The following is a 42,879-nucleotide window of genomic DNA, read 5'->3' as shown; positions in this document are numbered from 1 at the left end:
CATGGCTACGACGGCGGTGAGAAGGTCGACGGCATCAAGCGCCACGTGCGGGTGGTCATCCTCGGTACCGTCTCCTGCGGGCCTGTGTCAGCCCGGCCGACGTCGAGGGCCGGGACGGCGCCGAAGTACTGCTGCGCCAAGCGGCCGACAACTTCCCACGCCTCCAGCACATTTGGGCCGGCCGGGGCTATACCGCGACGCTGGCTTCCACGCCTGGGTCCGGCAGGCCACGGGCATCACGGTGCGGGTCGTGCGACGCCGGGACGGCGGACTTCGCCGCACCTGGGCCAAGGCCGGAGCACAGCCTCGTGAAGTGCCCTGCTTCGCTGTCGTCCCACGTCGGTGGGTGGTAGAGCGTCAACAAGTAGGAGAACGTCATCCACCTCGCCATGGCCATGCTGCTCCTACGGAGACACGCAAAAGTGCCCCGCTGACACGCTTTTCAGACGCCATCTAGCAGCCGGAAGGCTGCATTTCGAGCACGGCACCGGCGGCGGTGGCCATGAGCAGGATCACCGCGAGGGCGCGCCGTACTGCGGGGGGCCACTCGAACACGGAACTGGCGGCCGCCATGAGCACGGTCCCCGCAAGGGTGCGCCGTACTGCGAGGGGCCGCTCACGCCACGTTGCGGGTGGCCACCCGGGCCAGGTCGCTTGTGCCTGACCGGGGCCGTAGAACCCGTTGGCCCCGGTCCTGCGGCGCGGTGCGGACTTCGGCGGTTCCTGCCGAGGAGCGCCCGACAGGGTGCCTCCGCTGGTCGCGGGCCTCGTGTCCGCTGTGCCGGACAGTGCGTTCTTGTGCCCGCGATATGCCTCACCCGGCCACCATCCCAGCAGCCGCCGGGGCAACTCGTTGGCCAGGTGGGACCGAAGGAGGTTCAGCCGGGTGCGTACGGTTCGGCAGGTGGCGCAGCTGCGCAGATGGGCGTAGGCGTCGCCGTGCAACGGCAGGTATGCGGAGATCAGGATGTCCTCTCCGTGCAGCAGGCAGTCGGCGTGGCCGCCCTGCTGCAGATGGATGGCGGCCTGGGCCCGGCGCAACGCCGCCAGCGCGGACCGGCACCGACTGGGCAGCTGGGCACGGGGCAGCCCCGTCACACCGGCCACCGCGTCCGGAGATTCGTACTCGACCTGCGTGTGCCAGAGGAGGCACCGGTCGACGGCGGGCAGTCGCTGGTAGGACTGCACGAGTCCGCAGTCGTCGTCCAGGGGCCACAGCGCGCCGTACGACACCCACGTGCGGAATCCGGAGGACAGCTGGTGGGGATCGATCTCGACGGCCGCGCGGCGCACCGAGGTCAGCAGTTCCACTCGAAGGCAGGTGCCATGCAGGCCGGTCGCGGCGCGCGACCCTCTGGAGACCTGATCGCGCAGTCGTGAGAAGGCGTGCGCCGACAGGTATCTTGCCAGCTCGGGCTGGGCCACGCAGGTCAGAGCGTACGCGTGGACCGCGGCGGCATGGCGGTGACGGACGGCCTCGAACCAAGGGATCCGGTCCAGGTCGACCGCTCGCAACAGGACGTGGTCGCCGGGGAGTTGGACGCTGGACGGCGGGCGGGGGGTGGCAGTGGTCATGGCTGCTCTCCGGAGGAAACGTACACGGCCCGATCTGGTTCATGGTGTCCGGCGGAGCGGAGCCATCGCAGTGGCTGCTCCAAGTGCGACAAGAAACGGGACTCTTGAATGCCTGGCCGGGTCTTCCCAGCCCAGCGGATGATCCCCTGGACCTTCGTCGCGGCTTCACTGCGTCCCGTCCGGCTTCGAAGATGGGTTCCGAGGCAGGGGCAAGACGCCGACGACCGTTCGGCACATCAGCCTTCAATGGAGATACCGGTCGCGACGGAAGTGTCATCGGGGCGCATGCGGCAGCTGTGGGAAACAGCGGCTGCGCAGGGCCAGTTCCAGTGCGAGGCAGGTGTCCGGATCGGACAGAGCCTGCCCGAGCAGGGCGTGCAGTCGGCGCATGCGGTAGCGCACCGTCTGCGGGTGGACGTTCAGTGCCCGGGCGACCTCCGGCGCGGCACGCCACTGGAGCCATGCCAGCAGCGTGGCCTCCAACTGCTCCCGACGCAGCGGAGTGCACGCGTCCAGCGGTTCCAGCAGGGCCGCGGCGAGTGATTCCGCGACCTTCCGGTTGTGTGCGAGGATCCAGCCGGCCGGATGGTCCACGGCGTGGTGGACACCTTGCGCGGTCCGTCCCAGCTCCGTCAGCACATGCTCCGCCCAGCGCAGCGACATTCCGGCGAGTGCGAGGGGGACGTTCGGGCCGACGACGGCAGGGGAGCCGCAGAAAGCGGGGCCGAGTGCGGTGGCCGCGTTGCGGCCGGGGCCGGATTCGGATTCGGCGACGAGCACACGTACCCGGTCCATGGACACCTGCCGCAACACGCGACAGCCGTTCGGGACATGGATGCTCGCACGGATGTCGCGGGAGACGACCGCCTGCACTGACTGGGGCAGCGGCCAGCGGGCGGCGGCCGCCAGGTGTTCCAGGTCGCACCGCTGGAACGTTTCTTCACTGGTGAGGGCCGCGAACAGCCGTTGCCGGGCAGCGCACATCTCACCGTCGGAGGGCGGTGCCGACGGATGGGGTGATGCGTCCTCGGGGCCCTTCGAAGGGCGGGAGACGTGGGGCATGGGGACAGGGCGTGGGAACAGTGGGGGGCTCCCTGGAGTGGCCGGTCATGAAGTGGTGCCATTACCTCAGGCCTCGGGAGACACTGTCAGCGGTCTTGGGACGCGCTGTGTTGAATGTGTTGAACATCCGGATGCGCCTCAGGGGAGGCAGGACCGCCGTCAATGGCCGTAGGGGCGCGGGCGTGCCGGCGCCGGGCCCTGCGGCAGCAGGCCCCGCGCCTGTTCCAGCAGATCGATGGCCGACCTGGCGCGACCAAAGGCCCCCACCTGGCGCAGCAACTCCTGCAGTCCGCCCGCCATGTCGGCGCTGCGGAGCAGGGAGAACTCGGTGAGGAGCCGCCTGAGCGTGGCACATCCTTCCTCCAGGCGCCCCAGCCGGAGCTGGGCATGAGCCGTGCTCAGCATGAGGACGGCGCGGAAGCGGCGGTCCGTCGGCGGGACGTGCCGCAGTGATGTGCGCAGCAGCGGCAGCAACTTGCCGGGCCGGTGGTGAAAGGCGAGGACTTGAGCCCGCTGCCAGTGGTACACGGCCAGCTGCCACTCGGAGGTGGTGCAGCGGGACAGGTTCTGCTGGGTCGCGTCCAGGCAGCGATGCGCGGCGCGCACATCGTCGACGGCCGCATACGCCATCGCGAACTCGCCCTGGGCGAAGGAGACCGTGTCCGGAGCACAGGCGGTGAGCAGGACCTGGGCCGAGTCGGCCAGGTGCGCCGCCTTGCGGTACTGGCCCAGATCGAGCGCCAGCGTGGCCGCCCTGGCCAGTATCGTGACATACATCGTGCGGTCGTCCGCGCCTCGGGCCAACTGCGCCGCGATGCCCACGTAGCGCTGGGCGAAGCCGTAGTGGCCGTTCTCGAAGTGCATCAGCGCCAGCCGCAGCGTCAGTTCCGCAGCGCTGGACATGAGGGCCGTACGAACGCCGTTGGCCATGGGGGAACGCAGCCAGACGGCCACGTCGTCCGCGAGGCAGGCGGCGAGCGCGCTGGTTCCGTGACCGCCGCCGAACGCGTCCCAGACCTCGTGATAGAACCGGCCCATGGCTTCCAGGGCATCGACCTCACTCGCCCCGATCCGCCAGGACGGACCTGCGGTGGGCGGCAGGTGCACCGGACCGCGAAGGCAGGTGCCGCCCGGACCGCCGTCGTCCGCCCAGTCCGTCGACGGCCAGCCCTCGGCCAGGAGTGTCCGGCGCATCGACTCCCTGAGCACGGGGTCGAGATGAGCCTTTCTGAGTTCTCCGAGGCTCGCCGCGGGATCGGACGCTCCCGGCAGCGCGGCTCCCGGCGTGCCTGGGGGCGCGAGTCCGGTGTCCTCGACGGTGACGGTCCGGCCGAGCTTGCGCGAGAACGCCTCCGCGGCCAGCTCAGGGACAGGCGGCCGGGGACAGGCGCCTCGGACCCAGTGGGCGACGGTCGTCCGGTCGTAGCGCAGCCTGAGTCCGGATGTAGCACCGAGGGTGTTGACGGCGCGAGCCAGCGCCTCGTAGGTCCAGTCCGACTCGCGGATCAGCTCGCGCAGCCGGTCGTTCGGAGTGCGGGGATCGGTTTTACTCATGGCCTGTCCTGTGGGGGAGAACGGCGTCGGAAGCGGAGGAACGAGCGACCGCATGCCCCGAGGGGCTTGCGGTGAGTGGCGCTCCATGGATTCTGCGGTGGTCTCCGGCTGCCGGAGCATGCCCACCGTCTGCGACGATTATCTAGGTATGTCAAGCCTTGGTGCTGGTCAGGACTCTTCCGATGTTCAAGGGAAGTGAGGCATGTTGGGCCCGGCCGTAGGGCGTGGTGGGCCCAACGATCTTTGCAGCCGGTCACGTCCAGCTGGGCGAGGACGGCCGACAGCGCCAGGACAGCCGATCGCGCTTCTGCGGCGTGACCAGGTCTGTCGCGTGCCGAGTGTCCTTGGTCGTCATCAGTCCTTCCAGCATCCCAGGGAACAGAGCGATGCCGGCCGCGGTGGCCAGGGCCGGATCCCACTGGATCGCGCGGAGTTCGTCCGGCTCGGCGACGCCCGTCCAGGTCAGCACCTCGACCCTGGGTGTCGTCTCCGCGTCGGGTGGCAGGTCGGTGACGGAGGCGTTGTCAACTTGAGTGGCGTGTCGTGGACCCGGGTTGATCGCCGGGCTTTCTGATCTTCTCGGAGCGGTGGTGTGGCCGGGTCGGGGCAGCCCTGTGCCGCAGCCGGCGACAAGTGCCATCTCGATGATGTGTTCATCAAGGTCAACGGGATGCGGCAGTACTTGTAGCGGGCCTTGGGCCAGCACGGCAACGTGCTGGACATCCTGGTCCAGTCCCGGCGGGACGCGGAGGCTGCGAAAGGGTTCCCGGCCGAGCTCATGATGAAGCAGCACGGGGTGCCCAGAGTACTGGTGACCGACAAGTGCCACTCCTACGAGCCGGACACCGGGAGCTGCTGAGCTGCGGAGCGTGCACGGCGAAACCCCGCCTACCTGGTCTGCTGCCTGAATCGCGCCATCGCAGTGCACATTTCTGATCGAAATCCGGGGAGATTGAGCAACTATTGACATTCGAGTTGTTCATGCGTCACCGTGCCGTGCATGAGTCCTGCCGCAGGGGCCACTACAGGTTCGTGAAGAAGGCGGTCCATGTCATGAACAAGCGCGTACTCCCACTGTCCGGCGCCTGCGTGGCGGGCGCGCTCACCCTTTCCGCGTGCGGTGGGGGCAGCGCATCGGGGGATGGGGAGGTGACACTGAAGCTCGTCGCGGCGGATTACGGCGACAAGGCGTCGAACAGTTCATCCCTCTACTGGAAGGACGTGGCCAAGAGATTCACAGCCGCGAACCCCAAGATCAAAGTCGATGTCCAGGTCATCAACTGGAATGGGATCGACGCCCAGGTCAAGACCATGATCCAGAGCGGCGACATGCCCGACATCCTGCAGACGGGCGGGTACGCCGACAAGGTCGCCGACGACCTGCTGTACCCCGCGCAGGACGTGCTGTCGGTCAAGACCCGCGGCGACCTCATCCCCGGCTTCGCCAAGGCGGGCGAGGTCAGGGGCGTCCAGTACGGCATCCCCTTCGTCTCCTCCGCCCGTGCCCTGTTCTACAACAAGGCGGTCTTCAAGCAGGCAGGAATCGTCCAGGCGCCCAAGACCTGGGCCGAGCTCACCGCGGACGCCCAGAAGATCAAGGCGAAGGTCCCCGGTGTCACCCCGTACGCGCTCCCGCTCGGTCCCGAGGAGGCCCAGGGCGAGGGCCTGATCTGGGAGCTGGGCAACGGCGGCGGATACACCGACGTGACCGGGAAGTACACCCTGGACAGCCGGCAGAACGTCGACACCTTCAAGTGGCTCAAGTCCAGCCTCGTCGGCCCCGGCCTCACCTACGCCCACCCGGCCACCACCGACCGCAAGACCGCCTTCGCCGACTTCGCGGCAGGCAAGGCCGCGATGCTCAACGGCCACCCTTCGCTGATCCAGATGGCCAAGCACGGCAACGTCGACTACGGGGTGGCACCCATTCCGGGCAGGGACGGCGTCCTGCGGTCCACGCTCGGTGTGGCGGACTGGATGATGGCGTTCAAGGACAACGGCCACAAGGAACAGATCAGGAAGTTCCTCGACTTCGCGTACTCCAAGGAGAACACGCTGAAGTTCGCCGAGACCTACAACCTGATGCCGGTCACCCAGGACACGCTCGACGAGATGCAGGGCAACGGCAAGCACAAGGACCTGCAGCCCTTCTTCAACCTGCTGCGGAACGCCGTCTTCTACCCGCTGGGCGACACCACCTGGGACGCCGTCTCCGCGGACATCAAGAAGAACGGCGGCACCGCCGTCAGCGGTGACCCCGTCAAGGTCCTGGGCGACCTGCAGAAGTCTGCCGAAGCCACGGTCGCCGACCAGAAGTAGTCGGCTCGCCCACCCCACCGCAGACACCGGAGGGTCCTTGTGTCCACCCACTCGTCCACCTCGCCGGTCCGCGCGGCCCGAAGCGCCCGGGCCAGCCGGCGCTCGGGGTTCGCCCGGCTCGGACCACTGCCCTGGATCGGCCCCGCCGTGCTGCTCATCCTGCTGGTCGTCGTCTGGCCCGTCGTCGAGATGGTGCGGACCTCGTTCCTGCGCATCAGCATCAGCGGCTTCACCCGAGGCTCGGCCGGACTCGACAAGTACCGCAAGCTGTTCGACGAGTCCTCACTCCCCTCCGTGCTCCTCGCCACCGTCCTCTGGACCCTCGCCGTGGTCGCACTGACGATGGTGCTGTCGCTGGCACTGGCGCAGTTGTTCCACCAGAAGTTCCCGGGCCGGCGTGTCACTCGCTGGGCGCTGATCGCCCCGTGGGCCGCCTCGGTGGTCATGACGGCCATCGGTTTCAAGTGGATGCTGAACCAGACCGCCGGCGTCCTCAACACCGCCATGACCGACCTGGGCCTGGTCGACGGGCCGAAGGACTGGCTCGGCGAGCCGGGTACGGCCTGGCCGTGGATGATGTCCGTCGCGGTCTTCGTCTCCCTGCCGTTCACCACGTACACGTTGCTGGCCGGTCTGCAGACCGTGCCGGAGGAGGTGTACGAGGCGAGCCGGGTGGACGGCAGTGGCACCTGGCAGACCTACTGGCGGATCACCCTGCCTCTGCTGCGGCCGGCCTTCCTCGTGGGCGTGGTGATCAACCTGATCAACGTCTTCAACTCCTTCCCCGTCATCTGGAGCATGACCCACGGCGGTCCGGGCAGCGACACGGCCACCACCACCGTCTTCATGTACCAGTTGAAGGACTCCGACATCGGCGAGTCCGCGGCCATGTCCGTCGTCAACTTCGCCCTGGTCGTGCTCATGGTGGTCGCGTTCCTCAAAGCCAGCCGCTGGACCGAGGAGGAGAGCTGATGGCCCAGCACACCGCCGCCCCTGACGTCCGCGCCACCGCCGCGCACCAGCGTGCCCACACCTCCCACGCAACCCCGCCCCGCCGCGGACCGCGTCCGCGGACCATCCTCGTCGCGGCCGTGGCCTGGCTGCTCGCCGTCGTCTTCCTGCTTCCCTACGCCGAGATGGTGATCACCGCGCTGCGTCCGGCCGACGAGTTGCGGGATCCGTCGTACCTGCCCCACCACTTCGAGTGGGCCAACTTCATCGACGTCTGGCACGACTCCAGCCTCGGCGCGAACCTGCGTGTGACCCTGCTCGTCGCCGTCGGCTCCACCCTGCTGGTTCTGCTGGTCGCCCTGCCAGCCGCGTACTACACGGCCCGTATGCGCTACCGCGGCCGCAGGCTGTTCCTGCTGCTGGTCCTGGTCACCCAGATGTTCCAGCCGACGTCCCTGTTGGTCGGCCTCTACCGCGAGTTCTACCAGCTCGGCATGCTCAACTCGGTGTGGACGCTGATCCTGTGCAACGCCGCGTTCAACCTGGCATTCGCCATCTGGATCCTGACCGCCTACATCGGCTCCATCCCGGTGGCGCTCGAGGAGTCCTCGATGATCGACGGGCTGAGCCGCGTCGGCGCGCTGGTCCGGATCACCCTGCCACTTGCCCTGCCCGGCGTGGTGACCGCGATGATCTTCACGTTCATCGCGGCCTGGAACGAGTTCGTGATGGGTCTGACCTTGTCGACCGTGCCGGAGAGCCAGCCGCTCACCGTCGGCATCAACAGCTTCATCGGCGACTACACCGTGCAGTGGAACTACCTCTTCGCCGGATCGGTGATCGCCATCGTGCCCGTCGTCGTCCTCTTCGCCTTCATCGAGCGCAAGGTGGTCTCAGGCCTGACGGCCGGGTCCGTCAAGTAGCCCGCCGGTCCGCCGGTGGCGCCCATCCGCACCCCCCAAGGAGACCCTTCACATGTCTGTCCAGGACGCATCCCTCACCTCGGCCGAGATCGCCTCACAACCGGACGTCTGGCGGCAAGCAGCCGCAGCGGGCGTCTCCCTCTCGCAGGATCTGCCCCGTCGCGGTGAACGCGTCGCGGTCATCGGCTGCGGCACCTCGTGGTTCATGGCCCACGCCTACGCGCGGTTGCGGGAATCGGGAGGGCACGGCGAGACCGACGCGTTCGCCGCCTCGGAGTTCCCCGGCCACCGCTCGTACGACCGGGTCCTGGCCATCACCAGGTCCGGCACGACGACCGAGGTCCTGGAGGCGCTCGGCGCGCTGAAGGGCAACGTGGCCACCTGTGCGCTGACCGCGGCCCCGGCCACGCCGGTACTGAACGTCGCCGGGGCCGTCTCCGTCCTGGACTACGCGGACGAGGAGTCGGTCGTCCAGACCCGGTTCGCCACGAGCGCGCTGGTGCTGCTGCGGGCCCATCTGGAGGCGGAAGGCGCCCTGTCGGTGGGGGTGCGGCCGGTTGCCGACGCGATTGCCGACGCGGAGACGGCCCTCGCCGAACCGCTGGGTGGGGAGCTGACCGGCAGTGCGCAGTTCACGTTCCTCGGCACCGGCTGGACCTATGGTCTGGCCCGGGAGGCCGCGCTGAAGATGCGGGAGGCGGCGGGCGCCTGGACCGAGTCCTACCCCGCCATGGAGTACCGGCACGGACCGATCAGCATCACCGGTCCCGGCCGCGCCACCTGGGTGTTCGGCCCGGTACCCAAGGGGCTGGCGGAGGACGTGGAGCACGTTGGCGGCACATTTGTCGCGCGCTCCAGCGACGCGGCGGGCGACATCGATCCGCTGGCGGACCTCGTACGCGCCCAGCGGCTCGCCGTCCTCATCGCCCAGGCGCGGGGCATGAACCCGGACCGTCCCCGCAACCTCACCCGCTCCGTGATCCTGCAGGGCAACGATGCCTGACCAGCCGGTTCCGGCCGACTGCGTGATCGCACTCGACGTCGGCGGCACGACCATGAAGGGCGCGGTGCTGGACCGTACACTCACACCGCTGGCCACCCTGCACCGCCCGACGTCTCGGCACGCCGGTCCCGACGCCGTGGTGGCCGCGATCACCGCCGCGTTGTCCGGGCTCACGGACCGCGCGACGGCCCTCGGCCGCACCGTCCGGCAGGCGGCGGCCGCCGTACCCGGCATCGTCGACGAGACCGCCGGCCTCGCCCTGCACGCCGCCAACCTCGGCTGGTCGAACCTGCCGCTGGCACAGCACCTCACCGAGGCCCTGGGGCTGCCGGTCGTCCTGGGCCATGACGTGCGGGCCGGAGGGCTTGCCGAGTGCCGGGTGGGCGCCGCGCGCGGGATCACGGACTTCGTGTTCGTACCGGTCGGCACCGGCATCGCCGCCGCCGTCGTCTGCGACGGCCGACCGCTGCGAGGCCTTGGGCACGCGGGCGAGCTCGGCCATGTCGTCGTCGATCCGAAAGGTCGCCCTTGCGCGTGCGGTTCATGGGGCTGCCTGGAGACCGTCGCCTCCGCCGCGGCGATCGCGGCTGCGTACACCGAGCGCACCGGGCACCACGTCTACGGGGCCGCCGAAGTGGCGAAGCGGGTCACGCGGCGGGACCCGGTGGCGGTGGCCGTGTGGAACGAGGCCGTCCAGGCGCTCGCCTCTGCTCTCGCCGTGGTCAGCACCGTCCTCGCCCCCGAACGGATCGTCGTCGGCGGAGGCCTGGCCGAGGCCGGGAACCTGCTGCTGGCCCCCCTGCGGACGCACCTGGAAGAGCGCCTGACGTTCCAGCTCCGGCCCTCGGTGGTCCCTGCTGAGCTGGGCGACCGGGCTGGCTGCCTGGGCGCCGGCCTCCTCGCATGGCAGGCCGTCGGCCACGAACCGTCCGCCGTCTCCGGCCGGGCGGGACAGCGATCGGAGGCCATGGCACCGTGATCCTCACCGTGACTCTGAACGCGGCACTGGACGTCACCTACGTCGTCGACGCGCTGGTACCGCACGCCTCCCACCGGGTGCGCACCTACTACGAGCGCGCCGGCGGCAAAGGCATCAACGTGTCCTCCGTGCTGGCCGCGCTCGACGTGCCGACGGTCGTCACCGGACTCATGGGTGGCGCCACCGGCGAACTGATCCAGGACGGGCTGCGGAGGGCAGGCCTGCGCGACGAACTGGTACCCATGTGGACCGAATCACGCCGCACAGTCACCATCGTGTCGCGCGCCGATGGCGACGCCACCGTCTTCAACACCCCCGGCCCGGAGGTCAGTCCCACCGTTTGGGCGGGATTCACCGCCCGGTTCGCCGAGCTGGTGCACGAGGCGACCGTGGTCGTCCTGTCCGGGAGTCTGCCGCCGGGACTGCCGGCAGACGCCTATGCCACGCTCGTGCGCCTGAGCAGCCAGGCCGGGACCGCGACCGTGCTGGACACCAGTGGCCCGGCGCTACTGGCGGCGCTGCCCGCCGGTCCCACCCTGATCAAGCCGAACGCGGCGGAACTCACCGAAGCCACCGGAGAACAGGACGTGGCCGCCGCAGCCGAGGCACTGCGCCGCCTGGGCGCCCGCACCGTCGTCGCCTCGCGGGGAACCGAGGGCCTGTACGTGGCTACTCCGCGGGGAACATGGCAGGCCGCTCCCCCGCGCCCGGTGTCCGGCAACCCGACGGGTGCCGGGGACGCCTGCGTCGCCGCCCTGGCCGCCGGACTGCACTACGGGACGCCCTGGCAGCAGACCCTGGCGGAGGCGGTGGCCCTGGCGGCCGCTACGGTCGCCTGTCCGACGGCCGGACAGGTCAACAAGGCCGTCTACGAGGAATTCCGTACCACCGTCTCCGTGGAGAGAACCCATGCCCCTCGTGGCCACTGACCACATCACCGGCCCCGCACGCGCCGGTTGCTCGGGCGTCGGGGCATTCAACGTCGTACAGGTCGAGCACGCAGAGGCCATCGTGGCAGGGGCCTAACACGCCGACCTGCCGGTCCGGCCACCTCGACCACGCGGAGTCGGAAGCCCTAGTGAACGATGCGGTCGAACTGGGCTTCACGTCCGTGATGTTCGACGCATCGAAGCTGCCCTACGAGGAGAACCTGGCGGCCACCCGGAAAGTCGCCGCGCACTGCCACGAGACGGGTGTGTGGGTGGAGGCCGAACTGGGCGAGGTCGGCGGGAAGGACGGGGCGCACACGGCGGGGGTCCGCACCGATCCCGGGGAGGCCCAGGCGTTCGTAGCGGCGACCGGTGTGGACGCGCTGGCGGTGGCCGTCGGCAGTTCGCACGCGATGCTGACCCGCGACGCAGTCCTCGACTTCGGCCCCATCGCCCGTCTGCGCTCGGCCATCGCCTGCGGCTGGTGCTGCACGGCTCCTCGGGCGTGAGTGACGAGGATCTCGCCAAGGCCGTCGCGGCCGGCATGACCAAGGGATCATCTCGACCCACCTGAACAAGGTCTTCACTGGGGAGGTGCGCGCGGCTGACCGCAGCGCCGAAGGTCCCGGACCCGCGCAAGTACCTCGGCCCGGCCCGGGACGCCGTCGCGGCGGAGGTGGCGAGACTGCTGGTCGTGCTGGCCGGCCACTGAGCACCGAAGTCCTGAACCGCCGTCGGCGGGCCTGTCGGCCTTGCTGCGAAGTATCGCCCGTACGACACGCTCGTGCTCCGCCGTCGTGCGGTGCACATGTGCGCCGAGGTACGCGACGGCTACCCGAATGAGACGGCCGCCCTACAGGCGTTGGCGGAGGAGTCCGCCCAGATCAAAGCGCTGAAGAAGGAGAACGCGGAACTCAAGCGGATCGGCGGACTCGCAGAAGCAGGCCAGGTGCCGGGCGAGGGTGTCGTTCGTTTCTGTTCGTCCACGGCTGCCGGGCATCCGCGTGGGGCTGGTCTCCGCGTCGGCTACCGCTGGTTTCGCTCCTACGTCGAGCACACGATCTTCGCGCCGGCCGCTAACCGGGCCACCGCCCCTCCTCCTGGCTTGCCGCCCCCGACTGGCCGCCACTGACCAGGTGATCCCGGGCCTGGAGGCACTCACGGAGCAGCGCGCATACCGCGCGTTGGACCTCCGCAGCAAGGCCGACACCCAACGCGTCGAGCAGGGAGCGGTGTTCCCTGCGCTTGCCGCCGATGCCGACGGCCTGCATGGGCTGGTCGAGCAATGCTGCGGCAGGCCCATACGGGGTGTCACGGAGCGGGCGGGGTGCCGAAGGGGGCGCTCCAGGTCTGGTTGGGCTGGTGGTCGCCGCAATGGAAAGTGATGACGGCGGCATTGGCATCGTTCAGGGCGCCACCGGAGATGTCGGCGCACAGGCCGTTGGCCTGGAGCTGACCGGCGCGATTGTAGGTCCAGACCTGTTTGGGGTCACCGCTGTTGCAGGGGGAGAGCTTGAGGCCGTTGCTCTCGCCGGAGACGCACAGGCTGCTGTCGCCGAGGGAGACGATCAGGCCGTCGCCACGGCGTTGCCACTGCTGGTTGTTGTCGCCGGTGCAGGAGTAGAGGCCCACGGTGGCGCCGTTGCTGGCGCCGTGATGGGCGTCAAGGCAGTAGGCGAACTGTTGGAAGCCGGGCTGGGCGGCCTGGATCTGGCCGACCGGAACGGCCGCACCGCAACTACCGGGGGCGATGGTGTACATCGCGTTGTCGTGGGAGCCGATGGTGGCGGTGATGGAGCCGGTCACGGAGCTCGTGGTGCCGGTCCAGAGGTTCTTGGCGGTGCGTGTACAGGCGAGGTTGGCGAAGCCGACGCGGGCCAGGTCGAGGGTGTAGGTGGTGGCGGTGGCATTCTTGTTGAGGACGACCACGGCGCGCGAGCCATCGGCCAGCGGCTTGACGACGACGTCGACGCCGGAGGAGTCGGTCGTGCCCTGCCGGGAGGCGAGGTACCCGCCGGCCGTGGTGTCCTGGTCGACCGCGATGATGTCGGCGTTCTTGAGGATGCTCAGCTGCGGGGCGTAGGTGACCGGGTCGGCAGCCATCTTGCGCACGTCGGTGCTGATCATGAGCGGGGAGCCCATGGCCGACCAGAGGGCGAACTGACTGCGCTGCTCGGCGAGGGTGAGCTGGTTGTTGTCGCCGATCAGCAGCATGTCGGCGTCGTTGTGGTTTCCCGGGCCGTTGTAGCGGGCCAGCGCGACGGTGTCGGTGAAGTTCTGCAGGACACCGCCCTCGTAATAGTCGCCCCCGTGCGGCCAGTCCCAGGCGGACTTCATCGGCTTGGTTTCGTGCCAGACGGCGATGTCGGGGCTGACCCGCCACATCTGGCCCAGTCCGCGCACCCAGTCCATCACGCTGTACTTGGTGCTGGACTCGGGGCCCGCGCCTGCGGGAGCCGACTCGTTGAACAGGATCTTGCGGGAGTTGGAGGAGGTGGCCGTGTTGAGGGCGTTCGCCATGGCGGTGAACTCCTGCTGACGGCTACTCTCGGTGGTCCCGCAGTTGTCGAGCTTGAGCGAGTCGATGCCCCAGTACGCCAGCGAGTTGGCGTCCGACTGCTCGTGCCCCATGACGCCGCCGGGCACGCCCTGGCAGGTGTTCACACCCGAGGTGCTGTAGAGGCCGGCCTCCATGCCGAGGCTGTGCACGCGGGAGGCGTAGTCGGTCAGCTCCGGGTCGAAACCGGGCTGGGTGGAGCCGCCCCAGCGGGCGGCGCCGTGCAGGTAGCCAGCGCTGTTGCGCTGCATCCAGCAGTCGTCCACGGTCAGGTTGGTGTAGCCGGCAGCGACCAGGCCGGTGTCCTTCATGGCCTTGGCCTGGTCCTGCATGAACTGCTGGAATGAGTAGCCCTCCCGCGTCCCGTCCAACCGGGCCTGAGCGGTGCAGCCGAATCGGGCCCAGTTGTTGAATCCCATCATCGGCTTGGCGCCGATCGGGGCGTTGCTGTTCGCGGCCACGGTGTCCGCCACCGCCCGTCCGGGGGCGGCGCCCGCCAGTCCGGCGGCGGTGAGCAGGGCTGCGGATCCGAGGCCGACCAGTCGTTGATGCCATCTCATACGGTGCTCCGAGCATGGGGATGTGAAAGAACCTGCTCAATATGGATGTCGATCGAGCAATTTTGAGCAAACCATGGCGGTTGGCGAGGGGGGAGTCAAGGGCTTCGCACCGGGGAATTGTCCGACCGTGCAGCTGGCGCACAGGCCTCTGGCTGACTGTGCATGGGTGAGGTCGCGGAGCCTGCCGGGGAGGCGACGAGGACTGGACCGGTCGAGCATCGGCTCCGGATGCCCCTGAAGATCCTGGACCGTGCGCCGGCGGCAGAGCTCGCGCGCCGGTGCGGTACGGCGCGGCAGCCCTGTCCGAAATAGGGCGCACGTCGCAGATAGCCTCCTCCGCCAGGCGCACGGGTGCATCGAGGCGAGAGGGTGCAGAGCACGGCCGAGATCAGCCCTCTTTGGGGTACGAGATCGAATGGTGTCGCGTCAGCTTGCAGTGACACATGTACCCGCGCGTGAACCTTGGCCGGCCTTCGTCCGAAGTCCGGCCTACGGGCAGCGAGGCGGTCGCCGCGCTCGGCACATATGTCTTGGCCGGACGCCAGCTGGTCCGAGGTTCACCGATCAGCGAATTGCGTGCCTGACCTGCAGTTTTCCACGTCTCTCCTCCAGACCGCGACAGGGGACGTGATCTGGTCGGACCGCCCCTGAACCGGCCCCATGCGGAGTCGCGAACGCACCGGCCGTTCGACGGTGCACCCGAGCCCGGCCCGCAACGACCTGGCCACTCATCGGGTCCAGGTCCATCACCGTGTCTATGAGCGATGGCGACTGGACGCGCCGACGCAAAACCGCACCCGCCGCCCTGCCCAGGGCCCGCAGCGGCACGGCCGTCCTCGCTGCCGGCGAACCGGTCGAGGTCGACCGCAAGGTCCTGCGCGACGGGATCGTCTGCCTGGCCGGGGCCGCTACCAGGTCGGATTCGCTCTCGCCGGCCGCACGATCATCCTCCGCCTCGACGGGCACCTCATGCACGCCATCGCCGACAACGCACTGATAGGAACCTGGCCCTACCCAGTTCCGGCCGACCTTCTGAGGAAGATCCCGGGGCACGGACGGCCACGTCCCCGCTGCCTCCACCACCCCTGCCGGCCGGGGCCGTCCGGGCCTGCGCAAGGTCCACGGGAGCGGCCGCTTCATGATCAACGGTCAGTTCATCAAGCTCGGCCCGCGGCATGCCGGAAAGTTCGTCACAGTCGTCGTCGAGGACACCCACTACCGGATCGTGCAAGGAGAGGACGAACTCGCGGTCAGGCTCCGCAGGAGCCTCGTTCCGATCACCAGGCTCTACATCAAAGGCATGGGCACCGAGAAGGACCGTCAAGGATCTCCTGACGACAAACCGTCAAAGAAGTCCTGAGCACTCACACCGACGCCCCCCACCCGGAACACATACAGCGTCGACCCAGCGCTCGCCCCGGCAGGCCGCCATCTGACCAGGCCGCCAGCCTCCAGACGGCGGGCACCAGCCCCAGTCGCTGACCGAGCCGTCAGGTGGTCAGCACCTTGACACCTGCTTCCGTTAGCCGGTCCGTCATCTCCTTGGACACCTTGGCGTCCGTGACCAGGGTATCTATGCGCTCCAGTCCGCAGATGCGTGCGAAGGCGCGCTGGCCGAGTTTGGAGGAGTCGGTGACGACGACGACCCGGTGCGCCCGTTCCGCGAGGAGCCTGCTGACGCTGGCCTCGTCCTCCTGGTGAGCCATGATCCCCATCTGCAGATCCACCCCGTCGACCCCGAGCATCACCACATCGAGAACAACTTCGTTGAGCACTCCGGTCGTCAGCGGGCCGACGAGTTCAAAGGTTTGCGGGCGTGCGACTCCGCCGGTGAGTACGAGCTTGATCTGGGGTCGCACGGCCAGTTCGGACGCGATGTTCAGCGCGTTGGTCACCACGGTCAGGGCGGGCCCGTTCACATTGCCCTCCCGGCCGCCGCTCATCCGCATCGCGAGCACGCGCGCAACCTCGGTCGTGGTCGTACCACCGTTCAGGCCGACCACTTCGCCCTCGCCGATGAGAGCGGCGGCAGCGGCCGCGATGCGCTGTTTCTCCGGCGCGTGACGGGAGGACTTGTAGCGCAGGGGCAGCTCGTAGGAGACCCCGTGGGCGACGGCACCGCCACGGGTGCGCACCAGCATCTGCTGCTCGGCGAGTTCGTCGAGGTCCCTGCGGATGGTTGCACCGGAGACAGCCAGGGCGGCAGCGGCCTCCTCCACGTCCAGTCGCCCCTGCGCGGCCAGCAACTCCATCAGTGCGCTCCAGCGATCATGCTTGGCCATGGGTGAGCTCCTCGTCGGTGCGGGTTCGACTGCGCACGTCGATCGTACGGATACGGGGAGTCGCAGAAAGGCCTGGTTCACCTGTAGCGATGGCCATATCCCCTTCCTTCGACGCGCTCTTCTGCTCGAAAATCACCACAAACAATCAATTTTAAGCATGGACTTTGTGTATCACCATGCCCGAACATGATCCCGTAGCAGGGGCTACCGCAGAAGAGCGGACAGCCGCTACTTCCTCGCGCGTGCCACTGCCATGAACTGCCCGACCGGTTTCGGCCCACGACACGCCTGATGCGACCCAGCCCTTGAAGCCAGGTGTCGAGGACTCCGGCTGGAGCGGGCAGTACGCCACCGCCGCGGAACGCACCGCGCTGTGAAGCTCACGGCGGAGGCAGCCGTGTAGCCGCGACCGGACACCGGCTGGCCGTCCAGGAGGCGCTGCAGTAGCTCCGAGAAGGCCGTGGACGAGTTCGCAAGCGTCGAGGGGAGCCTGAGCGCAGGTCGAGGCGTAGGCGTACACCGCCGATGGGCAGTGTCCGTACCAGAGGCGCGGACAGGAGGCCGGCCGTCATCACTGCTCCCAGAGAGCGGCTTGCTCCGTGAGGGCGAGCGTCGCCCCACACATCAGGCCTGCGGCTTCACTTGCTCTCTACTCCGGCTCTCCGAGGCGTCGGCACGAGCTTGCGTAAGCCTCGTCCGTACGGCCCCCAAGGCAAGGACGGACGGCAGGAGGAAGGCGCGCACGACCATGGCATCAAGCAGTACGGCGAGCGCCACTCCGATCCCCAGCATCTTGACGCTCGTGATGCGGGAACCTGCCACTGCGAGCATGCTCGCTGCCAGGATCACGGCCGCGGAGGAAATCGTTCCTCCCGTTGTCCGGACCGCCTCCTCCAGCGCTGCAAAGGGCTCGATCCGCCGACGGCGCTCTTCGGCCAGGCGGGAGATGAGGAAGATCCCGTAGTCCATCGACAGACCGAAGGCAAGGACACCCATGAGGACCGAGACGCCGATGTCCAGCGAACCGGTGGGCGTGAACCCGAGCATCTGCGCCAGGCTTCCATCCTGAAACCACCAGACCTGCGCGCCGAGCATGGCCGCAAGGCTCAGAGCATTGAGGAGAACTGCCTGAACTGTGAGCACAGGGCTCCGCGTCAGACGAAGAATGAGCAACAGGGTCATGGTCACGGCGGCGATTGCCGCGTACGGAAGTACCTCTCGTATGGAATCGCGCGTATCCAGGTTGATCGCCGCCACGCCGGTGACATACCGGTCGGCCGGGGCCCCCACACCGCGCAGTCGTCGGACGAGGGCCTCCAACTCGGCCGGCGGCGTCCGCGGTCGCGCGCTCACCGATATCCATGAGCTTCCGCCTGACGAGCGCGCAGGCTGCCGCGGACCGGTGAGCAGCCCGTGGGCATACCGCCCGGTGGGAGCGTCCACCGTGTCCACCGTGGGCAAGGTGGACAGACGGCGCGCGTAGCCGACGACAGCCCGCTGATCTGCGGAGCCCAGGATGATGTCCACGCTCTGCGTCGGAAAGACCGATGTGATGCGCTCTTCGGCGACGCGCGCCTGGGCTCGCGAGGGCAACTGCCTGACGTCACTCACGTCGAAGCGAGCATGCAGGAACGGGGCGCCGAACAGGACCAGGATGACGATAGTGGTGGATGCGACCGCAAGAGCGTGCCGCGCCGTCCAGCGCACTGCCGTGACCCAGCCTTCCCCGCCGACGGACGGCACCGCATGCCGCGGACGGCGCGCCCTGGGCAAAGCGCCCACCGTGTCGATCCGCTGACCGAGTTGGACGAGCACCGGGGGAAGCAGCGTCACAGTGGCGAACGCGGCGAGCGTGACCGTGGCGATACCCGCGTATGCCATGGAGCGGAGGAATGGCAGGGGGAACAGCAACAGCGTCGTCAGCGCACTGACGAGGATGGCCGCAGAGACGACGATGGTGTGGCCGGCTTGGCTCACGGAGGCGATGACGGCCTCGCGTTTCATCCCGTACGTCAGCACCTCTTCGCGATACCGGCGTACCAGGAGGAGACCGTAGTCGACTGCCAGACCGATGCCCAGGGCAGTGGTCAAGTTGAGCGCGAAGACAGAAACCGACGTGAAGGGAGCCAGTGCCCGTAGCAGAGCGTTGGCCCCTTCGACGGCGAACACGGCGATCAGGAGAGGCAAGGCAGCGGCGACCACGCTTCGGGAGACGAGCAGGAGAAGAGCGATCACGACCGGGAAGGCCATCAGCTCCGCAATGCCCAGGTCGTGCAGAATGGTGTCCTGAATCGCTTGCCCCACCGTGGCCGAGCCGCCCATCCGGACCTCCAAACGCCCGCGGGCGGACTCCAGATCCCGCGAAACCGCATCAAGGGTGCGAGGCAGACGAGCCGAGCTTTCATCGACGTGCGCAAGGATGAGCGCGTGGTGACCGTCGGCGGACATCAGATCAGGCCGGCGCTGGTCCCCATAGGATGCGATCACCCGCACTCCTGGCTCGTGCATGAGCGCCTTGGTGAGCCTCCGCCCGTATAGGCGTGTTGTCGGGCTGTCGACTTTCCCCGGCGTGCTGACCAACAGTGTCAGATTGGACTGCGAAGCAGAAAAGTGGTCACGCAGCATGCGAGCTCCGATGCTCGAATCGGCCCGCGGATCGCCTTCCACATCGCCGTCCAAATGGCGACCGGCACCGTGGCCCACCAGAAACGCGACGAGTGTGAGCAGTGTCCCGGCAATCAGCGTGACGCGCACGTGCGTTGTGGTCACCTCCGCCCATTTCCCCAGCGCCGAGCCACCTTTCCGGCGATGTGCGAGTCCCACACCGACTCCTAACAAGTGACAACTGCCAACCGCTGCCCATAGGTGACGAATCCATTACGCGTGAGCGTCTCGCCTGCATGAACTCGACCGCGACACCCTGCGAGGTTCCCTCGACAACGTCATGAGATGGAGGGGCATACGGTGCGGCCGCCGTTGGGAGACGTACTGGATATGCGGCACGGCAAGACAGGAGGAGAGACATGCCGCTGGGCGCGCCAAGAGCACGCGGCGGCCGCGACGGTCGACCGAGCCACGCCGTTCTGCCTCACCTAGGCCCGGGAAATCAGCGGGAGGCGGCGCGGCACACTCTGTTCGCCGTCCTCGCTTCCTCGCACGTTCCAGTACCAGAGATAGCTGAGCGACTTGGCGCGGCAGGCCGTCGGGCACGAACCCGCACGCATGCAGGCGATTCCATGCGGCCGGCACGGGCCCTGGCCACAACTGACTCCCTGGGCCCGGATCGCTCACTCCGGTAACGGTGAATCCCGCATGTTCCTGCCGACGGATTCGTGCCCGCAGTGGCAGTCCTCGGCCCACGAGTTGTTCCGGGGGACCTGGGCGGTCATCGCTCCGGCGGTGGCCCTTGAGCGCGCTGGAACCTCGCTCGAACTGACCAACGCGCTCCGGACCGCGACTTGTGTCCACGGCGAAGAAGGCCCTGGCCGGGTACTGATTGCGGTCGATCACCTGACGCGGCTGATCACCGAACAGGCTCCTGACCTGCCGGGTGTTCTCGAAGAGGTTCTGCTGGCGCCGATGAACAGCGCGACCAAGCAGCGTCGACGCAGCCTTGCGGAGATACTGCTGGCTTGGCTCAAGTGGCGAGCCGCGCCCGAGACAGCCAGGGAACTGCACGTTCATCCGCAGACGGTGCGGTGTCGACTTCGGCAGACAGGAGGGCTCTTCGGCGCGGCCCTCCATCGCCCTCACATGCGTTTCGCCCTGGAGTACGCGCTGCGGGGCCTTCAGTAGCGGAGACAGTGGCAAGTCAGCGGCGAACGGCCCCGGCTCCGATGACGGTCGGGGCGGACACATCTCGGTCTCGGTCATATCGTTACCGTTGGCTGCGTAGGGCATCGCGTAGAAACCAGGGGTCCGCGTCACAGGCAGGCACGTGGTGTTTGACGTCGTGGTAAGGCACGCCCGGCCACCACCCCAGGAGAATCCGAGGAAGGTGCCATCTGACATACCCCTCCATGGTGAAACGTTTCTCCCAGTAGTGCGGGCCGTGGAGGCCGTCCAGCCTGCCGACGGGAACGCCATCACCCGCCGGCTGGAAGTGATACAGAAGCGAATCGAGTACGTCGGCACGCGCCTGCGGTACGTGGTGAAGGGCCAGCCCAGCGATGGCTGCCACGATGGAAGGAGCCTCCGCCTCCACAACCGCGTGCCACAGCACCAGCTGCTGCCGTAGCGAGAGCCGCCGGAAGGCGGTCAGCCACCTTTGGTCGTCGGTGACCGGCCACACCGCTCCACGTGCCACCCAGGCTTTGAAACCGGCCCCGCCCATGCACATCTCACTTCGCGTGAGATGCTGAACCGACATGTTGCGTACGTCGGTGAGCGTTTGGAGCCGTACGCATCCCGCGTGTCTGGACGTCTGAGCAGGTATCGACGTCAGCTGACAGAACAGGGAGTGAAAGGCCTGCTCGGTCACTTGCGCGGCATGAGCGCTGTCACCGAGACAGCAATATGCGTAGGAGAACGCCGCAGCGTAGTGCCGCCGGTAAAGGTAGCGGAAGGCGATGAGCCTGCCGCCGCGCAGCCGAAAGATCAGCCGCGCATCGGGGCGCTGTGCACGGTGGGAAAACGTCATTCGGCTCCTCCGGGCCAGAAAGATTGTCTGACGTGTCGCCGACGCGGCATGTGGCTCACCTGGACGGGTGGGTCACTACCAGAGTGAACGGCCCGTACCCATGCTCTGATCACGGATCAAGGAAAACTATCCGAACGTGACAAAAACGAAGACACGCATGCATCGATCGTCAATCCTGGCAGTATGGTGACACCACGATTCTGATCGGCAATGCCGTCCACAGCGTCTGGCAAGCGGAAAGGCGGCGTGCCACGCAGTGTCACCGATCGAAGAGACGCCAGACTCCTTCCAGGATCTGCCTGCCGAGCAGCAAGTACCTGGACATGCGAGACCCGCTGACGAACGCTTCTGGACGTGACGCAGGGCTCCGCCCAGGCGGGTGCTCGTCAGCACGCTGAATACTCCAGGGCCGCTGCCAACCTCATCTTCGACCCGGACCCACCCACCCGTCACCGCTGAGTGATGGCCCGCCGCAGCTTAGGGCCCGTCCGCGGGCGGTAGCGCAGGCCGCGAAGGCGCCGATCTGCCAGTTGTCGATCCTTCCGGACGTGCCGGCGCACAGCCGGCACGGTGACCAAGTGCCAGGCGGGGGCGTCCTTGCAGCCGGCCTCGGACACAGCCTCGGCGGCGATCGGCTGGCGCTTGTTTCTCCCCAAGAGCCGGGACCCCACCTCGCCGCAGGCCGATCTCGCCGAGGTGGCCCGCCGCGAACGGTGCGGCATCCCGACGGACGTGCGCCATGTCGAGAAGTGGCAACTGGCACTGGACATGATCGACGAGACCCGGTCCTGGGGCGTCGATGTCCCCCTCGCCGTGGCCGACGGCGGCTATGGAGACACCGCAGCCTTCTGGCCTGGCCTGCAAGAACGTAGGCTGCACTGCGTGGCGGGCGACTCGACCACCGTCACAGCGCGCCCGCACGACGCAAGGCCGCACGCCCCGCCCCACAGCGGCCGCGGGCGCCCGCCGCAGCCTGCATACCCCGAGGCGCCCAAGAGCGTGAAAGAGCTGGTCATCGCCCCGGGGCAGCAGGCAGCCCGGCCCCTGCAGCGGCGGGAGGGCTCCCGTCCCGGCACGGCCGCAGGCCGCTTGGCGCAGCAGCACTTCGGCGCCGTCCCGGCCCTCGACGTCGGCCGGGCTGACACAGGCCCGCAGGAGACGGTACCGAGGATGACCACCACCACATGGCGCTTGATGCCGTCGACCTTCTCACCGCCGTCGTAGCCATGNNCCCAGGCACAGCCGGCCCGCAGCCAGTACGCGAGGACATCGACGATCACCCACCGCGTGTGTCTGACCGGCCATCCACCAGGCTTGACCCCCGGCACCAGCGGTCAAAGGATCTCCCACTCCAGGTCGGAGAGGCCCGTCGACTAACGGGCACGCGGCTCGCCCACCCCACCCCGAAAATGCGCCACCGACCCGCTACCTGCCCGTATGCCCCGCTGACAGGCCTTTCAGACGCCCTCTAGCGGGTCTACAGGGCACGCCGAAGGATGTCCCGGCGATCACATGAGGGGCAGCGCATACCGCTGGTGCGTCTCGCGCCTATCGGACACGAGGTCGACCCCGATAGGGATGTCCCTGGCCAACGACCCACCGGACACGGCCTAATACAGGGCCTCGCCCATAGGGGAGGCGTCGCCGATGACGTAGGAGCGGATAGACGCCAGGTACTCATCACGACCCACCCGGCCGTCGCCGTCGGCATCCAATGCGTTGAACGCGGCAGCAGCGTTTCCGGGCTCATTGTTGAGTGCGGTGCGCAGCAACGTGAATTCGGCCTTGTCCAGGGCGCCGTCCCCGTCGGCGTCGGCGAGGTCGAACAGTGCGCCCAGGGCGAATCGGCAGACGCTGTCGAACTTTTCGGCGCCGACCCATGCGTCGTATTCCTCGAAGGTCAGCTTCCCGTCGCCGTTCGCGTCCATCGCCCCCCACGCCTGGTGGGCTTGCCCGCGGGCGGCGACGACAAGCGGGTCGTCCTCCGAGCGTCCCGTGGCCTGGACGGCCCGGTCGACCCGGGACAGGTAGTCGTGCGCCGAGATTACCCCGTCCCCGTCCGCGTCCATCATGGCGAAGATACGCCCTCTCGCGACGGTGGCGGCTGCAACGGTGGTACGGCCCACTGGAGATCTCCTCCTGCTCGTTTCCTGCTCGACGAGAACTCGTCCGGCGCTTGCTACCCGCCGTGTTCCAGGTTCCATGCGTCCGCGGCCGACCCGATGAAGCCCGACGGGAGTACAGGCACACATGACCGCGCACGGATCGAGGTGTGCGCGGTCACGCGCTCCGAGACGCCGGGGTACGGGATGCCCACCTGGGTAGGCCAACGGCCGTTACTGATACAGGACGTATGGGAGGGAACATGTTCGGTAGGCGTGGTGTCGCGGTGACCTTGGGGTCCGTGGTGCTGGCGGGATCGTCGTTGGTGTGGGCGCCGGCCGGTCAGGCCATGACGGGCGAGGAGGGGAGCGTCGGCTGCATCGGGCACAGTGAGAGCCGTTACGACCCGCCGCTCACGCTCCTGGCCCGGCCGACCCATGTTCACGCGGACATCACGTACACCTGCGGTGCCCACGGTCGGACCGTCCCCGCCACCGGCTCCTTCGACTCGGACCTACCAGTTGCCTCCTGCGTCGCCGTGTCCGGCGGAAGCGGGACGGAAACCCTCCGGTATGCCGATGGCGGCAGGTCGCTGATCGTCTACGACAGTGCCACGACCTTCCGCGTCGCAGGGGTCCTGGTTGTGATCCAGCGGGGCCGGGTCGTCGAGGGACGTGGCCAAGGGCACCCCGTACAGCGGACCATCACCGGGCTGCCCCGCGAACTGCCCACGGACTGCCTCACATCCGGCCTCCAGGGCGGCGGTAACGAGGTTCAACTGGAGATTGAACCGTAGCGCTCAGGCCATGGGTCGGCGTGCGAACGCTGATTCCAAGGCAGGCTGGGAACGGGCGGTGGCGGTGGCTGACCCAGCGTCCGCCTCGCACCCCAACGCGAGCAGAAACCGGACCGGCCAGGCCCACAACGCCCGCGCCCCCTGGCCATCACGTGATCCGCCGCGCAGGGCCCGACGGGTCGTGCTCCCAGAGTCTTTGGCAGCCCGCGTGGGGTGGAGAGCCCCTGGGTTAGTGTCGCCGCCTGTGACTGAATCCTCCCCTATCTCAGTGCGACAGCGGATGCCTACGACGCCGTCGCCGTCCGTTACGCAGACTTCGTCCGAAACCGCCTCGACCAGCTGCCGCTGGATCGCGCAGTGCTCGCTGCGCGATCCGCCGAGTCCGGGCAGGCAGCTGGTGCCGGGCCTGTCGTCGAGCTGGGATGCGGCCCCGGACATGTGACGGCGCAGCTGCGGGACCTGGAACTGGACGTCTCCGGCGTCGGCTTGTCCCCGGTGATGATCGACCTTGCCCGCCAGGCCAGGTGCTCCGGCTCCAAGCGGTCAAGACGGTGCTTGCCGATACCCGGGACGAGGTGGACCCCAGAGGGCCACCTCGTAGCCGGCGTATGTGTTCTCAGGAGGGTCGGGGACGATGTGTTGCCGCTGCTATCCCCGGCGCTTGACGAACGTCATCGGAACCGAATTGCCGGGCGCCTGGATCAGGACACGGGCCGGGATGAGGACCAGCTTCTGCTTCTCGTTGCCGCTGCCGTCGACGAAGTCGAGCTTGTAGACGATGTACCCGATGTACTTGCCGCCGTTGGCACGTCCCTCGACCCAACCGGACACGCCGTCCGGGACGTCGTAGGTGTTGTTCTGCTCGGTCATGGTCGTCCACTTGTTGGTGGTCGTGGTCGACTCGCTGTAAGTGAAGTTCAGCTCCGTGCCGCCCGTGCCGCCGCCAGGCCCGCCGGGTGTTGTCAGCTCCGAGCTGACCTTTCCGCCGACGGACCAGCCGCTGGTCTGGCTGGTGTCCTGGCCGACCGTGGCCTGGGTCTTGTAGGAGAACTGCGCCTTCCCCATCACCGCCGCCGACGTCTGCATGGTGGGGTACTTCGTGTCGAGCACGCCGACGAAGCCGCAAGGCATGGGCTTGCCGTCGGGATTCTGGTTGGGCTGGCCGCACAGCGACTTGGCGTCCCAGTTGCTCAGCCACGGCTCCTTGTCGTCGCTGGTGCTCTTGCGGATGTCGGGGCCCTCGGTGGTGATGGACGGACCGCCCTCGGTCGGTGCGGGCTGTGCGAGGTCGAATCCACTGCCCAGTTTGGACGGGACGTCCTTCAGCGCCTGGTCGTGCGGGTAGACCTTCTCGACGTCGTCGAGCTTGACCTGCTGCGAGTCCAGACCGTTGACAGGGTAGCCGTTGACGGCCTCTTGCTGGTTCAGGGGCGCGCTCTGGCTGAGGAAGTCGATGACTTGCTGTTCGGTCTTGAAGTAGGTGTTGCCGTCTTCGGCGTGGGCAGGGGTGGACGAGCCGACCAGCGATATGCCGGTGAGCATGGTGGTGGCGAGTGCGGCCGCCGTCAGAGCGCTCCTCCGTCGGCCTCGACGGGCAGGGGTGGTGCACTGTGTTGTTGACACGCGAATCTCCTTGACTTGTCGGGAACTTGCTCGGAACTTCTCGGGCGCCGGCCGCCGATCGGCCGCGCCGCTCTTCAGAGGGCTTGTGGGGGGCGTGTTCAGGTGGTGGCCACGCGGCCGCCAGGCGCTCAGGCGGGGTGCCGCCCTTGGGCTGACGGGCTCAACTCGCCTGGATCGACCGCAGCATGTTCAGGTGGGCGGCTCGGCGGGCCGGCCAGATGGCGGCAAGGACACCGGTCATCAGGGCCAGGACCAGGAAGATGCCGAGCCTTCCCCACGGCAGGACGGTCTCGTAATCGTGCATCGAGGTCGTGGTCAGACCGCCTGCGGCCCAGGCCAGGAAGATGCCGGTGCCGATACCGAGGACCGCGCCGAACAGTGAGATGACCACCGACTCCAGCCGGACCATCTGCCGGATGCCGGAACGGTCGAGACCTATGGCGCGCAGCATCCCGATCTCGCGGGTACGTTCGAAGACCGACATGGCCAGGGTGTTGACGACGCCGAGGATCGCGATGACGACAGCCATGCCGAGCAGCCCGTACATCATGCTGAGGACCGTGGTGACCGACTCGTTGTTGTCCTTGATCAGCTGCTCCTGGGAGCGGACCTTCAGCAGCGGGCTGTCACCGAGCGCGGCGCGGATCATGTGCTCAAGGCCGCCGGCCTTGCCGGGCTCGGCCTTGACCAGCAGGTTGTCGAACTGCTTCGTCACGGAGTATGGGAGCACGTCGGCGCGCGTACCCAGCGCCTCGTCGACGGTGCGGGTCTTGGCGTAGATGCCGACGACCGTCAGCTTCCGCTTCACGGCCTTGCCGCTGTCCATGCCGCCGCCCATCTCGGCGTCGAGAGTGGTACCGACCTGGAGCCCAGCTCGCCCTGCGAACTCGTCGGAGACCGCGATCCTCCCGGGGCCGATGTCGTGCAGCGAGCCGGCGCGGAAGTCGAGCCGTGCAACCTCGCCGAACGCCTTCGCATCCGTGCCGGTGATGACGGCGTACTCGCCGTGGGTGCCGAGCTGCGCCGTGGTGACGGGGGCGGCCGCGGCGACCCCGGGCAGCCGGGCGATCTTGCCAGCGGCGTCCGGGGCGAGCCCACGGGCGGTGCTGTAGTTGACCTTGTAGTCGGCGGTCAGGCCCTGGGTGGCCTCCTTGGCCATGGCTTGCTGGGCGGAGTGGGCGCCGACGGTCAGACCAGTGATCAGGGCGAGCCCGATCATCAGGGCGGATGCGGTGGCGGCGGTGCGACGCGGGTTGCGCAGCGCGTTCTGTTCGGCCAGCTTGCCGCTGACGCCGAAGAAGCGGGTAGTGACCTTGCCGGCCAGCACGATCAGCGGCCGGGAGACCAGCGGGGCCAGCACGATCACTCCGCCGAGGGTCAGTACACCGCCGAGCATCGCGGCCATCAGGTTCGACTCTTTGCTGGTCCTGAGCGTGGAGACGTAGAGCATCACCAGCGCCCCGGCCCCGGTGAGCACGGCGCCGAGCACGTTGCGGACCCTCAGGGCGCGGGCGGGCGGGGCCTGGTCGACGCTGCTGAGCGCCGCCACGGGGGCGATCTCTGCGGCCCTGCGAGAGGGCAGCCAGGCCGCCAGAACGGTGATGACGACGCCGACCGCGAGCGAGGCCAGCGGGGCTGCGGGCGTGATGACCAGCGGTCCGTCGGGCAGTGCGGCACCGGTCGTGTTGAGCAACGGGCGCATGGCGGTGGCGATGCCGAGGCCGAGCGCGAATCCGCAAACGGAGGCTACGAGGCCGAGCAGACCCGCCTCGACGAGGACGGAGCGGACGACCTGGCAGCGCGAAGCGCCCACGGCCCGCAGCAGCGCGATCTCCCGGCTGCGCTGAGCGATCAGCATGGTGAAGGTGTTGGCGATGAGGAACACGCCGACGAACAGCGCGATGCCGGCGAAGACCAGCAGCGTCTTGGTGAGGTATCCGGTGTTCTTGGCGATCTGGGCGGACTGCTCGGCGGCCAGTTCGGTGCCGCTGATGGCCCTGGCCCCGTTGCTGGGGAGCAATGCCTGCACCTGGTCGGTGAGGGCGTGCTCGTCGGTCCCCGCGCGGGCCTCGACCGTGATCTCGTCGAACCGGCCGGGATGGCGGAACAGTTTCTGCGCGGTTCGGGTGTCAAAGAGGGTGAGGGTGCCGCCGGCGGTGACCTGGGGGTCGTCGGTGGCGACGATTCCGACCAGCTTCTTGGTCAGGGCGGGCCCGTCGGTGGCGAAGCGGACGGTGTCGCCGATGCGGTAGCCGGCCTTGGCGGCGGTCCTGGCGTCCAGCGCCAGCTCGTCCTCGGCAGCGGGGCCGCGCCCTTCCCGCAGCGGGAAGCGGCTGTCCTTGCCGTCTCTGCCCGGCAGGTAGTTGGTGGCCAGATTCTGCCCCTTGGTGTCGGCGTTGACCGGGCGGCCGTCCTTACCGGCCAAGGTGGCCTGGCCGTGGACGATGGGGCGCACCGAGTCGACGCCGGGCAGTCGGCGGATCTTCCGCGCCAGCGCGATGTCGAGGGCGGTGGTCGATTTGCCGTCCTCGCCGCCCGTCATAGCGGGAGCGGTCGTGACCTCATCCGCTCGCACCGAGACGGCCACGCCCTTGAGGCTCTGGGACGAGGCATTGCGGAAGGCGTTCGCTGTGGTGTCGGCGAAGACGAGGGTGCCCGAGACGAAGGCGACGCCGAGCAGCACCGCGAGCGCTGTCATGGTCAATCGGGCTTTGTGCGCAAGGACGTTGCGCAAGGCGGTACGCAGCATGGTGATCGGTTCAGTCCTGAGTGCGAGGTGACGGAGCGCGGAGGCGGGAGACGGGGCGGTGAGCGGCTGCGGGCCACGTCAGTTCGTCCGCTCCTTGGCGTCGAACAGCGGCATGCGGTCCAGCACGGACTCGGGGGTGGGATCGGGCAGTTCGTCCGTGACGCGTCCGTCGGCGAGGAAGACCACCCGGTCCGCGTAGGAGGCGGCCACCGGGTCGTGCGTGACCAGCACCACCGTCTGCCCCAACTCGCGTACCGAATCCCGTAGAAAGCCCAGGACCTCCGCGCCGGAGCGGGAGTCGAGGTTGCCGGTCGGCTCGTCCGCGAAGATGATCTCCGGACGCCCGGCCAGTGCACGGGCCACGGCCACGCGCTGCTGCTGGCCGCCGGAGAGCTGCGCGGGACGGTGCCGCAACCGCCCGGAGAGGCCGACGGTCCCCACGATCAGCTCCAGCCACTCCTGGTCGGGCCTACGGCCGGCGATATCGAGCGGCAGCGTGATGTTCTCCAGGGCATCCAGCGTGGGCAGCAGGTTGAACGACTGGAAGACGAAACCGATCTTCTCCCGACGGAGCCTCGTGAGCTGACGGTCCTTCAGTCCGGACAGCTCGGTGGCACCGATCTGAGCAGACCCGCCGGAGACGGCGTCGAGGCCCGCCATGCAGTGCATCAGCGTCGACTTGCCCGAGCCGGACGGGCCCATGATCGCGGTGAACCGGCCGCGTCCGAACTCCACGGTCACCGAGTCGAGGGCGACGACGCGGGTCTCGCCCTCGCCGTAGACCTTGGTCAGCCCCGTCGCGCGAGCGGCAACGGAGGGGGCGCGGAGGCGGGTGGTGGCAGTGGCATGCGGCGGCATAGGTGCTCCTGGAAGGGCTGCGAAACTCCCGACCATCGTGGCGGCGGCCCACCCGCGAATCCGTCGCCCTCAGGTCGCGAATACGCCGCCTGCCAACAGGCAGACCCGCCGCTGCCACGTCGCCCTCACGGACCACGCCCCCCTCTACCAACAGAGAGAGCCGCCGGCTCTCCCCGGAGACAGGTCAGGCAGCCCCAGCCAGGCGCTTCAGCCCATGAGCCCGGCCTGGTGCGCCAGCAGCCCCGCCTGCACCCGGCTGCCGCAACCTGTCTTCTCCAGGATCGACCGGACGTGGCTCTTGACCGTGCCTACGCCGATGCCGAGCCGCCTGCCGATCTCCGGGTTCGAGATCCCCTCTCCCAGCAGGACCAGCACCTCCCGCTCCCGGCCGGTCAGCCCCGCCATCCTGCTCTCCGGGGCAACGGTCCCGCCGCCGCTCAGCATCCGCCGGATCACCGTCCCGGTGACACCCGGCGAGAGCACGGCATCCCCCGCAGCCGCCGCCCGCACCGCGCGGATCAACTCCTGCGCCCCCTCGTCCTTCAGCAGGAAGCCGGTGGCGCCCGCCCGCAGGGCCCGGGTGACGTTCTCTTCGTCGCCGAAGGTGGTGAGCATGACGACCTGCGGCCTGGGGTCGAGCGCGATCAGCGGTTCGATGGCCGCCAGCCCGTCGAGGACGGGCATACGGATGTCAAGGAGCACCACATCGGGCCGGTGCTCGGCGGCGAGCCGGACGGCCTCGGCACCGTTGACCGCCTCGCCCACCACGTCGATGCCGTCGGTGTGCCGGAGGATCAGCCGGATGGCGTGCCGAATCATCTCCTCGTCATCGGCGAGCAGCACCCGGATCCCGGAACCCGTCCCGGAACCCGCGGAGTTGGCTCGGTCATTCATGTGTCCTTCTCTCATGCGGTGGTTCGGTCACCTTCTCCGTGACCATCGGAACGGTGAATCGGTCGATCGCGATCAGAGTGTCGGCCCGGAAGCAGTAGCGGACGATCTCCAGCCGCCCGCCCTTGGGCCCCTCCCCCTTGTCCACATAGGGATACAGGCAGTCCGTGGCGGACGCCGGCCGCGCCGGCTCACGCCCTGCGGCGGCAGCGCGCACCGTATCGGAGTCGAAGGACACGGCCCGCTCCACCCGCTCCCGTGACATCCCCACCCGGGGCTCTTCGCCGCTCCGAGGGTGGGAAGCGAACTGCGCATCGTGCACAAGAACGAGCCCGAACAGCATCATCACACCCACGCCAGCCAGGCCGACCAGCCCGATGACGGCACCGCCGAGGCGCCGCTGGAAGGCGGAGAGCCCGCGGCCGGGCTCCTCGACAGGGACGCCCGGCCCCTCCTCATACGGCTCGGCCGCCACCGGTTCCGCACCGGGCCCGGACTCGGCAGGGATATCGGCGGTCACGGCGAAGCCGCCACCAGGCGTCCGCCCCGCCTCCAGATCACCGCCCAGCAGCGCCACCCGCTCCCGCAGCCCGATCAGCCCACGCCCGGTGCCCAGCCCGGTCACAGCGGCGGGCGGCACCGGAGGCACACCGTTACGTACCCGCACCTCCACCCGCTCGCCGGCGTGGCGGACACAGACGGTCACATGGGCTCCGACCGCGTACCGGTGGACATTGGTCAGCGACTCGCGCACCACGCGGTGCACCGCCCGCCGCACCCTGGCCGGCCGCGCGTCGAGATCAGGTCCTTCCCAGCACAGCTCAACAGGGATGCCGGCGCCGCGGGACTCCTCGACCAGCGCCTCGATGTCCCGGCGCGTACCCGTCGCATCCGTCAGCGCATCAGTACCGGTGTCCTGCCCCAGCGGGCCCAGGACCCCCAGCACCTCCCGCAGCTCCCGCATCGCCTCACGGGCGGTACGACCCACCACAGCGGCCTCGTCCCGCAGCGCGGGCGCCTCCTTGCGCAGCGCCAGCTCCAGCCCGTCCGAGTACAGGGAGACCACGCTCAGCCGGTGCCCGACCAGATCGTGCATCTCCGCGGCGATCCGCGATCGCTCGCGCACCCGCGCCTCGCTGTCTGCCAGTCGCCGCGCCTCCTCAGCGGCGGCCGTACGCTCCCGCAACGCCCGAAACAGCCGGTCCTGCTGCCCCGCAGCAGTGCCCACCAGGCCAGGCACCACGACCGTGGTCACCGCGAGCACCGCACCCAGTGCCAGACCGAACACCCAACTGGCCACCTCCAGCACGGGCGCGGACATCGCACATGTCACCGTCGCCACACCGGCCGCCCCCAGCAGCAGCCCCACCCGCCGCCGCGGCGTCTCCCATTGCCGGGCCGCGGTGTAGGCCGCCACCGCGGTCAGCAACGCCGCCGCCGGCGCTACCCCCATCAGTGCCGCGAGCCCGATCACACCAACCACCGGAAAACGGCGCCGCACCAGCACCAACGCGATGCCGATGACCGCCAGAGCCGGGACCCGACCCGCCAGCCTGGCCTCGATCCACGACTCGACCAGGTAGGTGAGAAGCACCACCACCGCGGCCAGAACCGCCTCACCCCCCGCCCGCCAGAGCTGCCGCCCCCGCTCTTCGGGCCCCGTGAAGGGACTACGGGCCAGGCGTTTCTCGACAGCTGGTGGTGCGCTCGACGACATGACGTCGATTATCGACAGCTCCGTGAGGGGATCCCCTGCGCCTTACGGACGACCCGCCTCTACCAGAAGGCAGAGCCACAGCGGCATTTGTCCGCCTCGCTCCGCTGCCGCGCCGAAGGAGGCGGTCAGCCACGGGCAACCGGAAGCACAGGACCACAGCCCTGGCAGGCTGCACCCGACCGCACTCCGGGCCACTGACCTGCTGTGACGCATCCAATGCCCATCAGGCCAGGCCGGCGGCCCAAAACTCCCGAGCCGCACCCTCACCCCAGGGGGTTTTCCAGGGAGTTCGAGTACGAATCCAGGGAGTTTTCAGGGAGTTTCAGCACGGGACGGGCCGGGACGCGGAGGGCTTTCGATTCCGTACAACGGTGCAGGTCATAGCACTGACTCACGAAAATCTCTGCAGGTCGGCGGGGCGTCCGCTGCCCGAAGACCGTTAAACGCATGAATTCCGCTACATACGCGATGACCTGCATGTTTCCAGCCTCTCACGCCCCGTATGACCGTCAGGGGGTTTCCAGGCAGTCGCCTCCCCGCTGAACCAGGCAATCCAAGCGTAGGTGTGGCGCAAGGCATGGAAACCGAGCTCGCGTGACGGCTCCCACTTGGCCCCGCCGGAATCGGGGTCCATTCTGCCGATCAGCCCCGCGGAGGCGAACGCGGACTTCCAAAGGCGCGTGTTCCATGTGTCGCGGTTGCGTGGGCGCCGCTGCCGGGTAGCCAGGAAAGTGGGTAAGCACGCGGAGCCCCGTCGACGCGCCGCCGTTCGTTCTGAGGTTCGTGGGACTCTCCCACGGGAGTTCCACCACGACCGGCGGCCAGCGCTTCGCGTGCTGTTCGATGCCGGTCAGGGCGCCGGGCGCCACATGGACTCCCCGCGTCCTCCCACACTTGGCGAGCGCAAAGAAGAGGTGGCCGTCGATCATGCAAACCTGACGCCGGACATGTACGACCCCGTTCTCCGCATCGAGGTCCTCCGGGAACAGCCCGAATACCTCGTTCTGGCGCAGGCCGAGCCCCACCCCCAAGTCGACTGCGAGGCGGTACCGCTCCGGGAGTCCAGCGCGCACCCGCATCGCCTGCCCGCGCGACCACGCCCTCGCCTTCTGCGCAGGCTTGGCCGGCGGCCGGGCGGTGCGACTCCCCTTCATCGGATGCTTCACCACCCTGCCGTCCTCCCCTCCACGGCGGCCTGGAGGATCGCAGAGAGATGCCCCCAAGTGGTACGGATCGTCCCAGGCGGCAAAGTCTCCTCCATCCGGCAACCCGTTCAACGCCTGCCTGCTCGGACCCGCCCTCACCCGCCTGCCCGAAACCCGTAACTGCGCCGCCGTCAGCGGCCCTCACAACCTCATCCTCCAGGCCAGCCTGCACTCCGTCAGCGACGTCCTGCGCCTGGAATCCCAGCTCACCACCGCCCACCCGAGCCTCGACATCGTCGACCGCGTCATCACCCTGCACCAGGACAAGCTGCTCGACCACCTCCTGGACCCGACGGCCGCTCCACCGGCATCATCCCGCCCGACCTCCGGGCGGAGACGACGATTTGACCGGTCGTCTGCCATTTGCCTCAGTATCGCGGCGACGGGATCCATCTGATCAATCGGGACCTGATGAGCCGATCCCCTGCTCGACCAGGCATCTTGCGGCCTTCAAACACACACGAACCGCACTGCCCGCCATCGCCGTAATCCGACACGCACCTCGCACTGGCCGCACCCGTGCTCGGAGCATCCCCTCCGCCTCCACACGCGTGAGCGGATGGCGGAGCATCCTGCCGGACGGCGCTGACCTGCGAGTACGGCATCACCGGACATGAACCAGCACCTTCGATCAAGGATTCGATCCCGCTGGAAGCGCGCACAAGATGTATCGGGTTCGCTCGGCGTTGGCCGAGCTACTCGCTGCCATTCATGCGCTGGGAGTGGACGGAGGGATGGATAGATGGGTCAGGCGCGCGGTACGCGGGTCAGCCGGCACTTGCCTGTCTCGACCCTGCTTCCAGGAGCCCGTCGGGATCCCGAATGTTCCTCCCGGCAATCGCCGTCCGACAGCAGCCGACGCCGCCCACCGTCGGCCTCTCCGGCGTACGTGCCCAGCACCCTGACCAGCAAAAACCCAGCACGCTAAGATCCCCGGCAAGACCCAGGGCAAGAAGAAGTACGCGGTAATTGATCGAGCCTCCTGCTTGTGGTTTCTGCGCGAGGAGGGGGGCTCTTCAGTGAGCTGGCGCAGTCAGCAAGGAACAGGCCGGAGCGGTTCGTGGAGTTGACCGGGATACGTCGCACCCTGCTCGTCGTCCTCGGTGCGGTGCTCACCGTGGGCGGCTGCACGTCCGGCACGGCAGGTAAGGCTGACAAGGCCGGTCATGCCGGCGGTACGGCCGGTGCTTCGGTGACGCCTGCGGCGGGTCCGGCGGCGACGCCGATGATGGATGACATCACCGCGGTATTCGAGAACGGTGCCGCCGTTCCGCAGTACGCCTACATCACCGATCTGCACGACGGCTGCGGCTACACGGCGGGTTGGATCGGGTTCTGCAGCCAGAGCGGCGACATGCTCGGGCTGGTCAAGAGGTACGACGCCGTCGCACCGCACAACGCGCTCGCGAAGTACACCACCGTCCTTCAGCGACTGGCCGACTCGGCGAGCGACGACACCGGCGCGCTCGGCGATTCGTTCGTGCGCGACTGGAAGAAGGCCGCCCTGGACCCGGTCTTCCGGAGGCTGCAGATCCAGGTGGGACACGACACGTACCTCGTCCCTGCCGTGAAGCTGGGCGCGCAGGAGGGGGTGAAGAGCGAGCTCGGCCTGGAGAACCTCTACGACACCGCCCTGATGATGGGCCAGACGTCCGACGACTGCGACGGCATGCTGAAGATCGCCCATGAGACCGACAAGATGCTCGGGGGCAACCCGGCCTCCGGTGTGAACGAGGCGACATGGCTGGCCCGGTTCAACACCGTCCGCCGGAAGCACATGAAGCACCCCTGCACGGACGGCCGCGAGAACGACTGGCCGCAGGCGGTCGACCGGTCGCAGGCGCTGCAGGAGCTCGCGGACCGTGGCGAGTGGGATCTGAAGGCTCCGCTGACCGTGGGCGCCGACTTCAAACTGACCATCAGCAGGCCGCAGGACTGACGTACTTCACGGCGCCCACCGAGCCGACCCGCTCATCCGCTTTGCGGACTTTTTCCGCGAGCTTCAACGGTTTCTGTACTGCAAGCAGTTTTAAGCCACTAGTGTCTGGATCTCGTGCAGACCATTCCGGAGGGCTCGGCGCCCGCCGGGGACGAAGTGACGTATGACACGTCACCGTCTCCCGATGTCCCCATTCAGCAGCCGACCCAGGGGCCTGCCGTGGCTGGCTCCCCGGCCGAGCCCACCGGCGACACACCAAATCCGAGCGGCCTGCCGATACGACACCCCGCCCCCAAACCCATCTTCGTCGACATGTCAGGAGGCCGCCGCAGGCGGCTGCGCATCCTGGTGGCCGCGCTGGTGACTCCGGCAGCGGCCTACGTCGCCCTGCTCGTCAGCACCTTCCTGGGCGGCCCGACCCTGCCGGCGCTGCTGCCGCACCCCCTGCGGCCCAAGCCGGGCGCCGTCGCCGCGCACGCGCACGAGGCACCCCGGGCCGGGGCATCTCCGACGGCCGCGGCGGCCGACACCGCCCAGCGGCACCGGAGCTCGGGCCTGGCGACGACTGTGGCGAAAGCCGTCGGCGGCGCGTCCGCCAAGGCGAAGTCGCCCTCGACGGTGAAATCGTCCCCGACGGCAAAATCGTCCCCGCCCACGATGCCGTCCTCGACCGCGACGCCGTCCCCGAGTCCGACGCGGACCAAGGGGCACAAGCCGTTCCCGCACCCCAAGGGGACCCCGACCGCGACGCCCTCCGCCCCGCCCACCCACGGCACGCTCGGGCTCTGACGGTCTGCCAGGACCCCCATCCCCCGGGCCGCGCCCGCAGTTCCGTTCCAAACTCGTCACTCATCCCAGAAATCACCGATGTGAGCTCTTCCCCACGGCGTGGCCGCAGCGCCCGCGAAACTCCGGTACGCACCCACTGGGTGCTGCTGGTGACCATGGTGCTGACCCTCACCCTCACCCTGCTCATCGAGGGTTACACGCAGCACATGTTCGGCTTCCAGGACGACGGCGGGAACCCTCCGCAGGGACCCGTCGACCAGGTGCCGCCGTCGGTCGAGAACGGCGGCCCGGTGATCTCGTCCAGCGGATCCACACCGGTCTCGCTGACCTCACCGGCGCACACCGTAGTGCTCACCTTCGACGACGGCCCGGACCCGACCTGGACCCCCAGGGTCCTGGCGGCGCTGGAACGGCACCACGTGCCCGCGACCTTCTTCCTCGTGGGCACCGGCGTGGCCACACACCCCGACTTGGTCGCGCGGATGGCGAGGGATCACGACGAACTCGGCCTGCACAGCTTCACCCACCCCTACCTGCCCGCCCTGCCCGGCTGGCAGCGCACGCTGGAGATGCGTGAGGACCAGCTCGCGGTGGCCGGCGCCGCGGGTGTCACCAGCAGCCTCTTCCGGCCCCCGTACTCGTCCAGCGCCGACGCGGTGGGCAACGCCGACTGGGCCACGATGCGACAGCTCGGCAAGCAGGGCTATCTGACCGTGCTCGTCACCCAGGACAGCGAGGACTGGCAGAAGCCCGGCGTGCGGAGGATCGTCCGAAACGCCACCCCTCCCGGGTCCACCGGCCAGGTGATCCTCTTCCACGATGCCGGCGGTGACCGCGCACAGACCGTCGCCGCGCTGGACACGCTGATCCCCAGCCTCAAGGCGCGCGGCTACCGCTTCCAGACGGTCAGCCAGGCATTCCACCTCACCGGCGCCAACCGCCCCGCCTCCACCGGGCAGTACCTGCTCGGCCTCGGGCTGCTATGGCTGCTCAAGGGGGCGCTTTGGGGTCTCGACGGACTCGACCTGCTGCTGCTCGTCGCCGGACTGCTGGGCATCGTGCGTGCGGTGATCTCCATGATCGCCGCGGCCAGGCACCGGCGCCATGCCAGGAAGGCCTGGGGAGCGCCGGTGACCGAACCGGTGTCGGTGATCGTCCCGGCCTACAACGAGTCGGCGGGTATCGAGGCGACCGTCCGGTCCCTGGTCGCATCCGACCACCCGGTCGAGATCATCGTCGTGGACGACGGCTCAACCGACGGCACCGCCGACATCGTCGAGGCACTCGGTCTGCCGGGCGTACGGGTGATCCGCCAGCAGAACGCGGGCAAGCCCGCCGCGCTCAACACGGGGATCGCCGCCGCCTCGCACGAGATCGTGGCGATGATGGACGGCGACACGGTCTTCGAGCCGGACGCGGTCCGCCATCTGGTGCAGCCGTTCTCCGACCCGGGGATCGGAGCGGTCTCCGGCAACGCCAAGGTCGTCAACCGGAGCGGTCTGCTGGGCCGTTGGCAGCACATCGAGTACGTCGTCGGCTTCAACCTGGACCGGCGGCTGTTCGATCTGGCCCGGTGCATGCCGACGGTGCCGGGCGCGATCGGTGCCTGGCGCCGGGCCGCTCTGGTGCGCGTCGGTGGTGTCTCCGAGGCGACACTCGCCGAGGACACCGACCTCACCATGGCGATCTGGCGTGACGGCTGGCGCGTGGTCTACGAGGAGAAGGCCATCGCCTGGACCGAGGCTCCCGCTTCCCTCGGCGCCCTGTGGCGGCAGCGTTACCGCTGGTGCTACGGGACCCTGCAGGCGATGTGGAAGCACCGCCGCGCCGTCCGCCAGAGCGGAGCGGCCGGCAGATTCGGCCGGCGCGGGCTGCTCTTCCTGCTGCTTTTCCAGGTGCTGCTGCCGCTGTTCGCACCCTTGGTCGACGTGCTGAGCGTGTACGGGCTGATCTTCCTCGACCCCGTCCACGTACTGCTGCTGTGGTGCTCATTCCTGCTCATCCAGGTCGTCACCGGGGCCTACGCGTTCCGGCTCGACGGCGAACGACTCGGACCGCTGTGGAGCCTGCCGTTCCAACAGTTCGTCTACCGCCAGCTGATGTACCTCGTGGTGGTCCAGTCGGTCGCCACGGCCCTGTCCGGCAGCCGCCTGCGCTGGCAGCGCATGGAGCGCTACGGCTCCCACCAGGAACCACCGCTGTCACCGGCAACGGGGGCCCGGGGCTGACGGTGGCGGAGTGGCCCACTTTTCATCCTCCGTACGCGGCTGCGTTCACCCGTTGCCGAGAACAACCGCGCTCACGGCTTCACAGGATGCGGGGCGAACTTGTCAAGCCCGCCCGCGGCGTTCCGGTCGTTGTTCAAACTTGTTTGGTCATGCGAAGTTTCGTTTGAAAAGAACTCACAGAGTCTTGACAGTCTTGAGTGGGGGCGCGATACAACTACGGCATTGGGCACGACGCGTAGACAGCGGTACCAGATTCACACGCCCCTCCTGCCGAACCCGAGGCGAGTTCGCCGGCGTAGCGATCACGGGTTCCACCACGATGTCCTGGCCGCAAGCGCCCTGCCCGGAAATCACGCGATGCCGACCGCTCGCCGCTCGGCCTCATCGAAGCGCCCTGCTCAGGAAGGACGATCGTGATGCCCACCAGAAGGCACCCACATCCCGACTGTACGAGAGCCCCGCGCTCCTGGGCGGCAGTTCTCGCTGTCATCAGTCTCTGCCTGGTACTGGCCACTGGCATGGCACCGACCCGCGCTCACGCCGCGACCGCAACCACGATCAGCGTCGACGGCAACTCCCGGGGCCGCACGTTCGACGGCGTCGGAGCCATCAGCGGTGGCGGCGGCAACAGCCGCCTGCTCGTCGACTACCCCGAGCCGCAGCGCAGCCAGATCCTGGACTATCTCTTCAAGCCCGGCTACGGCGCGTCCCTGCAGATCCTGAAGGTGGAGATCGGCGGCGACACCAACACCACCGACGGTGCGGAACCCAGCATCGAGCACTCGCCCGGCACCATCAACTGCAGCAACGGCTATGAATGGTGGCTGATGCAGCAGGCCAAGCAACGTAACCCGCACATCAAGCTGTACGGCCTCGCCTGGGGTGCTCCGGGCTTCCTCGGCGGCGGCAACTTCTGGTCCACCCGCTCACCGTCGACGGTGGACTACCTCATGAACTGGCTCGACTGCGCCAAGCAGCACAACTTCGCCATCGACTACCTCGGCGGCTGGAACGAGAGGTACGACAGCAGGCAAAGCCCCGCCTGGTACGAAGCCCTGCACGCCGCCCTTGCGAAGCACGGCTATGCCACGAAGGTGGTCGGAGCGGACAACGACTGGGCGATAGCGGACGACATCGCCTCCAACTCCGCGCTGTCCTCTGCCGTGGACATCATCGGCGCGCACTACGTCTGCGGCTACCGAAGCAGCCAGACCAACTGCTCCAGCTCGGCCAACGCGCAAGCCTCCGGAAAACAGCTGTGGGCGAGCGAGAACGGCTCGGACGACGCCGATGCCGGAGCCATGGCGATGGCCCGGGGCATCAACCATGGTTATCTGGACGCCAAGTTGACCGCCTACATCAACTGGCCGATCGTCGCCTCGATCTCCCCCAACCTCGACTACAACGGGGTGGGCCTGATCCAGGCTAACCAGCCCTGGTCCGGCGCCTACAGCGTCGGCCGCAGCGCCTGGACAATGGCTCAGACCAGCCAGTTCACCTCCCCAGGGTGGAAGTACCTGGACGCATCCAGCGGCTATCTCGGCGGCAACCGGGCGGACGGCAGCTACGTCAGTTACGCGGCCCCGGACAAGTCCGCCTGGAGCACGGTGTTCGAGACCATGGACGCCACCGCCGACCAGACCGTCTCCCTGTCCGTCGCCGGAGGGCTGCCCGGCGGCGCCCTGCACGTCTGGACCACCGACCAGAGCGGCGAGCATCCGCGCATGGTGGCCGCGCCCGACCTGACGGCCACCGGCGGCACCTATCAGCTCACCCTGGAGCCCAAGCACCTCTACACCGTGACCACCACCACGGGGCAGGCGCCCGGCACCACCACCGGTCCGCGCCGCACCCTGCAAACGCTCCCGTACTCGGACAACTTCGCCGACTACCCCACGGGCAGGGAGGCCAAGTACTTCGCCGGCATGAACGGCGCCTTCGAAGCGGCGCCCTGCGGCGGGGGGCGTAGCGGCCGATGCCTGCGCCAGATGACCACCACGGCACCGATCCGGTGGACCAACGAATCCAGGAATCAGCCCTACACCACAACGGGCGACGTCAACTGGTCCAACTACACCGTCTCCGCGGACGTGCTGATGGAGCACTCGGGAGGCGGAGCCGACCTGCTGGGTCACGTCGGCTGGCAGAGGCAGAACAACAACGGCCTCAACGCCTACCACCTGACCCTGGACACCGCGGGCAACTGGTCGCTGCAGAAGAGCGACCAGTCATGGGGATTCACCACCCTCCCGGGTGCGAGCGGCAAGCTCAAGACAGTACCGGGCACCAATACCTGGCACCGCCTCTCCCTCACCTTCCAGGACAGCACCATCACCGCGAAGATCGACGGCATACAGGTTGCGAGCCTCACCGACAGCAGCTACGGCGCCGGACAGATCGGGCTCGGCACCGTCTGGGACTCCACCACAAAGGGGTACTACGGCGTCCAATACTCGAACCTGTCCGTCACACCGGGTACGGCATCGAGCCTGAACGGGACGTACAACCTCGTCAACGTCAACAGCGGCATGCTGCTCGACGCCTCCGGCGGCGCCACTTCGGACGGGACGCCGATCATCCAGTGGCCGGCCAACGGCGGGGCGAACCAGAAGTGGACGCTGACCGCCAACGCGGATGGCTACTACGCCATCACCGGCATCGGCAGCAACAAGGCACTGGACGTGCCGGCGGCAACCACGTTGCCCGGCACCCAACTGAACCTGTGGGGAGCAGGCGGCGGCACGAACCAGCAATGGGCGGTGACACCGTCCGCCAACGGGGCCTACACCATCGAATCCCGCGACAGCGGCCACTTGGTCGATGTCTCCGGCGCTTCGACCAGCCAGAACGCCCCCATCATCCAGTGGAATCCGAACGGGGGCGCCAACCAGCAGTGGAAGCTGGTGAAGGCAGGATGACCGGTCAGCACTGACTTCTCTCCGGTCGCTGGTTCCCTTCCCCCGCCCCCGTGGGGCGGGGGATCCGGCCGACCAGCGCAAGCAGTACAGGCCGCGCGTCCGCGCTGACACGAACGCGGGGACACCGGTCCCTTGCAACGCGCCCAGCCCGCCGTCACGTCGGGCTCCTCCCCCGCTCCCCGTCCCCCGGGTGTTGGCCAGTGGGCCACGCCGTAACAGCGACCAGATGCCCTCGGCCGGGTTCAGATCCGGTGCGTATAAGGGCAGTTGAATGACGGGGAGCCAGTCGTGTGCGGCGGCGTACTCGCGCATTCCGGCGGCCCGGTGTGTGTTGAGGTTGTCCCAGATCAGGACGATGGGGGCCTGGAGCTGGATATGGACGCGGACGATCAGGTCGCGGCAACCGCTCCAGGCGAAGGTGTCGCATCCTTTGCCCCGGTGCTTGCGGTGGCGGCGCGGCCGGTAGACGAGCCCAGAGGTCTCGCCCGGTTTGAAGCAGCACATGGCGGCGCTCGACCAGCGGCGCCAGGAGCGGCCCCGCACCCGCACGACCGGTGTGTGCCCACGCCGGCCCCATGTGCCGGCGCGCGGTGGTGTCATCGAGAACCCAGCCTCGTCCTCGAAGACGACGTACGCCCCCAGCGCCGCCGCGGTCATTCCGCCCGCGGCCACACATCCTTCTTCCACAGACCCACCGCACGCTCGTCGCGCCCCACCGCCCGGCGGGCAGGACACTGCCAGGGCCAGCCATGCCGATGCAGCAACCGCCACACCGCCGCCGACGAGCAATCCAGCCTGAACGTCCGGGCAATCAGAACCCTGAACCCGGCCAGCGTCCAGTGCGGGTCCTCACTCCCCGCCGTGTGCGGTCGGCCCCCGAGCCAGCTCCTTCTCCAACTCGGCGAACTGCTCATCGGTCAGCTTGGCAGTTTCGGCGGTCCAGCAGAGGCGAGCGCGGCCGTTCCGCCCTCTCGCCAGGCACGACGCCGGCGTTCCACCGACCGCTCACTGACCCGCAGGTTCTCCTCGACATCTCCGGCCTCAGCGTCAGAGGTCGTGGCGGCGGGCAGGACAGAGGGGCGTCCCAGCGCGAGGAGGTGCTCGGAAGCCCTGCCGGGGCTGACCTCGATTCCCTGCAGCGCTTCCTCCTGTGTGATCCCCTCACGCTGAGTCTCGTGATGGACTCTGGAGCTGTTCAAGGACCTGATGTTCGTCGCGTTGGTCGCCCTGTTGACCCATCCGTTGGTGGGTCGTCCGAGCGCCTGGGTGGCGCTGACGATGCTGATGCTGTTGGGCCCGGGGTGGTGGATGTGGGCGTCCTCGATCGTCTGCACCAGCCTGGTTCGGCGAGGGCGGTACGGAACGCCGTGTCACGGTCATGAGCCAGATGGCGATCGTTTCGCGGGCGCTTCTCTACCCGGAGGCAGCCCTGGGGGGAAGGCCGAGAGGCCGTCCCTGCGGACAGGCAGACCGGCTTTGACCCGATCGGCCTCCGCGCGCTTCTGCTCGATCCATGGGGTCCCTCATCGTTCCCCCGCCGACTCTCGCGGACGCCTCCAAGGGCCGTTCATGACACCGGTTGGCCGTCCTCCTCAATGCGCCGAATCGCAACAGAGCGGATGGCTGACGGGCCAACACCTCGCCGGCGACGCGCCAGGCAGGCGGGCCGGGCGGATGGGGCCGGGGCGGGTGGTCAGTCGGTCCAGTGGGCCAGGACCTTCTGGCGGATC

The 42,879-nt window shown here is 68.5% G+C and carries 32 protein-coding genes and 4 pseudogenes (1 of these 36 cut by a window edge); 18 read left to right on the top strand and 18 right to left on the bottom strand.

Annotated features, from left to right (window positions below; genetic code table 11):
• Positions 1-453 precede the first annotated feature (453 nt).
• The 4 genes from AV521_RS36920 to AV521_RS48865 form a co-directional block, all read right to left on the bottom strand.
• Positions 454-1,575 carry a hypothetical protein gene (locus tag AV521_RS36920; RefSeq protein WP_076094917.1) on the bottom strand — a complete coding sequence of 374 codons (1,122 nt, stop codon included), beginning with the start codon at positions 1,573-1,575 and terminating at the stop codon, positions 454-456.
• 273 nt (positions 1,576-1,848) lie between these two features.
• The gene (locus tag AV521_RS36915; protein WP_079249591.1) at positions 1,849-2,637 is read right to left on the bottom strand and encodes a helix-turn-helix domain-containing protein; all 789 of its coding nucleotides are present in this window, start codon (positions 2,635-2,637) and stop codon (positions 1,849-1,851) included.
• 159 nt (positions 2,638-2,796) lie between these two features.
• Positions 2,797-4,191: a hypothetical protein gene (locus tag AV521_RS36910; protein ID WP_076094913.1), complete on the bottom strand. Its 1,395-nt coding sequence runs from the start codon at positions 4,189-4,191 to the stop codon at positions 2,797-2,799.
• A 253-nt stretch (positions 4,192-4,444) separates the two neighbouring features.
• Positions 4,445-4,831, bottom strand: coding sequence for a hypothetical protein (locus AV521_RS48865; RefSeq protein WP_143658723.1), 387 nt, complete (start codon positions 4,829-4,831; stop codon positions 4,445-4,447).
• Between the two features lie 72 nt (positions 4,832-4,903).
• Between AV521_RS48865 and AV521_RS36900 the strand changes: the two genes are divergently transcribed.
• From AV521_RS36900 to AV521_RS48860, 9 genes and pseudogenes are all read left to right on the top strand, one after another.
• Positions 4,904-5,050, top strand: coding sequence for an IS6 family transposase (locus AV521_RS36900; protein ID WP_179023665.1), 147 nt, complete (start codon positions 4,904-4,906; stop codon positions 5,048-5,050).
• A 194-nt stretch (positions 5,051-5,244) separates the two neighbouring features.
• Positions 5,245-6,510 (top strand): extracellular solute-binding protein, encoded by a 1,266-nt coding sequence (locus AV521_RS36895; protein ID WP_076094973.1) that lies wholly within the window; start codon positions 5,245-5,247, stop codon positions 6,508-6,510.
• 39 nt (positions 6,511-6,549) lie between these two features.
• A complete protein-coding gene (locus tag AV521_RS36890; RefSeq protein ID WP_076094909.1) occupies positions 6,550-7,482 on the top strand; it encodes a carbohydrate ABC transporter permease in 933 nt (310 codons plus the stop codon).
• On the top strand, positions 7,482-8,384 hold the full coding sequence (locus AV521_RS36885; RefSeq protein ID WP_079249589.1) for a carbohydrate ABC transporter permease: 903 nt from the start codon (positions 7,482-7,484) through the stop codon (positions 8,382-8,384). Before AV521_RS36890 ends, AV521_RS36885 begins: the two co-directional genes overlap by 1 nt.
• Positions 8,385-8,436: 52 nt before the next feature.
• Positions 8,437-9,387 carry an SIS domain-containing protein gene (locus tag AV521_RS36880; protein WP_076094908.1) on the top strand — a complete coding sequence of 317 codons (951 nt, stop codon included), beginning with the start codon at positions 8,437-8,439 and terminating at the stop codon, positions 9,385-9,387.
• On the top strand, positions 9,380-10,366 hold the full coding sequence (locus AV521_RS36875; protein WP_076094906.1) for an ROK family protein: 987 nt from the start codon (positions 9,380-9,382) through the stop codon (positions 10,364-10,366). The genes AV521_RS36880 and AV521_RS36875 overlap by 8 nt, the downstream gene beginning before the upstream one ends.
• Entirely contained in the window at positions 10,363-11,295 is a 933-nt protein-coding gene (locus tag AV521_RS36870; RefSeq protein ID WP_076094902.1) for a 1-phosphofructokinase family hexose kinase, read from the top strand. Before AV521_RS36875 ends, AV521_RS36870 begins: the two co-directional genes overlap by 4 nt.
• A pseudogene (locus AV521_RS36865) lies at positions 11,276-12,007 on the top strand (class II fructose-bisphosphate aldolase). Before AV521_RS36870 ends, AV521_RS36865 begins: the two are co-directional and overlap by 20 nt.
• A 72-nt stretch (positions 12,008-12,079) precedes the next feature.
• A complete protein-coding gene (locus tag AV521_RS48860; RefSeq protein WP_143658722.1) occupies positions 12,080-12,427 on the top strand; it encodes a hypothetical protein in 348 nt (115 codons plus the stop codon).
• A gap of 179 nt (positions 12,428-12,606) precedes the next feature.
• On the opposite strand, the gene AV521_RS36855 is transcribed toward AV521_RS48860, so the two are convergent.
• Positions 12,607-14,412, bottom strand: a complete 1,806-nt coding sequence (locus tag AV521_RS36855) for a ricin-type beta-trefoil lectin domain protein (RefSeq protein ID WP_076094900.1) — start codon at positions 14,410-14,412, stop codon at positions 12,607-12,609.
• Between the two features lie 1,138 nt (positions 14,413-15,550).
• Here AV521_RS36855 and AV521_RS51570 point away from each other — a divergent pair.
• A complete protein-coding gene (locus tag AV521_RS51570; protein WP_256725835.1) occupies positions 15,551-15,772 on the top strand; it encodes a hypothetical protein in 222 nt (73 codons plus the stop codon).
• A 130-nt stretch (positions 15,773-15,902) separates the two neighbouring features.
• On the opposite strand, the gene AV521_RS36845 is transcribed toward AV521_RS51570, so the two are convergent.
• Positions 15,903-16,694 carry a DeoR/GlpR family DNA-binding transcription regulator gene (locus AV521_RS36845; RefSeq protein WP_076094898.1) on the bottom strand — a complete coding sequence of 264 codons (792 nt, stop codon included), beginning with the start codon at positions 16,692-16,694 and terminating at the stop codon, positions 15,903-15,905.
• Positions 16,695-17,318: 624 nt separating this feature from the next.
• Positions 17,319-19,448: an MMPL family transporter gene (locus AV521_RS36840; RefSeq protein WP_143658721.1), complete on the bottom strand. Its 2,130-nt coding sequence runs from the start codon at positions 19,446-19,448 to the stop codon at positions 17,319-17,321.
• A gap of 558 nt (positions 19,449-20,006) precedes the next feature.
• On the opposite strand from AV521_RS36840, the gene AV521_RS36835 reads away from it, so the two are divergent.
• Complete coding sequence (locus AV521_RS36835; protein WP_076094894.1) at positions 20,007-20,489, top strand: helix-turn-helix domain-containing protein; 483 nt, start codon at positions 20,007-20,009, stop codon at positions 20,487-20,489.
• Positions 20,490-20,571: 82 nt separating this feature from the next.
• Here AV521_RS36835 and AV521_RS36830 read toward each other — a convergent pair whose 3' ends face one another.
• Positions 20,572-21,333 (bottom strand): hypothetical protein, encoded by a 762-nt coding sequence (locus AV521_RS36830; protein WP_076094892.1) that lies wholly within the window; start codon positions 21,331-21,333, stop codon positions 20,572-20,574.
• 534 nt (positions 21,334-21,867) lie between these two features.
• Here AV521_RS36830 and AV521_RS36825 point away from each other — a divergent pair.
• A pseudogene (locus AV521_RS36825) lies at positions 21,868-22,557 on the top strand (transposase); the annotation flags it as partial.
• 386 nt (positions 22,558-22,943) lie between these two features.
• Here the strand turns inward: AV521_RS36825 and AV521_RS36820 are convergent.
• Positions 22,944-23,459, bottom strand: coding sequence for an EF-hand domain-containing protein (locus tag AV521_RS36820; RefSeq protein ID WP_256725834.1), 516 nt, complete (start codon positions 23,457-23,459; stop codon positions 22,944-22,946).
• 239 nt (positions 23,460-23,698) lie between these two features.
• On the opposite strand from AV521_RS36820, the gene AV521_RS36815 reads away from it, so the two are divergent.
• Both AV521_RS36815 and AV521_RS51565 read left to right on the top strand, forming a co-directional pair.
• A complete protein-coding gene (locus tag AV521_RS36815) occupies positions 23,699-24,232 on the top strand; it encodes a hypothetical protein (RefSeq protein WP_076094890.1) in 534 nt (177 codons plus the stop codon).
• Between the two features lie 252 nt (positions 24,233-24,484).
• Positions 24,485-24,754 (top strand): annotated as a pseudogene (locus tag AV521_RS51565) (SAM-dependent methyltransferase); the annotation flags it as partial.
• Positions 24,755-24,880: 126 nt separating this feature from the next.
• Here AV521_RS51565 and AV521_RS36805 read toward each other — a convergent pair.
• From AV521_RS36805 to AV521_RS36785, 5 genes are all read right to left on the bottom strand, one after another.
• On the bottom strand, positions 24,881-25,855 hold the full coding sequence (locus AV521_RS36805; protein ID WP_143658720.1) for a hypothetical protein: 975 nt from the start codon (positions 25,853-25,855) through the stop codon (positions 24,881-24,883).
• A 160-nt stretch (positions 25,856-26,015) separates the two neighbouring features.
• Complete coding sequence (locus tag AV521_RS36800; RefSeq protein WP_076094887.1) at positions 26,016-28,604, bottom strand: ABC transporter permease; 2,589 nt, start codon at positions 28,602-28,604, stop codon at positions 26,016-26,018.
• A 78-nt stretch (positions 28,605-28,682) separates the two neighbouring features.
• Entirely contained in the window at positions 28,683-29,462 is a 780-nt protein-coding gene (locus tag AV521_RS36795) for an ABC transporter ATP-binding protein (protein WP_076094885.1), read from the bottom strand.
• A gap of 207 nt (positions 29,463-29,669) precedes the next feature.
• Positions 29,670-30,356 (bottom strand): response regulator transcription factor, encoded by a 687-nt coding sequence (locus AV521_RS36790; protein ID WP_076094884.1) that lies wholly within the window; start codon positions 30,354-30,356, stop codon positions 29,670-29,672.
• On the bottom strand, positions 30,349-32,070 hold the full coding sequence (locus AV521_RS36785) for a sensor histidine kinase (protein ID WP_076094882.1): 1,722 nt from the start codon (positions 32,068-32,070) through the stop codon (positions 30,349-30,351). Before AV521_RS36785 ends, AV521_RS36790 begins: the two co-directional genes overlap by 8 nt.
• 2,271 nt (positions 32,071-34,341) lie before the next feature.
• On the opposite strand from AV521_RS36785, the gene AV521_RS36780 reads away from it, so the two are divergent.
• The 4 genes from AV521_RS36780 to AV521_RS36765 all read left to right on the top strand — a co-directional run bounded on the left by AV521_RS36780 (position 34,342) and on the right by AV521_RS36765 (position 41,149).
• Complete coding sequence (locus AV521_RS36780; protein WP_143658719.1) at positions 34,342-35,214, top strand: chitosanase; 873 nt, start codon at positions 34,342-34,344, stop codon at positions 35,212-35,214.
• Positions 35,215-35,433: 219 nt separating this feature from the next.
• On the top strand, positions 35,434-36,003 hold the full coding sequence (locus AV521_RS48855) for a hypothetical protein (RefSeq protein WP_143658718.1): 570 nt from the start codon (positions 35,434-35,436) through the stop codon (positions 36,001-36,003).
• Between the two features lie 155 nt (positions 36,004-36,158).
• Complete coding sequence (locus AV521_RS36770; protein WP_079249596.1) at positions 36,159-38,231, top strand: glycosyltransferase; 2,073 nt, start codon at positions 36,159-36,161, stop codon at positions 38,229-38,231.
• A 518-nt stretch (positions 38,232-38,749) separates the two neighbouring features.
• Positions 38,750-41,149, top strand: a complete 2,400-nt coding sequence (locus AV521_RS36765) for an RICIN domain-containing protein (protein ID WP_256725832.1) — start codon at positions 38,750-38,752, stop codon at positions 41,147-41,149.
• A gap of 219 nt (positions 41,150-41,368) precedes the next feature.
• Here AV521_RS36765 and AV521_RS36760 read toward each other — a convergent pair.
• The 4 genes and pseudogenes from AV521_RS36760 to AV521_RS36745 all read right to left on the bottom strand — a co-directional run.
• A pseudogene (locus AV521_RS36760) lies at positions 41,369-41,806 on the bottom strand (transposase); the annotation flags it as partial.
• Complete coding sequence (locus AV521_RS51560; RefSeq protein WP_256725831.1) at positions 41,803-42,063, bottom strand: winged helix-turn-helix domain-containing protein; 261 nt, start codon at positions 42,061-42,063, stop codon at positions 41,803-41,805. The pseudogene AV521_RS36760 and the gene AV521_RS51560, both read right to left, overlap by 4 nt.
• 3 nt (positions 42,064-42,066) lie before the next feature.
• A complete protein-coding gene (locus AV521_RS51555) occupies positions 42,067-42,483 on the bottom strand; it encodes a hypothetical protein (RefSeq protein WP_256725830.1) in 417 nt (138 codons plus the stop codon).
• A 359-nt stretch (positions 42,484-42,842) separates the two neighbouring features.
• Positions 42,843-42,879: the 3' end of a UbiD family decarboxylase gene (locus AV521_RS36745; protein WP_076094877.1), read on the bottom strand. It continues 1,433 nt past the right edge of the window; only the last 37 of its 1,470 coding nucleotides appear in the window; the start codon falls outside the window, past its right edge; it ends in the stop codon at positions 42,843-42,845.

Origin of the sequence: Streptomyces sp. IMTB 2501, assembly GCF_001953885.1 — a bacterium.
Taxonomy (GTDB): Bacteria; Actinomycetota; Actinomycetes; order Streptomycetales; family Streptomycetaceae; genus Streptomyces.
Note: the sequence above shows the minus strand (reverse complement) of the source record. Positions and strands in the feature narration are given on the sequence as shown.

Coding starts and splice junctions, on each gene's coding strand:
- AV521_RS36920 (WP_076094917.1), bottom strand. CDS start 1,575: ATGACCACTGCCACCCCCCGCCCGCCGTCCAGCGTCCAACTCCCCGGC.
- AV521_RS36915 (WP_079249591.1), bottom strand. CDS start 2,637: ATGCCCCACGTCTCCCGCCCTTCGAAGGGCCCCGAGGACGCATCACCC.
- AV521_RS36910 (WP_076094913.1), bottom strand. CDS start 4,191: ATGAGTAAAACCGATCCCCGCACTCCGAACGACCGGCTGCGCGAGCTG.
- AV521_RS48865 (WP_143658723.1), bottom strand. CDS start 4,831: ATGGCACTTGTCGCCGGCTGCGGCACAGGGCTGCCCCGACCCGGCCAC.
- AV521_RS36895 (WP_076094973.1), top strand. CDS start 5,245: ATGAACAAGCGCGTACTCCCACTGTCCGGCGCCTGCGTGGCGGGCGCG.
- AV521_RS36885 (WP_079249589.1), top strand. CDS start 7,482: ATGGCCCAGCACACCGCCGCCCCTGACGTCCGCGCCACCGCCGCGCAC.
- AV521_RS36880 (WP_076094908.1), top strand. CDS start 8,437: ATGTCTGTCCAGGACGCATCCCTCACCTCGGCCGAGATCGCCTCACAA.
- AV521_RS36875 (WP_076094906.1), top strand. CDS start 9,380: ATGCCTGACCAGCCGGTTCCGGCCGACTGCGTGATCGCACTCGACGTC.
- AV521_RS36855 (WP_076094900.1), bottom strand. CDS start 14,412: ATGAGATGGCATCAACGACTGGTCGGCCTCGGATCCGCAGCCCTGCTC.
- AV521_RS51570 (WP_256725835.1), top strand. CDS start 15,551: ATGATCAACGGTCAGTTCATCAAGCTCGGCCCGCGGCATGCCGGAAAG.
- AV521_RS36845 (WP_076094898.1), bottom strand. CDS start 16,694: ATGGCCAAGCATGATCGCTGGAGCGCACTGATGGAGTTGCTGGCCGCG.
- AV521_RS36835 (WP_076094894.1), top strand. CDS start 20,007: ATGTTCCTGCCGACGGATTCGTGCCCGCAGTGGCAGTCCTCGGCCCAC.
- AV521_RS36830 (WP_076094892.1), bottom strand. CDS start 21,333: ATGACGTTTTCCCACCGTGCACAGCGCCCCGATGCGCGGCTGATCTTT.
- AV521_RS36815 (WP_076094890.1), top strand. CDS start 23,699: ATGTTCGGTAGGCGTGGTGTCGCGGTGACCTTGGGGTCCGTGGTGCTG.
- AV521_RS36800 (WP_076094887.1), bottom strand. CDS start 28,604: ATGCTGCGTACCGCCTTGCGCAACGTCCTTGCGCACAAAGCCCGATTG.
- AV521_RS36795 (WP_076094885.1), bottom strand. CDS start 29,462: ATGCCGCCGCATGCCACTGCCACCACCCGCCTCCGCGCCCCCTCCGTT.
- AV521_RS36790 (WP_076094884.1), bottom strand. CDS start 30,356: ATGAATGACCGAGCCAACTCCGCGGGTTCCGGGACGGGTTCCGGGATC.
- AV521_RS36785 (WP_076094882.1), bottom strand. CDS start 32,070: ATGTCGTCGAGCGCACCACCAGCTGTCGAGAAACGCCTGGCCCGTAGT.
- AV521_RS36770 (WP_079249596.1), top strand. CDS start 36,159: ATGGTGCTGACCCTCACCCTCACCCTGCTCATCGAGGGTTACACGCAG.
- AV521_RS36765 (WP_256725832.1), top strand. CDS start 38,750: ATGGCACCGACCCGCGCTCACGCCGCGACCGCAACCACGATCAGCGTC.
- AV521_RS51560 (WP_256725831.1), bottom strand. CDS start 42,063: ATGAGCAGTTCGCCGAGTTGGAGAAGGAGCTGGCTCGGGGGCCGACCG.